Annotated in this window: 57 protein-coding genes and 1 pseudogene (2 of these 58 only partly in view); 35 read left to right on the top strand and 23 right to left on the bottom strand. The window is 44.7% G+C overall.

Going from position 1 to position 57229, the window contains the following annotated elements; all coding sequences use genetic code 11:
* From K1I80_RS07945 to K1I80_RS07930, 4 genes are all read right to left on the bottom strand, one after another.
* Positions 1-121: the start of a hypothetical protein gene (locus K1I80_RS07945; protein ID WP_223310915.1), read on the bottom strand. Its footprint begins 335 nt before the window's first position; 121 of the gene's 456 nt are visible here — the first part of the coding sequence; the start codon lies at positions 119-121; its stop codon lies beyond the left edge, outside the window.
* Positions 102-1013 carry a phosphodiester glycosidase family protein gene (locus tag K1I80_RS07940; RefSeq protein WP_223313490.1) on the bottom strand — a complete coding sequence of 304 codons (912 nt, stop codon included), beginning with the start codon at positions 1011-1013 and terminating at the stop codon, positions 102-104. The genes K1I80_RS07945 and K1I80_RS07940 overlap by 20 nt, the downstream gene beginning before the upstream one ends.
* On the bottom strand, positions 1010-2059 hold the full coding sequence (locus K1I80_RS07935; RefSeq protein WP_223313489.1) for a bifunctional glycosyltransferase family 2/GtrA family protein: 1050 nt from the start codon (positions 2057-2059) through the stop codon (positions 1010-1012). The genes K1I80_RS07940 and K1I80_RS07935 overlap by 4 nt, the downstream gene beginning before the upstream one ends.
* A 315-nt stretch (positions 2060-2374) precedes the next feature.
* Positions 2375-3196 carry a PrsW family intramembrane metalloprotease gene (locus tag K1I80_RS07930; protein WP_223313488.1) on the bottom strand — a complete coding sequence of 274 codons (822 nt, stop codon included), beginning with the start codon at positions 3194-3196 and terminating at the stop codon, positions 2375-2377.
* A 160-nt stretch (positions 3197-3356) separates the two neighbouring features.
* On the opposite strand from K1I80_RS07930, the gene K1I80_RS07925 reads away from it, so the two are divergent.
* Positions 3357-6413 carry an AAA family ATPase gene (locus K1I80_RS07925; protein ID WP_223313487.1) on the top strand — a complete coding sequence of 1019 codons (3057 nt, stop codon included), beginning with the start codon at positions 3357-3359 and terminating at the stop codon, positions 6411-6413.
* A 61-nt stretch (positions 6414-6474) separates the two neighbouring features.
* Here K1I80_RS07925 and hutG read toward each other — a convergent pair whose 3' ends face one another.
* The 8 genes from hutG to K1I80_RS07885 form a co-directional block, all read right to left on the bottom strand.
* Positions 6475-7464 carry a formimidoylglutamase gene (gene hutG, locus K1I80_RS07920; protein WP_317628163.1) on the bottom strand — a complete coding sequence of 330 codons (990 nt, stop codon included), beginning with the start codon at positions 7462-7464 and terminating at the stop codon, positions 6475-6477.
* Between the two features lie 141 nt (positions 7465-7605).
* Positions 7606-9147: a histidine ammonia-lyase gene (hutH, locus tag K1I80_RS07915; RefSeq protein ID WP_223313485.1), complete on the bottom strand. Its 1542-nt coding sequence runs from the start codon at positions 9145-9147 to the stop codon at positions 7606-7608.
* Between the two features lie 5 nt (positions 9148-9152).
* Positions 9153-10505 (bottom strand): APC family permease, encoded by a 1353-nt coding sequence (locus K1I80_RS07910; RefSeq protein WP_002898305.1) that lies wholly within the window; start codon positions 10503-10505, stop codon positions 9153-9155.
* Between the two features lie 75 nt (positions 10506-10580).
* Complete coding sequence (locus K1I80_RS07905) at positions 10581-11180, bottom strand: HutD/Ves family protein (RefSeq protein ID WP_223313484.1); 600 nt, start codon at positions 11178-11180, stop codon at positions 10581-10583.
* Between the two features lie 12 nt (positions 11181-11192).
* Positions 11193-12866, bottom strand: coding sequence for a formate--tetrahydrofolate ligase (locus tag K1I80_RS07900; RefSeq protein ID WP_223313483.1), 1674 nt, complete (start codon positions 12864-12866; stop codon positions 11193-11195).
* 66 nt (positions 12867-12932) lie between these two features.
* Entirely contained in the window at positions 12933-13559 is a 627-nt protein-coding gene (locus tag K1I80_RS07895; RefSeq protein WP_002914334.1) for a cyclodeaminase/cyclohydrolase family protein, read from the bottom strand.
* Between the two features lie 14 nt (positions 13560-13573).
* Positions 13574-14473, bottom strand: a complete 900-nt coding sequence (ftcD, locus tag K1I80_RS07890) for a glutamate formimidoyltransferase (RefSeq protein WP_002907222.1) — start codon at positions 14471-14473, stop codon at positions 13574-13576.
* A gap of 119 nt (positions 14474-14592) precedes the next feature.
* Complete coding sequence (locus K1I80_RS07885; RefSeq protein ID WP_002910574.1) at positions 14593-16623, bottom strand: urocanate hydratase; 2031 nt, start codon at positions 16621-16623, stop codon at positions 14593-14595.
* Positions 16624-16822: 199 nt separating this feature from the next.
* Between K1I80_RS07885 and hutI the strand changes: the two genes are divergently transcribed.
* The 4 genes from hutI to rpsR all read left to right on the top strand — a co-directional run bounded on the left by hutI (position 16823) and on the right by rpsR (position 19339).
* Positions 16823-18088: an imidazolonepropionase gene (gene hutI, locus K1I80_RS07880; RefSeq protein ID WP_223311801.1), complete on the top strand. Its 1266-nt coding sequence runs from the start codon at positions 16823-16825 to the stop codon at positions 18086-18088.
* A gap of 178 nt (positions 18089-18266) precedes the next feature.
* On the top strand, positions 18267-18557 hold the full coding sequence (gene rpsF / locus K1I80_RS07875) for a 30S ribosomal protein S6 (RefSeq protein ID WP_002896497.1): 291 nt from the start codon (positions 18267-18269) through the stop codon (positions 18555-18557).
* Between the two features lie 11 nt (positions 18558-18568).
* Entirely contained in the window at positions 18569-19063 is a 495-nt protein-coding gene (locus K1I80_RS07870; protein WP_002923303.1) for a single-stranded DNA-binding protein, read from the top strand.
* Between the two features lie 36 nt (positions 19064-19099).
* Positions 19100-19339 (top strand): 30S ribosomal protein S18, encoded by a 240-nt coding sequence (rpsR, locus tag K1I80_RS07865; protein WP_000068664.1) that lies wholly within the window; start codon positions 19100-19102, stop codon positions 19337-19339.
* Between the two features lie 109 nt (positions 19340-19448).
* Here the strand turns inward: rpsR and K1I80_RS07860 are convergent, their stop codons facing one another.
* Together K1I80_RS07860 and K1I80_RS07855 are read right to left on the bottom strand one after the other, a co-directional pair.
* Positions 19449-20120 (bottom strand): DUF1129 domain-containing protein, encoded by a 672-nt coding sequence (locus tag K1I80_RS07860; RefSeq protein ID WP_002903834.1) that lies wholly within the window; start codon positions 20118-20120, stop codon positions 19449-19451.
* A gap of 18 nt (positions 20121-20138) precedes the next feature.
* Positions 20139-21083 carry a magnesium transporter CorA family protein gene (locus K1I80_RS07855; RefSeq protein WP_125336420.1) on the bottom strand — a complete coding sequence of 315 codons (945 nt, stop codon included), beginning with the start codon at positions 21081-21083 and terminating at the stop codon, positions 20139-20141.
* A 127-nt stretch (positions 21084-21210) separates the two neighbouring features.
* Here K1I80_RS07855 and uvrA point away from each other — a divergent pair, with 127 nt between their 5' ends.
* The 6 genes and pseudogenes from uvrA to K1I80_RS07825 all read left to right on the top strand — a co-directional run bounded on the left by uvrA (position 21211) and on the right by K1I80_RS07825 (position 27340).
* Positions 21211-24042: an excinuclease ABC subunit UvrA gene (gene uvrA, locus K1I80_RS07850; protein ID WP_223313482.1), complete on the top strand. Its 2832-nt coding sequence runs from the start codon at positions 21211-21213 to the stop codon at positions 24040-24042.
* A 151-nt stretch (positions 24043-24193) separates the two neighbouring features.
* The gene (locus K1I80_RS07845) at positions 24194-25255 is read left to right on the top strand and encodes a M24 family metallopeptidase (protein ID WP_223311799.1); all 1062 of its coding nucleotides are present in this window, start codon (positions 24194-24196) and stop codon (positions 25253-25255) included.
* 61 nt (positions 25256-25316) lie between these two features.
* A complete protein-coding gene (efp, locus tag K1I80_RS07840) occupies positions 25317-25877 on the top strand; it encodes an elongation factor P (protein WP_002896485.1) in 561 nt (186 codons plus the stop codon).
* Between the two features lie 19 nt (positions 25878-25896).
* Positions 25897-26286 (top strand): Asp23/Gls24 family envelope stress response protein, encoded by a 390-nt coding sequence (locus K1I80_RS07835; RefSeq protein ID WP_002896484.1) that lies wholly within the window; start codon positions 25897-25899, stop codon positions 26284-26286.
* Entirely contained in the window at positions 26279-26710 is a 432-nt protein-coding gene (gene nusB / locus K1I80_RS07830; protein ID WP_002915907.1) for a transcription antitermination factor NusB, read from the top strand. Before K1I80_RS07835 ends, nusB begins: the two co-directional genes overlap by 8 nt.
* 220 nt (positions 26711-26930) lie before the next feature.
* Positions 26931-27340 (top strand): annotated as a pseudogene (locus K1I80_RS07825) (transposase).
* A 142-nt stretch (positions 27341-27482) separates the two neighbouring features.
* Here the strand turns inward: K1I80_RS07825 and serS are convergent.
* The gene (gene serS, locus K1I80_RS07820; RefSeq protein ID WP_223313481.1) at positions 27483-28760 is read right to left on the bottom strand and encodes a serine--tRNA ligase; all 1278 of its coding nucleotides are present in this window, start codon (positions 28758-28760) and stop codon (positions 27483-27485) included.
* 309 nt (positions 28761-29069) lie between these two features.
* Between serS and K1I80_RS07815 the strand changes: the two genes are divergently transcribed.
* The 3 genes from K1I80_RS07815 to K1I80_RS07805 are packed head-to-tail and all read left to right on the top strand — an operon-like array spanning position 29070 to position 30844.
* A complete protein-coding gene (locus K1I80_RS07815; protein ID WP_223313480.1) occupies positions 29070-29627 on the top strand; it encodes a TetR/AcrR family transcriptional regulator in 558 nt (185 codons plus the stop codon).
* The gene (locus tag K1I80_RS07810; protein WP_223313479.1) at positions 29620-30198 is read left to right on the top strand and encodes an NAD(P)H-dependent oxidoreductase; all 579 of its coding nucleotides are present in this window, start codon (positions 29620-29622) and stop codon (positions 30196-30198) included. The genes K1I80_RS07815 and K1I80_RS07810 overlap by 8 nt, the downstream gene beginning before the upstream one ends.
* 13 nt (positions 30199-30211) lie before the next feature.
* On the top strand, positions 30212-30844 hold the full coding sequence (locus tag K1I80_RS07805; protein ID WP_223313478.1) for a GNAT family N-acetyltransferase: 633 nt from the start codon (positions 30212-30214) through the stop codon (positions 30842-30844).
* Positions 30845-31030: 186 nt separating this feature from the next.
* Here the strand turns inward: K1I80_RS07805 and K1I80_RS07800 are convergent, their stop codons facing one another.
* From K1I80_RS07800 to K1I80_RS07775, 6 genes are all read right to left on the bottom strand, one after another.
* On the bottom strand, positions 31031-31393 hold the full coding sequence (locus tag K1I80_RS07800) for a DUF956 family protein (RefSeq protein ID WP_111675359.1): 363 nt from the start codon (positions 31391-31393) through the stop codon (positions 31031-31033).
* Positions 31394-31463: 70 nt separating this feature from the next.
* Positions 31464-32405 (bottom strand): PTS system mannose/fructose/sorbose family transporter subunit IID, encoded by a 942-nt coding sequence (locus K1I80_RS07795; protein WP_002893579.1) that lies wholly within the window; start codon positions 32403-32405, stop codon positions 31464-31466.
* Between the two features lie 18 nt (positions 32406-32423).
* A complete protein-coding gene (locus tag K1I80_RS07790) occupies positions 32424-33230 on the bottom strand; it encodes a PTS mannose/fructose/sorbose transporter subunit IIC (RefSeq protein ID WP_002893578.1) in 807 nt (268 codons plus the stop codon).
* A 44-nt stretch (positions 33231-33274) separates the two neighbouring features.
* Positions 33275-34270, bottom strand: coding sequence for a PTS sugar transporter subunit IIB (locus K1I80_RS07785; protein ID WP_223313477.1), 996 nt, complete (start codon positions 34268-34270; stop codon positions 33275-33277).
* A 461-nt stretch (positions 34271-34731) separates the two neighbouring features.
* Positions 34732-35751, bottom strand: coding sequence for an alcohol dehydrogenase AdhP (gene adhP / locus K1I80_RS07780; RefSeq protein ID WP_223313476.1), 1020 nt, complete (start codon positions 35749-35751; stop codon positions 34732-34734).
* 218 nt (positions 35752-35969) lie between these two features.
* Entirely contained in the window at positions 35970-36782 is an 813-nt protein-coding gene (locus K1I80_RS07775; protein ID WP_223313475.1) for a Cof-type HAD-IIB family hydrolase, read from the bottom strand.
* Positions 36783-36878: 96 nt separating this feature from the next.
* Between K1I80_RS07775 and K1I80_RS07770 the strand changes: the two genes are divergently transcribed.
* The 5 genes from K1I80_RS07770 to lytR all read left to right on the top strand — a co-directional run bounded on the left by K1I80_RS07770 (position 36879) and on the right by lytR (position 41415).
* Complete coding sequence (locus tag K1I80_RS07770; protein WP_223313474.1) at positions 36879-37508, top strand: DUF1361 domain-containing protein; 630 nt, start codon at positions 36879-36881, stop codon at positions 37506-37508.
* A 145-nt stretch (positions 37509-37653) separates the two neighbouring features.
* On the top strand, positions 37654-39075 hold the full coding sequence (locus tag K1I80_RS07765) for an NCS2 family permease (protein ID WP_223313473.1): 1422 nt from the start codon (positions 37654-37656) through the stop codon (positions 39073-39075).
* Positions 39076-39214: 139 nt separating this feature from the next.
* Positions 39215-39655: a tRNA (adenosine(37)-N6)-threonylcarbamoyltransferase complex ATPase subunit type 1 TsaE gene (gene tsaE / locus K1I80_RS07760; RefSeq protein WP_223313472.1), complete on the top strand. Its 441-nt coding sequence runs from the start codon at positions 39215-39217 to the stop codon at positions 39653-39655.
* Positions 39648-40169, top strand: coding sequence for a GNAT family N-acetyltransferase (locus tag K1I80_RS07755; RefSeq protein WP_223313471.1), 522 nt, complete (start codon positions 39648-39650; stop codon positions 40167-40169). Before tsaE ends, K1I80_RS07755 begins: the two co-directional genes overlap by 8 nt.
* 7 nt (positions 40170-40176) lie before the next feature.
* Positions 40177-41415: a glycopolymer--peptidoglycan transferase LytR gene (lytR, locus tag K1I80_RS07750; RefSeq protein ID WP_002908927.1), complete on the top strand. Its 1239-nt coding sequence runs from the start codon at positions 40177-40179 to the stop codon at positions 41413-41415.
* A gap of 121 nt (positions 41416-41536) precedes the next feature.
* On the opposite strand, the gene K1I80_RS07745 is transcribed toward lytR, so the two are convergent.
* Complete coding sequence (locus K1I80_RS07745; protein ID WP_002896907.1) at positions 41537-41824, bottom strand: hypothetical protein; 288 nt, start codon at positions 41822-41824, stop codon at positions 41537-41539.
* Between the two features lie 9 nt (positions 41825-41833).
* Positions 41834-42244, bottom strand: a complete 411-nt coding sequence (locus K1I80_RS07740; protein ID WP_223313470.1) for an HIT family protein — start codon at positions 42242-42244, stop codon at positions 41834-41836.
* A gap of 68 nt (positions 42245-42312) precedes the next feature.
* On the opposite strand from K1I80_RS07740, the gene K1I80_RS07735 reads away from it, so the two are divergent.
* From K1I80_RS07735 to K1I80_RS07660, 16 genes are all read left to right on the top strand, one after another.
* Positions 42313-43044, top strand: a complete 732-nt coding sequence (locus K1I80_RS07735; protein ID WP_223313469.1) for an ABC transporter ATP-binding protein — start codon at positions 42313-42315, stop codon at positions 43042-43044.
* The gene (locus K1I80_RS07730; RefSeq protein ID WP_223311783.1) at positions 43041-44087 is read left to right on the top strand and encodes an ABC transporter permease; all 1047 of its coding nucleotides are present in this window, start codon (positions 43041-43043) and stop codon (positions 44085-44087) included. Before K1I80_RS07735 ends, K1I80_RS07730 begins: the two co-directional genes overlap by 4 nt.
* A gap of 50 nt (positions 44088-44137) precedes the next feature.
* Entirely contained in the window at positions 44138-44932 is a 795-nt protein-coding gene (gene ccrZ, locus K1I80_RS07725; protein WP_223311782.1) for a cell cycle regulator CcrZ, read from the top strand.
* On the top strand, positions 44929-45567 hold the full coding sequence (trmB, locus tag K1I80_RS07720) for a tRNA (guanosine(46)-N7)-methyltransferase TrmB (RefSeq protein ID WP_002893561.1): 639 nt from the start codon (positions 44929-44931) through the stop codon (positions 45565-45567). Before ccrZ ends, trmB begins: the two co-directional genes overlap by 4 nt.
* Before the next feature lie 199 nt (positions 45568-45766).
* Entirely contained in the window at positions 45767-46255 is a 489-nt protein-coding gene (rimP, locus tag K1I80_RS07715) for a ribosome maturation factor RimP (RefSeq protein WP_032908080.1), read from the top strand.
* Between the two features lie 59 nt (positions 46256-46314).
* Entirely contained in the window at positions 46315-47571 is a 1257-nt protein-coding gene (nusA, locus tag K1I80_RS07710) for a transcription termination factor NusA (protein WP_223311977.1), read from the top strand.
* A 10-nt stretch (positions 47572-47581) separates the two neighbouring features.
* A complete protein-coding gene (gene rnpM, locus K1I80_RS07705) occupies positions 47582-47878 on the top strand; it encodes an RNase P modulator RnpM (RefSeq protein WP_223311781.1) in 297 nt (98 codons plus the stop codon).
* On the top strand, positions 47871-48167 hold the full coding sequence (locus tag K1I80_RS07700; RefSeq protein WP_004185557.1) for a YlxQ-related RNA-binding protein: 297 nt from the start codon (positions 47871-47873) through the stop codon (positions 48165-48167). The genes rnpM and K1I80_RS07700 overlap by 8 nt, the downstream gene beginning before the upstream one ends.
* Before the next feature lie 19 nt (positions 48168-48186).
* The gene (gene infB / locus K1I80_RS07695; RefSeq protein WP_223313468.1) at positions 48187-50979 is read left to right on the top strand and encodes a translation initiation factor IF-2; all 2793 of its coding nucleotides are present in this window, start codon (positions 48187-48189) and stop codon (positions 50977-50979) included.
* 176 nt (positions 50980-51155) lie between these two features.
* On the top strand, positions 51156-51506 hold the full coding sequence (gene rbfA, locus K1I80_RS07690; protein ID WP_002908941.1) for a 30S ribosome-binding factor RbfA: 351 nt from the start codon (positions 51156-51158) through the stop codon (positions 51504-51506).
* Between the two features lie 241 nt (positions 51507-51747).
* Positions 51748-52899 carry an N-acetylglucosamine-6-phosphate deacetylase gene (gene nagA, locus K1I80_RS07685; protein ID WP_032913437.1) on the top strand — a complete coding sequence of 384 codons (1152 nt, stop codon included), beginning with the start codon at positions 51748-51750 and terminating at the stop codon, positions 52897-52899.
* A 157-nt stretch (positions 52900-53056) separates the two neighbouring features.
* Entirely contained in the window at positions 53057-53251 is a 195-nt protein-coding gene (locus tag K1I80_RS07680) for a hypothetical protein (RefSeq protein ID WP_002903311.1), read from the top strand.
* A 76-nt stretch (positions 53252-53327) separates the two neighbouring features.
* Complete coding sequence (locus tag K1I80_RS07675) at positions 53328-54173, top strand: aldo/keto reductase (RefSeq protein WP_125341592.1); 846 nt, start codon at positions 53328-53330, stop codon at positions 54171-54173.
* Positions 54174-54626, top strand: a complete 453-nt coding sequence (locus K1I80_RS07670; RefSeq protein WP_223313467.1) for a GNAT family N-acetyltransferase — start codon at positions 54174-54176, stop codon at positions 54624-54626. It abuts the gene before it with no gap.
* Positions 54627-55277: 651 nt separating this feature from the next.
* Positions 55278-56030: a DUF6261 family protein gene (locus K1I80_RS07665; RefSeq protein WP_223313466.1), complete on the top strand. Its 753-nt coding sequence runs from the start codon at positions 55278-55280 to the stop codon at positions 56028-56030.
* A 136-nt stretch (positions 56031-56166) separates the two neighbouring features.
* Positions 56167-57229, top strand: partial view of a hypothetical protein gene (locus K1I80_RS07660; protein WP_223313465.1) — the 5' portion only. The gene runs 152 nt beyond the window's last position; only the first 1063 of its 1215 coding nucleotides appear in the window; it begins with the start codon at positions 56167-56169; the stop codon falls past the right edge of the window.

Here is a 57229-nt window from a genome sequence, read left to right as displayed (position 1 = left end):
CGCCGAAGCTGAAGGATTCATAGATTCTGCTGAAAGCAAAGAAGAAAATAGTTAATAGTGCGTAGATAAGGGCTGTTTTTCTAAAACGTTTTTTGCTGGGATTAGTAACCGATGTAGACAATATCACTCACCGACCTTTCTGAGATAGTGTTTCCGTTGGTTGTAGGTTTGTTAATGACCTGACCGGTAAAGTAAAGTGTAGAGGATCCGCCGCCATCAAGGTTATAAGCGGTCTTGACACCGTAAGATTTCATGATTTCTGCCATTTGGTAGAGGGAAAGCCCCTCGCTTTCTGAGGTGCGTCCGTCTGAAACGATGATGATGTAGTGGTTTTCGTCAATGATACCGATAGCTGTCCGTGGATTGGAAGACATGGACTGGCCGACTTCGGAGTTGGTATCAACGACAATCTCGCCATTTTCTACAAGCGATGGGCCGAAGGCCAAGAGATTGACCACACCGTCTTTGACTAGTTGATCAGCAGAGACTTGGTCTTCATAGATAATTTTGAAGGAGCCGTCTTTGTAAATAGCTAAATCCCCATTGCTGGAGTCTTCTCGGACGGTATCGCGGTAGACGACGCCATTGCGGATGACATAGCCAGTCGTATTGGCTCCATAGTAGTCGCCGTTAATCGCTAGGATGGCATTGTTGTTGGCGGCCGTTTCCGAGGTCTTGGCAGTGACATTGTTTCCGTAAGTGTTTTGGGCAAAGGCTGTTTTCAGGTATTCTGATGAGCTGACAGTCACATCAGCGATGTAGACTTGGGTGTTGCTGACGGTCTTTTCAGTCAGTGTGACCGAGATGTTGTCGTCTGAATAGCTGGTATCCGTCACAGTCGCTGTTTCCACAGCCTTGCTGGCAGCCTCGGCGTTGGACGACGAACTTGTGCTTGAAACCGTGGAAATGTTCTCTGCGATGACAAAGGTTTTCAGCATGGAGTAGCTGAAGGAAGCTGTCAGAAGCAGACCGAAAATGGAGGCGTAGGCATAGCGTTTCTTTAAAAATTTCATGATGCGGTGTGTGTCCTTTCCTTAAAAATAAATCTCTTTTGGACCATCCAGGAGACGGTGAAGAGTAAAATTCCGACGATAATTTTGACAATCAGAAGATTGAGACCAAAGACAGCGTAGAAGAGGCGAATCAGCAGTGTGTCTAGGATAAAGAGCACTACAGCTAGGCTGAAATAGCCAGTTCCTGTCTTGAGTATACTGTCATCGTTCTTAAAGACCAGCCTTTTATTGGTCGAGTAATTAAAGATTGAGCTGGTCACGCGGGCAATCCCGTTAGCTAAAAGAATTCTCAGGCTGGTCGGCACAGCAGTTAAAAACAAGAGAGCCATTGCATAGACGATGTAGTCCACGACGAAACTGCTGAGAGAAGTCAGGGCAAATTTAAAAATATTTTTATAAATCATGAGCCCATCCTGAATTGGCCGAAAGTGGGAGCCTTGATTGTCATTGATATAGACCGTCTCAATGGGCACTTCCAAAATGGGATATTCCTTGCTGGCTTCTAAGAGCATGTTCATTTCATACTCATAGCGCTGGCCCTCTACCTTTAACATAAAGGGAATCATGTTGGTCGTAAAGGCTCGTAAGCCTGTCTGGGTATCAGAGACATCCACCCCAGTCTGGGCTTTGAAGAGAGCTCGAGTCAGACTATTGCCGAAGCGGCTGCGCAGGGGCACCTTGCCAGTAAAGGCGCGTGCTCCGAGAATCAACTGATTGGGATTTTCAGAAGCTTTGCTCGCTACGCGGAAAATATCCCAGACCTTGTGTTGGCCATCCGCATCTGCTGTTACTACCGTTCCATAAATCTTCAGTGCTTGGATAAAGGTGAAAGCAGTCTTCAGCGCTTGCCCCTTGCCTTGATTGACCTGATGACGGAGCACAGTCGCGTACTGCTCTGCCTGCTCAAAGACTATCTGGCATTTGGAAGAGCTGCCGTCATCAATAACAATGATATGAAAATCACCTTTATGGTGAATTTTTTTTATCAGCTTAATGAGATTATAATCAGGCTCATAGGCCGGAATCACTAGAAAATCCATATCCATACCTCTTTCTTAGATGATTTGTAGAAAGTATACAGACTGCGGCTTAAAATTTCCTAATATAAGTTAGTTTTAAGAAAATGTTAACATTTCTTTAAGGAAAGAGCATGGGGAAATAGGATAGAAATGCCGGTGGGGAGAGGATTAGAGATAATTTTGCGAAATGAATGCTAGAGTATGGCAAGGTGGTTATGTAGATATCTCTAAAAATAGGTCATTCCGATTTTTGCAATTGATTGGTATGTCTTAAATATAGAATGTTAAGAAAATATATTCCTGAATACCTAAAAAAACGACCCTAACGGTCGTTTTTTTGCATTATTCCACTTCCAATTCTTCTTGGTCAATTTTATGGGCTGTTCGGTAGGCTTGGTAAAAGATAAAGACAGCCACAGCGGTCATAGCCGGTACGATGATTGGGATGTCCGTTTCGATAGCAGTCAGCGGTGAGTTCCAGAAGAAGTGGAGAACGAAGGCTGCTAGGAAGTAGAGGAGCCCCACTCGGAAATAATTTTTCTGAGTTTTGGCATAGCGTAGCATGAGAGCTAGACCGAGAGTGGTTAGGGCGGTGTAGAGCCAGTGAGAGGCAACGCCGCCAGTGATGCGGCCTAGGATACCAGAGATAGTGAAGGAGAAGCCTTCGGGCAGGTCAGAGAGGATATAAGAGAAGTCCTCACTAATCTGAAAGCCCATGCCGGCCGTTATACCCAGCATCAAGAAGGATTTGAGCTTTTTGACTGGGACTAGATAGACAGCGAAGGCAACTGCCAACAGCTTGAGGGGTTCTTCAACCAGCGGAGCTGCGATGGCATTTTCTAGGTCACTGAGCAGAGTATTTGGGAAGCTGGTGCTGACCCATTCGTGGATATAGGTGTTGGCCAAACCAGAGGTCCAGCCAGAAATGAAAAGGCCACCTAGCAGAGCTACCCCAAGGCTAAGTGCAGGCGTCTGCCATTTTTTACCCAGTTGGCGAATCAAGAGCAGGGCAGGGACGATATAGAGCAGAGCCAAGAGGGCTGACAGTCCGACAATCCCATAGGAAGTGCCTGACATACTGCCAGTAGTATAGGCTTGTGTCTCGTATTCTAAGCCAATCGCGCTCAGAAGGAGAAAAATGAAAAGAACAATATTTTTCTTCATAAGTAACTTTCTAAAATTTTATTTTCATCCTAGTATAACAAAAAAATCCTAAATAAAACCAATTTAAAAACTGGAAATTAAGGGCTGGTATAATACTTTACTTGCCAAACTGTCTCTTTTTGTTTATATTAGTTCTATAAGGTTTCTTGGAGGCGTTTGCATGACGAAAAATCTGTTGAGGTTGAAATTGCTGGGAAGTCCGAGTGTCTTTCTCAATCAGGAGGAAGTCTTTTTTCCTTTTGCTAAAATCAATGCTCTGCTTTATTATCTCCACATCAATGGAGCAGTCAATCGGGAGGAGATTGCAGGAATCCTCTGGGAAAACAAGGATAATCAGACCGCCAAAAAGAATTTGCGCAACACCATTTATCAAGCTAATAAGTTACTAGGTGGGGAATGGATTGTCGCTCCCAACCGGACTGTGCTGTCGCTTAATCCCGAGTGTATGATTGAAAGTGATGTAGAACGTTTCACGGATCATCCTGCAAAGCATCTGTCGCTCTATCAGGGGGATTTTCTGCAGGGCTTCTATCTCAAGGACAGTGAGGCCTTTGATTACTGGGTGTCTAAGATGCGGACGCGATATGAGCAGCTTTATATCCAAGCCTGCTACCAACAGCTGGAAACAGAAAAAGACCAGCTGGATTTGGAAGAGGCTGAGCGGAATTTGCGCCGCTTGATCAGCATTGATGAGTTTGATGAGAAGAACTACCATCTGCTCATGAAGCTCTATCAGGATAATGATCGGCCTGGTAAGGTGATTGAGACTTATTATAAATTGGTCAATATTTTGGATAAGGAACTGGGCATTAGTCCTACGGAACCTATCCAGCAACTATATCATGAGGTGCTTGCCAAGGACCGCAGCGAGCGCAAGACTAAGCAGTTTCTGCGCAATACGGACCACTTTTTCGGGCGGGTTGATGAAATCAAGCGCTTGGAATCTTACTTTTCTAAGGTGATAGAGACTCAGGAGGCGCGTGCTCTGGTTCTAGTCGGTGGTACTGGTGTCGGAAAGCGGACAGTGACTCGTCAAGTATTGGCCAATCAGACCAAGTATTTCCAGATTGTCATGGCTGAGTGCTTCAAGGAAGAGATGAAGGCAGAACTCCAGCCTTGGCGCGGTTTGCTGGACGGCCTGGGGGACTTGGTTATTCAGCACCAGATTCTTTCTATCAGCCAGTGGCAGGTCATTTTGGAGAGTTATTTTCCCATTTTGACAGGAGGCGCTTCTGGTCTTCAGTTGGATGAGGCCAAGCTGGCTCAGTTTGTGGTGGATATTCTGCAGAAGATTTCTAAGAAAAAAGCTTTGATAATCTTAATTGAGGACTGTCACTGGATGGATGAGGCTAGCGTTGCTGTCTTGGAGCAAGTTATGAATCATTTGACTGGCTATCCTGTGGCCTTTGTGCTGACCAAGCATCTGAGCACCCCTTCTTATTTGGAACATTTTTTCAATCACCTGCTGGTACGCAATAAGCTAGGCTTTATTGAGCTGCAGCCGCTGAATTTTAAAGATAGTGTGGCTTACTTGCAAGCCCAGACAGGTCAGTTAGCCATACCTGAAGAACGCCTTGAGGATATTTATCGGGTCAGTCAAGGTATCCCTTTCTTCCTATCGGAATACGCTGAGCAGCTCCTGCGAGGAGAAAAGTTTCATCCGCTGACTTCGGCCATCAAGGCCAAGCTGTCTCTGAAGTTGGATTACCTGAGCAGCCAAGAGGAAGAGTTGGTGGACTATCTGGCTTGCTTTAGGGCTCCTGCCTCGGTTTCTCTCTTAGCCAGACTGCTAGGTCTGCCGATGGAAGAGGTTGTTGAAATCACTGAGGAGTTTGGACAGAAGCAGTTCTTGATGGAAGAGGAGCAGAGCGAGGACTTGGTAGTGCGGTTCAGCCAGGAGCTTTTGAGAATCTATGCCTATGAGCGCTTGTCACTTGCCAAGAAACGAATGCTGCATCACCAGATTGCCCAAGGCATGGAAGACCAGCTGGGAGACTCTCTCTATCATGCCCAGCTGCTCAATGAAATCGCCTATCACTACAGGATGTCCAAGCAGCCCATTAAGTCTCTGGAGTACGAGCTGCATTATCTCGAGGCTACCCTGCAGTTTCATCACGAGCTCTTTCCGATTTATTCGCGGGAGTTTGGCTTTATTGAAAAGACGGATGATAGCAATCAGTCAGCGGTTTTAGACCAGTTTGACCGTATCTGTCGGGAAATAGAGGGCTTAGAGAGAAAACATCAGAATCACAAGGATTTTCAGCTTTTGGTTCTCCGTTTCCTCTATCTAGAAGGGCGCTATGCCATTCGGACGGGGAATTACCAGCAGGGGATGGACAATATCCAGCAGGTGATTGCTTCGGCCAAGGAGCTGCAGCAGATGGATTTTCTCCTAGAAGGCTATCGGCAGATGATTTACTACTGCATCCAGACGGAGAATATCCCAGAGATGCGTTACTATACGGAGCTGGCTCTGGATGCTTCGGTCCAGGCCAACAATCACGAAGCCATTGCCATCAATCTCCGGCTCAAGGGGCTCTATCATCTCATGATTGGGGATGAGGAGCAGTCGCTCCACCACCTCTACCAGTCTATCGACTGTTTCAGCTTGACGGCTTCGCTGCGTTCCAAGTACTCGATTCAGATTGCGGCGGCTCTAGACTATTTGGCAGAGATTGAGCAGATTCGCGGGAATTTTACGGCATCTCTGGCTCATCAGAAGGAGGCCATTAAGTTGACGGAAAATAAAACAGCAGAGCCTTCGATTTTTGCTTTCTATATCGGCTTGGGTATGACTTACTATCAGCTGAAAGATTATGAGCAGGCGGAGCGAATTTTCCTCAAGGCGAAAACAGCTCTGAAGTCCCTCAGCTTTCCTTGGAAAGAGACCCAGTTAGAGGTTTATTTGGCCTTGATTGGCTGTGAGAAGAGAGATTACCAGCCGATGCTTGATCTGCTGCGGAAAAAGGATAGTCTCATTAGCCGCTATGGCAATCCGCGGGACAAAGGGCTGATCTACTATCTGATGGCTGTGATTAAGTATCGCCTGCTGACTGGCAGCTTGCAGGAAGCAGGCTTTGAAGACTTGCTGGATCAGGACTTTGAAACCTACTATGAAACGGCCAAAAGCCAGCTCAATCCCTACCGAGATCGGCACCAGCTAAAGGAATTAGAAAACTTACGCCAAGGTCTATCTCAGGCATTAAACGCAAAATAAAAGAGGATGAAAGCAATGTTCATCCTCTTTTGATGTTTCTAATGAAGTTTTTAAATGCCCATCAATCGTGTGCTTGTGCCCAGACTTGTGTCAGGTAAAAGACAAAGCTGGCAGCCAGATTAGCTGTATGGTTGTCTATATCGTGAGGTGGTGAGACTTCGACGATGTCAAAGCCGATCAGTTTGCCTGATGCTGCGATATGCTGGAAGACCAAAACAGCTAGATTGGGATCCACACCGAGCGACTGAATGGCACTGACACCAGGCGCTGCACCAGCTGCAAAGCAGTCAATGTCAATGGTCAAATAGACCTGCTCCTTGCCGGCCAAAAAGGTATCGACCGCTTTACAGACTTCCTTGTAACCCATTTGGTACATATCCATTCCAGTCAGAAACTGGATAGCCTTGGATTTTGCCACAAAGTCAAAGAGAAAGAGATTGTTATTATGCTCCTGAATCCCCAGGATGAGGTAGTTAAAGGCCTGCTTCTGAGCCAGAGTATCATCGAACATCTGGCGAAAACCGGTACCAGAGTTAGGACCAGTCTGATCATAAGGACGCAAATCAAAGTGGGCATCCATATTGATAACGGCCAAGTCTTGGTCAGGAGCTAGTGACGACTTAAGTCCCAGATAGTGGCCGTAGGCTGTTTCGTGGCCACCCCCTAGGACAATAGGCCGGAGATTGAGCTCTCGCAGGCGTTTGACTGCCCGAGCCAAGCTTTGCTGCAGCTGCTCCAGAGAGCGGTTAGGACCGTCAATGTCGCCAACATCAAAGACGCGGACGTTTCTGCCCAGATGCCAAGGAAGCTTGGCAAGTTGAGTTCGGATAGCCTGTGGACCTTCGACAGCCCCCACTCGGCCGTGGTTGATATAAACCCCTTTGTCACTCTTGAAGCCAATCAAGGCAAAGTTGACCCCTTCAAAGGGTTTTAAGTTAGGGTCATTTAAGTCCAAAAACTCAATAACCATCCCCCATTTGGCAGCATATAAATCATCATCCAGTCTCTTATGATAGTAGCTGTTATCTAGCTGATAGTAATCTTCTAACATGATTTTGTCCTTTTCCATAACGATACTTGCGACTTTATTATAAGAGTTTCCGCCAAGCCTGTCAATGACTTTTGGCGGGAAAAGAAGCCCAGCTGTATGAGAGCGGGCTTCTTATGTTAGTTTTTTACAGAGTCATCAGCTTTAGAACTGAATGCTCAAGTCCACAGCCTTTTCAACGGCTGCTAGGAATTCTTCGTTTTCAATCAGCTCAGAAGCCTTGTTGAGCTCTTCATAGATTTCGATGTCCTTATCAAATTCGATAAAGCGGACATGCTGACGGAAGAGGTCATAGGCTGGCTTGGTTCCTTTACCAAGTTCATGGTTTTCTGGTTTCAGATCCAGAGCTTGGCAGGCTGCCATGATTTCTGTTGCCACGATGCGGCGAGAATTCTTGAGAATCTCAGCTGCCTTGCGTGCTGCGGTAGTTCCCATGCTGACAAAGTCTTCTTGGTTCTCACAAGATGGGATAGAGTCTACGCTGGCTGGATGAGACAAGACCTTGTTTTCAGAAGCAAGCGAAGCACAAGCATACTGGGTAATCATAAAGCCAGAGTTGAGTCCTGGGTGTTTGACCAAGAAGGATGGGAGCTTGCTCAGTTGGCTGTTGACCAGACGTTCCACACGACGCTCGGATACATTACCGATTTCAGAAATAGCGATGCCGAGGAAGTCAAATGGCTGAGCCATTGGTTCGCCGTGGAAGTTACCGCCTGAGATAACATGGCCTTCCTTGGTGATGATAGGATTGTCTGTAACGGAGTTGATCTCAACCTCAACCTTGGTCTTGACATAAGCGATAGAGTCCTTGCTAGCACCATGAATCTGCGGGATACAACGCAGGGTGTATGGGTCTTGGACCCGTTGTTGAGTGGCTACAGTTGTGTTGCCACTGCCTTCTAGAAGGTTGCGGATATTGCGGGCTGTAGCCAGCTGTCCGCTTTGAGGACGGATGGTATGTAAGTCTTCTTCGAAAGGACTGGTAATACCATTGTGGACTTCCATGGAAAGAGCGCCAGCGACATCTGACAGTTTAAGTAACTGGATGGCATCGTAGGTAGCCAGAGCTCCGATACCTGTCAGGACAGTCGTACCGTTAATCAGCGCCAGCCCTTCCTTAGCTGCTAGAGCAATTTTTTCGATGCCGGCCTTGTCCAAAGCTTCTTGTCCAGAGAGCAATTGGCCTTGATAGTAAGCGCGGCCAAGTCCTAACATAGGCAGAACCATGTGAGCCAGCGGTGCCAAGTCACCAGAAGCTCCCAAAGAGCCTTTTTCCGGAATGTAAGGGACAACGCCTTTATTGAGCAATTCCAGAAGTTTTTCGACAGTAGAGAGACGGATACCAGAATAGCCCTTGACCAAGGAATTAATCCGGATTAGCATGATAGCACGGACTGCATCTTCAGGCAGTGGATCGCCAAAGCCTGAGGAGTGTGTACGGATTAGGTTTTCTTGCAGTTGAGTCGTATCTTCTGGTGAGATGCTGACATTGCAGAGCGAGCCAAATCCGGTTGTAACACCGTAGACTACCCGCTTTTCCCGGACGATGTCATCCACGATTTTACGGGAAGCTTCTACAGCTTTCTTAGCTTCTTGGTCGATTTCGCAAATGGCTCCATGACGAGCCACTGCGATGACGTCTTCTAAAGTAAGGTGTTCGCCATCCAAATTGATTACATGTGTCATAAGATTCATTCTCCTTCTTGTTCAAGAACTTTATTTTTACAAATCAGCACTATATAGATAAAGTATACTGCACTGGCGATAAGGACACCGATGAGGCCGTAAACATAGTTCATTGGGTTTTCACCCCAAATCATGACAAGGCTGACTAGAACCGCCAAAATTGGAATTACTGGACCAAATGGAACGCGGAAAACTACTTTCTTGTCTGGATATTTCTTTCTTAATACTAGTACAGCTAGAGCAGTTGGGATGTATTGGAAGAAGCGGAAGACCACGCTGAGAGCTGCTAATTCTTCAAATTTACCAGAGAAGAGCAGGACGATGGCCAGGATTCCTGAAATAATAATGGCAACTATAGGGGCATTTTTAGAGTTGGTTTCTGCAATTTTCTTAGGAAGCAGACCTTCATTTGCGATAGCTGCACCATAACGTGGAACCATGATAGATTCCCCGATGTTAAGTCCAGCAATAGAAATCAGCGCTCCGATAGAAACAATCCATGCTCCAACAGGGCCAATCATTTCGACAAAGGCGTCTTGTACAGAAGCATCTGTTTGCAGGATACGGCTGCCTAACATGGCGATAGTTCCTGCGATAATCAGCATATAGAGAACAGAGACAATACTGATAGAGCCCAAAATAGCTCGAGGTACATTCTTTTCCGGATTGCGCATTTCACCAGCAACGATAGACATGGTTTCAAATCCGATAAATCCGTAGAAGATATAAATGGCTGTACTAGAGATAGCTTTCATGATATCTACGCCAGGTTCTAGCTGAAGAAACGGAGTGAAGTTTCCTTTGTCAATTCCTCCTTTGATGAAGAAAATCGCACATAGACTGAAAGCGACAATTGGGATGAGCTTTGCTACGGTTGCGGTCAAGGTGAACATTTTGGAAGTCTTAAGACCTGATATATTCATTAGACTGAGCAAAATAATCAGGCTCACACTGAGCAGAAGTTCATAGGGGGCAAAGGATTTAAAAGTAATGACAAAAAGTCTCGCAAATCCTGCTGCCATAGCAGACCAAGCGATGATGGTAACTGCCCAGCCTAGGAAGCCAACATTAAATCCGACAAAGTCTCCAAAGGCTGCTTTGGAATATTGGAAGGCTCCGCCATTTTTATTAAAATAACCAGCAGTTTCTGCCAAGCAGACGGCTAGGAGAATAACGAGAAGGGCAGTTCCAAGCATGACAGCTAGAGAGGCAGGACCAAGTCCTTTATAAATCTTTTGCGGTAGGAGGAAAATCCCTGATCCGATAACGGCATTGATACCGTAGAGAGTTGCACCGGAAAAGCTGAATTTCGCTTTTTCCTGTTCTTGTTCTTGTGCAGTGAGTTTAGTTGCATCCATAATAATGTTTCTCCTTTAGAGATATGGGATCCTTTCCAAGTAAAGATAGAATGGTGACAAGGCATCATGGTATCTTTACTTAGTAGGGATGTGGGTCAAACCAGCCCATATAGCAAGGGGCGTTCCCTTTGGCTGGTTACTCGAAAACATTATATGCAGCTCAGTTTCCTGAGTCTCTTTTTCCACTATCAGAAGCTGCTCTGCCTCTAGGTTAAGTGCTGGCAGGTTTGTTCCCGTCACCGTTAAATCACCTAAGGCATAGATAAATTGAATCTCTTCATCTCGGACAAGTTCTTGTTTATCCGAAATGGCAATCATCTGTCCCTGATAATGGTCGCTGTAGATTAAGTTAAAGTCGGTACAAGTCCCCCGACTTGTGATAGAATCACTCCCTTCAAAGACATAGGGAGTAAAGGGAGCTAGAACCGTTTCCTCCTGCCGGCTGGCATTGTGGAGATGAAGTGTGTGGTCCAGGCTCATGAGAATGCGGTGGAAGCCGCTGAGGTCAGAAAACTGACTTTCAGCCAACTCCACAGTCGCTGTCGATAGCCGATAGTCAAAGTCCCGCTTGCCATAGTGGCCAGTTGGCGGGGAAAGATAAAGCTGTTTTGTCTTTCCCCCCGACCAATCGGAAACTTGAAAATCTTTTGCTCTTAAAAGGCTTATATTTGTCATTTTTGGTATTTATTAGAACAAACCGCTGATATTGCCGTCTTTGTCAACATCAATCTTTTCGCTGGCTGGTACTTTAGGCAGCCCTGGCATGGTCATGATTGCACCCGTCAGAGCAACGATAAAACCTGCACCAGCAGAAACTTTGAGCTGGCTGATTGTCACAACAAAGTCTTTAGGTGCGCCCAGTTTTTTAGCATCGTCTGAGAAGGAGTACTGAGTCTTGGCCATACAGATAGGATAGTTGGAGAAGCCCAGTTCTTCCAGTTGTTTGAGCTCGCGTTTAGCAGCAGGAGTCAGGCGAACACCCTTGCCTCCATAAACCTTAGTAACAATTTTGTTCAGCTTGGTCTCAATGGAGTCCTCTTCATTATATACAAATTGGAAGTGATTGTCTCCTTCGGCCAGTTCAACGACTTTTTCAGCCAATTCTTTACCGCCGGCTCCGCCATTTGCCCAGACGTCAGAAATAACGACGTCAACTCCGCGTTTTTGGCAGGCGTCATAAACTGCTTGCAACTCTGCTTCGGTATCCAGTGGGAATTTATTGATGGCAACGACTGCTGGCAGGCCATAAACGTCTTGAATGTTTTCTAGATGTTTTTCCAAGTTTGGCAGACCATCTACAACGGCTTGGACATTTTCTTCAGCCAGGTCGCTCTTAGCTACACCACCGTGCATCTTGAGAGCGCGGATAGTAGCAACCAGAACTACAGCTGCTGGACGAAGGCCAGATGTACGACACTTGATATCAATGAATTTTTCAGCACCTAGGTCAGCACCAAAACCAGCTTCTGTGACTGCATAGTCGGCATATTTGAGAGCCAGCTTGGTAGCTAGGACACTGTTACAGCCATGGGCAATGTTGGCAAAAGGTCCACCGTGAATCAAGGCTGGTGTGTGTTCCAGAGTTTGAACCAAGTTTGGATGGATAGCGTCTTTGAGCACAGCAGCCATAGCGCCACCAGCTTTCAGATCCTTGGCAGTTATTGGCTTACCTTCAAAGCTGTAACCAATGATGATTTTTTCCAAACGGTTCTTGAGGTCAGTGATATTTTCTGACAGACAGAGAATAGCCATAACCTCAGAAGCAACTGTAATGTCAAAACCATCTTCACGCGGAACACCGTTGACCTTGCCCTGCAAGCCATTTACGATGTGGCGCAGTTGCCGGTCATTCATATCCACTGCCCGCTTCCAAGTGATGCGGCGAGAGTCGATGCCTAAGGCATTACCGTGGTGGATGTGGTTATCAATGAGGGCCGCCAATAGGTTGTTGGCAACACCGATGGCATGAAAGTCACCAGTGAAATGGAGGTTGATGTCCTCCATGGGTACAACCTGAGCGTGACCACCACCAGCAGCTCCGCCCTTGATACCAAAGACAGGTCCGAGTGAAGGTTCCCGCAGAGCGATAACGGCTTTTTTACCGATAGCAGCCAAAGCATCAACCAATCCGACAGAAGTTGTGGTCTTACCTTCTCCGGCTGGTGTCGGAGAAATAGCTGTCACGAGAATCAGTTTACCGTCTGGCTTGTCTTTTAAGGCTTCTAGTTGGCCGGCACTGATTTTTGCCTTGTAATTTCCATAAAGAGACAAGGCATCTTCAGCAATTCCAAGCTTTTCTGCCACCTCTTTGATGGGCTTCATTTGAACCGAATTCGCAATTTCAATATCTGATAAAACCATATTGTTACCTCTTGAGAAAAGAAAGCCCATTCATGGGAAAGAGCGGACTTCTCTTCCGTTTATCTATTAGACAACTTTCAAAATTTCTTGATAAATTTCATCTGCTAGGGCGCAGCCTTTTTGCAGGAGGTCTTCACCCTTGCTGCGGTAGTCTGCGACGAATGCTTCATCCTTGACACCTGACAGGTTGATGAGGACATTGAGCCAAGCCCCTTGCAAACCAGCCTTAAGGTTGAGGGCTGCTACCCCCAGGTCGCTGGCAGCGTTGGTATTGGACTTGCCGACAGCTTTTTGGGTTGTTTGCAGGGCAGCCAAGATGTCTTCCATCATGCCATAAGGTGACTTGGTCGCTTCCTTGAGGGCTTGTTGCATAGCTTCCCGACGGGCAGCCTTGTCTTCCTCTGTCTCCTTAGGCATATCAAAGACGGCGGAGACTAGATTGAAGGCTTCAGTGTCCTTGTCAATAGCTGCGAGCAAGCTTTCTTGCAGGCGGGCGCTTTCTGCGTGCACTTGAGCAATTTCTGCTTCAAATTCTGCGTATTTTTTCTTGCCAAGGGTCAATTCACAGACCATCTTAGTCAGGGAAATACCGTTCGCTGCTGAAAGAGCAGCGGCAGAGCCGCCTCCTGGTGCAGGAGCATCTGAGCCTAGGACTTGGGCGAATTCTGTCAAACTTAAATCTACTAATTTCATAGGTTTCTGTCCTCCTAGCCCAGCAAATGGTTTTCCAGAACTTGCTTGCCATAGTCAAAGTCTTCGATTTGCAGATAGTATTCTGCTGCGTCAATCAAAGCCTTAGCTGGTGCCAAGCCAATGACTTCTGAGCCGAGGATTCCAACTCCGTAACGTTTGGCTTCAAAGCGAACAGTTTCAAAAACACGATAGAGTGGGAATTTTTCCAGATTGACCATGTTGATAGAAACCTGAGCAATGTTGCGGTCTTCCAGCATAACGCCAATCGCTTTACAGTATTTGTAGCCACCGCTTGAACCACGGATGATTTTGGCAATGTTGTTGGCAATTTCCAGATTGTCTGTATCCAAGTTGATATTGTAGGCGATGAGCGGCATTCTCGCTCCGACAGCAGTGACACCAGCAGTTGGGTGAATCTTTCTTTCACCGTAGTCAGGAGCCCAGTCAGGTTCCAAGAGTTTTTCAGGCATGCCTTCAAATTGCCCTTTACGAACCTTGGCCAAGTTCTTACGCTCTGGACGAGTCGCTGCATCTTCATAGAGGAAGATAGGAATACCGAGCTCACGATTGATCCGCTCAGATACGGTCTTCGCAATTTCTACGCATTCCTCACTTGTGATGTCTTTGATTGGTACAAAAGGCAGGACATCAGTTGCGCCCATACGAGGGTGTTCACCTTGGTGCTTGGTCAAGTCAATATTTTCAGAAGCGTATTTAACCAAACGGAAAGCAACTTCCTGAATATTTTGGTCATCACCGACCAAGGTAAAGACGCTGCGGTTGTGGCTGGCATCAGAAGAGTGGTCCAAAAGTGTTACACCTGGCACGCTCTTAGCTGTTTCCACTAGACCGTCAATAACCGCTTGATTGCGGCCTTCAGAAAAGTTAGGAATACATTCAACAATTTTTGCCATAAGATATTACCTCGTGATATCAATAATTTTAATTTATAATATGAACTTAATAAAGCAGAATCTCCTCCTGAGCTAGGTTGATACCCAGCTCAGGTCGGAAGTTGGGGGACAAGTTTTTCCTATTCGAACAATTTCTTAACAGATTCTTTGACCAAATCTTCGTCAGTTAAGTATGGAATGGTAATGTGGTCTGTTCCTTGGTGGAGGCGGTTGTACTCGATAGCAGTTTCGATGGCATGCTCATTACGTGCCCAGTTACGACGAGCGACTCCGCCGATTGTATCCCAAGCGATAGCAGATTTGATGATTTCATCAATGCGTTCGCTACCGTCCAGTACCAAGCCAAAGCCACCGTTGATTGCTTTACCGATACCAGTTCCGCCACCGTTGTGGAGAGCTACCAGACTCATACCGCGAGCTGCATTACCAGCGTAACATTGCACGGCCATGTCGCAGGTGACATTGGAACCGTCCTTAATATTAGAAGTTTCGCGGAATGGAGAGTCAGTACCGGATACGTCGTGGTGGTCACGGCCAATCATGACAGGACCAATCTTGCCTTCGCGGACTAATTCATTGAACTTGAGGGCGATATTGACGCGTCCCATACAGTCTTGGTAGAGAATCCGAGCCTGAGTTCCAACAACCAACTGGTTCTTTTCTGCATCGCGAATCCAGTTGTAGTTGTCGCGATCTTGGTAGCGGCGGTTAGGGTCGATCACTTCCATAGCTGCATGGTCAGTAGCGACTAGGTCTTCGTGCTTACCGCTCAGACATACCCAACGGAAAGGACCATAACCATAGTCAAAGAGCATTGGGCCCATGATATCTTCTACATAAGATGGCCAGATGAAGCCGTCTTTGTCGTCAAAGCCGTTCTTAGAAATTTCCTTTATGCCAGAGTCATAGACTGCCTTCATAAAGGCATTACCATAGTCAAAGAAGTAGGTGCCGTTGCTAGTCAAGGTCTTGATTGCCTTGAAGTGACGTTCCAAGGTTTGGTCAACCAACTTAGCAAATGTTTCCTTGTCTTCAGCCAGAAGGCGAGTCCGCTCTTCAAAGCTGATACCAGCTGGACAGTAGCCGCCGTCATAGACATTGTGGCAAGAAGTTTGGTCAGACAGCAAATCGACATGGATATTGTTCTCGTTGACGTATTCCAAGAGGTCTACGATGTTACCGTGATAGGCAATAGAAGTTGATTCGCCAGCTTCCAGAGCTTTTTGAGCCAAGTCGATAGCTTCCTTCGGACTTTCAGCCAATTGGCTAATCCAGCCTTGTGAATGACGAGTTTCAATCCGAGATTGGTCTACTTCAGCTACGATTGCCACAGCTTTAGCAATTTCGGCCGCTTTCCCTTGAGCTCCACTCATGCCGCCCAGACCAGAAGAGATGAAGAGTTTGCCAGTCAGGTCGCCGTCATCAGCTACGCCTAGTTTCAAGCGTCCAGCATTGAGGAGAGTGTTGAAAGTACCATGGACGATACCTTGAGGACCGATGTACATCCAGCCGCCGGCTGTCATTTGACCATAGTTGGTGACACCCATTTCTTCTGCAATTTCCCAGTCCTTCATATTGTCGTATTCACCGACCAAGAGGCCGTTGGTGATGATAACACGAGGTGCTTCTGGTTTGGACTTGAAGAGTCCGAGCGGATGGCCAGATTCCACGACCAAGGTTTGATGGTCGGTCATGATTTCCAAGTATTTCTTGATCAGGTTGTACTGCATCCAGTTAGCACAGACAGATCCAGTTTCCCCATAAGTAACCAATTCATAAGGATAAAGGGCGATTTCAAAGCTCAGGTTGTTGTCAATCATGACCTGCATAGCTTTGGCTGCAGTACAGTTTCCTTTATATTCATCAATTGGTTTACCATAGATGCGTTCTTTTGGACGCCAGCGGTAGCCATAAATCCGTCCGCGAGTCTTCAGTTCTTCTAAGAATTCTGGAATTACTTCCTCATGGAATCTCTTTGGAATATAGCGAAGGGCATTTTTTAAAGCAATTTCGGTTTGAGCTTGAGTTAAACGGAAGCCCCGGTCAGGTGCTCGACGGATGCCTTCTTGGAAAACTGTTTTTTCAGGCAGTACATCGTCTAATTTGACGGTCATTGCTGCTGCAATTTCATTTTCGCTAAAGTATGACATGAAAAATCCTCCTTTTAGTCAAGTGTAAAATATCTTTCTCCTACATTCTATAAGACTCCCGTCCATAAAGAGTCAAGAAAATGACAAAAGCAGTAAAAAAAGTGGGGCTCCTATCTTTTACAAGCTTTTGACTATAATTTGACGATAGTGTATTATGATGAAAAGTAAATATGTCGGAAAATGAAATGGAGGAACAAGCATGACTGCTGATTTACTATTAACTCACTTTAATCAAGTCTTCTGTCCCAAGGACCTCGGACATCCCCTTTTTGGCGAGGAGATGAAGGAAGCTCAGGTTTTGGAAGACGGCTACATTGCAGTCAAAGACGGCAAAATCCTAGCAGTTGGCAGCGGAGAGCCGGATGCCAGTCTGGTTGGACCTGATACTAAGATTCAGTTTTATGAGGGCAAGATTGCTACACCTGGCTTGATCGACTGTCACACTCACTTGGTCTACGGCGGCAGCCGGGAGCATGAATTTGCTAAGAAATTAGCCGGAGTCCCTTATCTGGAAATTCTTGCCCAAGGCGGCGGTATTCTCAGTACAGTTAGAGCAACGCGAGAAGCTTCTTTTGACACTCTCTATGATAAGTCTAAGAGACTGCTGGACTATATGCTGCTGCATGGGGTGACGACTGTTGAAGCCAAGAGTGGCTATGGTCTGGACTGGGAAACAGAGAAGCGCCAGCTAGATGTCGTTGGGGCTTTGGACCGTGACCACGATATTGATTTGGTTTCGACCTTTATGGCTGCCCACGCCGTTCCACCAGAATACAAGGGACGCTCTCAGGAATATCTAGAGCTCATCGTCGAGGAAATGCTGCCTCGGGTAAAAGCAGAAAATCTAGCTGAATTCTGTGATATTTTCTGTGAAAAAGGCGTCTTTACAGCTGACGAGTCACGCTACTTACTTTCTAAGGCAAAGGAGATGGGCTTCAAGCTTCGTATCCATGCTGATGAAATCGAGTCTATCGGCGGGGTGGATGTAGCGGCTGAGCTAGGAGCAACCAGTGCAGAGCACTTGATGGTAGCAACTGATGAGGGCATTCGCAAGATGGCAGAAGCTAAGGTTATCGGCAATCTCCTGCCAGCAACTACCTTCAGTCTGATGGAAGATACTTATGCACCCGCCCGCAAGATGCTGGAAGCTGGTATGGCCATCACTCTGACTACCGACAGCAATCCAGGCTCTTGTCCGACAGCTAATCTGCAGTTTGTCATGCAGCTGGGCTGCTTTATGATGCGTCTGACGCCAGTGGAAGTCCTTAACGCTGTAACCATCAATGCGGCCTACTCAGTTAACCGTCAAGATAAGATTGGCAGCTTTGATACTGGTAAGCAGGCTGACATTACCATCCTAGACGCTAAGAATATCGACTATCCACTTTATTTCTTTGCGACTAACCTGACCCATCAGGTCTACAAGGCTGGAAAACTGGTCGTCGATCAAGGTAGAATTGTCTAGCCTCTCTAAAAAAGAATCGTATTTTTCGGACTCTCTCTGGTGACAGGGAGAGTTTTCTTTATATCAAAACTTTCCCTTGCCATTCTGCCGCAAGTCTGCTATAATAGTTATTTGTGAGCAAACCTCACTTACCCCTTGCAAAGTCTCGGGGTCATTAGACCAAAAGGAGGAAAAATCAATGGCTAAATACGAAATTCTTTATATTATTCGTCCAAACATTGAAGAAGAAGCTAAAAACGCTTTGGTAGCACGCTTTGACTCTATCTTGACTGACAATGGTGCAACTGTTGTTGAATCAAAAGACTGGGAAAAACGTCGTCTTGCATACGAAATCCAAGATTTCCGTGAAGGACTTTACCACATCGTTAACGTTGAAGCAAACGACGATGCAGCTCTTAAAGAGTTTGACCGTCTTTCAAAAATCAACGCTGACATTCTTCGTCACATGATCGTCAAACTTGACGCTTAAGAAGGTAGACTATGATTAATAACGTTGTACTGGTGGGTCGTATGACCCGTGATGCCGAGCTTCGCTATACTCCGCAGAATCAAGCGGTCGCAACATTTACTCTGGCTGTCAATCGCAACTTTAAAAATCAAAGTGGCGAGCGAGAAGCAGACTTTATCAATGTTGTCATCTGGCGCCAGCAGGCAGAAAATCTTGCAAATTGGGCTAAAAAAGGAGCCCTGATCGGAATTACAGGTCGTATTCAAACGCGTAACTACGAGAATCAGCAAGGCCAGCGTGTCTATGTCACAGAAGTTGTTGCGGACAATTTCCAACTCTTGGAAAGCCGCTCTAATCGTGAAGGTCAGGCATCTGGCGGTTACGGTGGGAACAGCTTCGGCGGCAGCTCTGCTCCAAGTTATGGCAGTGCAGACTCGTCTAACCAAGTACCGAACTTTTCTCGTGATGAGAGCCCATTTGGTAATTCTAACCCAATGGATATCTCAGACGATGATCTACCTTTCTAAGGATCGAATCTAACTATAATATAAAGGAGAAAACACATGGCTCAACAACGTCGTGGCGGATTCAAACGCCGTAAAAAAGTTGATTACATCGCAGCGAACAAAATTGAATATGTTGATTACAAAGATACTGAGCTTCTTAGCCGTTTCGTTTCAGAACGTGGGAAAATCCTTCCTCGTCGTGTAACAGGAACTTCAGCTAAAAACCAACGTAAAGTAACAACAGCTATCAAACGCGCTCGCGTAATGGCTTTGATGCCTTTCGTAAATGAAGACTAATTAGATTCCCTGCCTCGGCAGGGATTTTTTAGATAATAGAAGAATTGTATAATAAAAAGACAGTTTGATTTGAACTGTCTTTTTAAGTATTATTTGATTTAAAGATTTCTTATCTCGTAGGCCCCATAGTCGCGCTCTTGATGTTGAAGCGTTTTTTGAGATAGAAGCGCAGGGCTAGGGTAATAGCGCCGACAATAGCAACTACGATATTGGACAGGCGGGGATTGAGGAATTCAGGTAGGAGACTAGTCAGGACGATGGACATGCTCCAGAGGAGAATAGCCGCTGCCATGGTAAGGATAGACTTGAGCAGTTTAGGGCGCTGGCTACGGTCCTTATCTGGTCCGTAGAAACGGTAGATAAAGTGGTAGAGAGCATAGAAAGAAAGGCCACCGACGATGCTTCCGAGTACGAGAGTCGTCAGTCCATAGACAGATGGCTGAGAGGAAGCCAGATTGACGATAGAGGTCAGGAGGGTAAAGAAACCAAAGATAAAGAGGACAGAGTCCAGCATCATCCATTTAGGATCGTCATTTTCCTTTGGATGCTCGGCATCATAGCGCTCTTTTGCGGTCAAAGAAGCTGCCCAAGTAGTCGGGGCTCCGTAGAGGCCGCGGGCAGTGATTCCCTTGGTTTGATTTTCCAGGATTTCCGGCAGAATGCCTTCTAAGATTGTCTGGATTTCCTGATCGGATTTGCCGTCTTGTAAAAGCTGGTTAGTCGCGATATGGATAAATTCTTTGTTTTTTTTGCTGAGTTTGTCGAGGGATACTTGTGACATAGGCGTTCTTTCTAATGGTTAAAATAGTTTTTTGTGCATGAGATAAGCCATAACCGAAGCACTCATGGCAAAGGCGATGAACATAATAATCCAGAAGGCATGTGGTTCACCGTTGAGAGGCAGTTCGTTATTTTTGAAGTTCATCCCATAGGCTGAGAAAATCATGGTCGGGATAGACATGACAATGGTCACCAGAGCCAAGGCTTTCATGATATTGTTCTGATTATTAGAAATGATAGAGGCAAAGGTCTCTGTCATACTGTGGAGGATGTTTCCGTAGATATCAGCCATCTCAATGGCCTGCTGGGTCTCGATCAAGGTGTCTTCCAGCAAGTCCTCATCTTCCAGATACTTCTTGATATTGCTGGTAGAGCTGGTCAGCTTTTTAATCACGCGCTCATTTGTCTTAAGAGAGGCTTTGAAATAGACGATGGTCTTTTCCAACTCCATGAGCTCAATCAGTTCTTCATTTCGTGTGGACTTGTGCAGCTGACTTTCAATCTGCTCACTCTTGCGGTCAATGGAGCGCAGGGCTGTCAGATATAGCTCAGCATTGTGGTAGAGAATCTGAAAGATAAAACGTGACTTCATAAAAGTATAGAAGTTGCGCAGGCGCCGATGAATGAAGATATCCAGTAGAGGCAATTTTTCCAAACAGGTGGTAATAATCGCCTCTTCCGTGATGATAATACCAAGGGGAATCGTGACATAGTAAGTCTGGTTATTCCGCTCCTCAGTGATGGGCACATCAACGATGATCAGTGTGTACTCATCCTCGATGGTGACCCGAGACATTTCTTCCGCATCAAGCGGCGCTCGCAGGTCTGCAATGTCAATACCAAAGGCGTTGGCGATTTCAATTGATTCACTCTGGGAAGGGTTGACAAGATTGATCCAGGTGCCCGATTCGAGCGAATCAATCTCTTTGAATTCTGTCGTAGTAGATAAAAAGACTTGCTTCATAATCATTTTCCTTTCCAGAGTTTTTTTGCATACCGTACTATTATACTACAAATTCGGGCTTTTGGGGCAAAAGTTTGCAGAAAAATTTGTTATAATGGAGAAGGTTTATAAGTGAAACGAGGTCAAGATGCAAGATAAAATTGTGATTCATGGAGCGCGAGCTCATAATTTAAAAAATATTGATGTGGAAATTCCGCGGGACAAGTTAGTCGTGGTGACCGGTCTGTCGGGTTCGGGCAAGTCCAGTTTGGCTTTTGATACCCTCTATGCTGAAGGGCAGCGCCGCTATGTGGAGAGTCTGTCGGCCTATGCCCGGCAGTTTTTGGGCAATATGGAAAAGCCGGATGTGGACTCGATTGATGGTCTCAGCCCAGCTATTTCCATCGACCAGAAAACGACTAGTAAAAATCCGCGCTCAACAGTGGGAACTGCTACTGAAATCAACGACTACCTGCGCCTGCTCTATGCTCGTGTTGGGACGCCATACTGTATCAACGGTCACGGCGCTATTACGGCTTCATCTGTTGAGCAGATTGTTGACAAGGTCTTGGAATTGCCAGAGCGTCAGCGGTTGCAGATTTTAGCACCAGTCATCCGCAAGAAAAAGGGTCAGCATAAGACCGTTTTTGATAAGATTCAGAAGGACGGTTATGTCCGTGTGCGCGTGGATGGTGACATTTACGATGTGACGGAAGTGCCAGAGCTATCCAAGAGCAAGCAGCATGATATTGAAGTTGTAGTGGACAGAATTGTCATCAAGGAAGGGGTGCGTAGCCGTCTCTTTGACTCGGTCGAAGCAGCTTTGCGGATTGCTGAGGGCTATGTGATTATTGACACCATGGACGGTCAAGAGCTGCTCTTTTCTGAGCATTATGCCTGTCCAGTTTGTGGTTTTACAGTCCCAGAACTGGAGCCACGCCTCTTTTCTTTCAATGCGCCTTTTGGCTCCTGTCCGGACTGTGATGGTCTGGGGGTTAAGCTGGAGGTGGATCTAGATGTGGTTGTGCCAGAAGCTGGCAAGACCTTGCGCGAAGGAGCGCTAGCGCCTTGGAATCCCATCTCCTCCAACTACTATCCGCAGATGCTAGAGCAGGCGATGGCAGCCTTTGGTATTGATATGGACAAGCCTTTCGAGGAGCTGACTGAGGAAGAAAAACAGCTGATTTTCTTTGGCTCAGATGGGCGGGAGTTCCATTTCCACTATGAAAATGAGTTTGGCGGCGTGCGCGATATCGACATTCCTTTTGAGGGGGTTGTCACCAATATCAACCGCCGCTACCACGAGACTAATAGTGATTTTACTCGGACGCAGATGCGGGCTTATATGAACGAGCTGACCTGTGCAGCTTGTCAGGGCTATCGACTCAGTCCTCAGGCTCTTTCTGTCAAGGTTGGCGGCGAAGATGGCTTGCATATCGGTGAGATTTCAGACTTGTCCATTGCAGATCATTTGCTTCAGTTGGACAAGCTAAACTTGACTGATAATGAAGCTACTATCGCACGCCCTATTCTCAAAGAAATTCATGATCGCCTGACCTTCCTTAATAACGTTGGCCTTAATTACCTGACTTTGTCTCGCTCGGCTGGGACTCTATCAGGAGGTGAGAGCCAGCGGATTCGTCTGGCGACTCAGATTGGTTCTAACTTGAGCGGCGTTCTCTATATCCTGGACGAGCCCTCTATTGGCTTGCACCAGCGTGACAATGACCGCCTGATTGCCAGCCTCAAGAAGATGCGTGATCTGGGAAATACCCTTATCGTGGTTGAGCACGATGAGGACACCATGCGGGAGGCGGACTGGCTGATTGATGTCGGTCCAGGAGCCGGTGTTTTCGGAGGTGAAATCGTTGCGGCCGGCACTCCTGCACAAGTAGCTAAGAGTAAGAAATCTATTACTGGCCAATACTTGTCAGGTAAGCGCGAGATCCCAGTACCATTGGAACGCCGTGTAGGCAATGGCCGCTTTATCGAAGTGACTGGTGCTCAGGAAAATAACTTGCAAAATATCATGGCTAGATTCCCCTTGGGCAAATTTATCGCTGTGACAGGAGTTTCTGGATCCGGCAAGTCAACGCTGGTCAACTCTATCCTTAAGAAAGCCATCGCCCAAAAGCTCAACCGCAATTCTGCTAAGCCAGGTAAGTTCAAGAAAATCAGTGGTATTGAGCATGTGGATCGACTGATTGATATTGATCAAAGTCCGATTGGCCGGACACCGCGCTCTAATCCGGCTACCTATACTGGAGTCTTTGACGATATTCGCGATCTGTTTGCCAAGACCAATGAAGCTAAGATTCGTGGCTACAAGAAGGGGCGTTTCAGCTTTAATGTCAAGGGCGGTCGTTGTGAGGCCTGCTCGGGTGATGGGATTATCAAGATTGAGATGCACTTCCTGCCTGACGTCTATGTGGCCTGCGAGGTCTGCCACGGTACCCGTTATAATAGCGAGACTCTAGAGGTTCACTACAAGGAGAAGAATATCGCTCAGGTTCTGGACATGACGGTCAATGATGCGGTAGAGTTCTTCCAGCATATTCCCAAGATTGCCCGGAAACTCCAGACTATCAAGGACGTGGGACTAGGCTATGTGACTCTGGGGCAGCCAGCTACGACCTTGTCAGGTGGTGAAGCCCAGCGGATGAAGCTGGCCAGCGAACTTCACAAGCGCTCAACTGGTAAGTCCTTCTATATCTTGGATGAGCCGACCACGGGTCTGCATTCTGAAGACATTGCCAAGCTCCTTCATGTGCTATCACGCTTTGTGGACGATGGCAATACAGTACTCGTTATCGAGCACAATCTGGATGTTATCAAGACGGCCGACCATATTATCGACTTAGGACCGGAAGGCGGTGTCGGTGGCGGTACAATTATTGCGACGGGTACACCGGAAGAAGTCGCAGCTAATCCAGCCAGCTATACCGGCCAGTACTTGAAAGGCAAGCTGCACGTAAAATAATTCATCAAATCCCTGTTTGATATTAAAAACAGGGATTTTTCGTGTCGGAGAATGCTCGTTAGATTTAAGTCTTAGGCAAGGCTTATTAAAAAATGTCCTATTTGACTGGTTTTTTGATATAATAAGCTTAGTTATTTCACGGAGGTGCCTCATGTTATCAAGAGTTGAAAAGTTTGAAGCAGCATTGGCTCAGACAGAATGCGATGCTGTTTTAGTAACCAATCTGAAAAATGTTTACTATCTGACTGGCTTCAGCGGGACAGAAGCGACAGTTTTTATCAGCAAGAATCGTCGGATTTTCCTGACGGATGCGCGCTATACACTGATTGCCAAGGGAGTAGTCCAAGGTTTTGATATTGTCGAAACCCGCGACGCGATTAGAGAGATTGTCAAGATTATTGCGGATGACAAGCTGCAAAAAATCGGTTTTGACGATGAAATTTCCTATGCCTACTTCAAAATGCTGGAAAGTGTCTTCTCTGCCTACGAGCTGGTTCCTATGACGGGCTTTATTGAAAATCTGCGCATGATTAAAGATGAGCAAGAAATCGCGACTATTCGCAAGGCCTGTCAGATTTCGGACCAAGCCTTCCTGGATGTACTGGATTTTATCAAGCCTGGTGAGACGACTGAGCTGGCTGTTATGAACTTTTTAGATGCCCGTATGCGCCAGCTAGGTGCTTCAGGTGCCTCTTTTGACTTCATCATCGCTTCGGGTTACCGCTCTGCTATGCCGCATGGTGTGGCTAGTGACAAGGTCATTCAAAAAGGGGAAACCCTGACCATGGACTTTGGCTGCTACTACAATCACTATGTCAGTGATATGACGCGGACTGTTCATGTGGGGCAGGTGACGGATGAGGAGCGGGAGATTTATGATATTGTCCTGCGCAGCAATCAAGCCCTGATAAAAGCAGCCAAGGCTGGGCTTAGCCGAATTGATTTTGACCGGATTCCGCGCCAGATTATTAACGATGCTGGCTACGGTCCTTACTTTAGCCACGGGATTGGTCACGGTATCGGACTGGATATCCATGAAATTCCTTACTTTGGTAAGTCAGAAGAGCCGATTGAGGCCGGTATGGTCCTGACCGATGAGCCGGGTATTTATCTGGATGGCAAATACGGCGTCCGCATCGAAGACGATCTCCTCATCACAGAAACAGGCTACGAAGTCCTAACTCTTGCGCCGAAAGAGTTGATTGTTATTTGAGAATTATCAGGCTTTATGATAGAATAAGTAGAAATATAATTTTAAAAAGAGGTAATATAGAATGATTGAAGCAAGTAAGCTGAAAGCTGGAATGACCTTCGAGACAGCTGATGGAAAACTCATCCGCGTTTTGGAAGCGAGCCACCACAAGCCAGGTAAGGGAAATACGATTATGCGTATGAAGCTGCGCGATGTTCGTACTGGCTCTACCTTCGATACCAGCTACCGTCCAGAAGAAAAATTTGAACAAGCCATTATTGAAACTGTTCCAGCTCAATACTTGTACCAAATGGATGACACTGCTTATTTCATGAATACTGAGACTTACGATCAATATGAAATTCCAGTAGTCAATGTAGAAGAAGAATTGAAATTCATCCTTGAAAACTCTGATGTGAAAATCCAGTTCTACGGAACAGAAGTGATTGGTGTGACAGTACCAACAACAGTTGAATTGGTCGTGACAGATACTCAGCCTTCTATCAAGGGAGCTACTGTTACCGGATCTGGTAAGCCAGCGACACTTGAGACAGGTCTTGTTGTCAACGTACCGGACTTCATCGAAGTTGGACAAAAATTAATCATCAACACTGCAGAAGGAACTTACGTTTCTCGCGCATAATATAGAAGAGGTAATAACTATGGCAGCTGAACAATTAGGTGAAATCGTCATTGCGCCACGTGTTTTGGAAAAAATCATTGCCATTGCAACGGCAAAGGTAGAAGGTGTTTATTCCTTCGCAAATAAGAGTATGTCAGACAGTCTTTCCATGCGCTCACTCGGTCGCGGAGTATCGCTTCATACCGATGAGACAGGTGATGTGACTGTAGATATCTACCTGTATTTGGAATACGGTGTCAGCGTTCCAACTGTTGCAGTAGCGATTCAGAAGGCTGTAAAAAGTGCTGTTTTTGATATGGCTGAGGTAGAGCTGTCAGCGGTCAATATCCATGTGGCAGGTATTGTTCCAGAAAAGGCACCGAAGCCAGACTTGAAAGATCTATTTGATGAGGACTTCCTCAATGACTGATATACTGTTGGAATCCAGAAGAGGTCTGCGCCAGCGGGCTTTTCAGGCCCTGATGAGCCTAGAGTATGAAGGGGATCTTGTAGAAGCTTGCCGTTTTGCCTATTCTTATGATAAGGACGAAGAGGCTGACAAAGCGGCGGAAGCTGATATTCCAGCCTTCTTGCTCAATCTGGTATCTGGTGTGGTCCAGTCCAAGGACGACTTGGACAAGAAAATTGCTCAGCATCTCAAAAAGGGCTGGACAGTAGATCGTCTGACGCTGGTAGAGAAAAATATCCTGCGTTTGGGTATCTTTGAGATTACAGAGTTTGACACCCCACAGCTGGTAGCAGTCAATGAAGCCATTGAGCTTTCCAAGCAATTTTCTGACGAAAAGTCCAGTAAGTTCATTAATGGGATTTTGAGTCAATTTATCGTTGAATAAGTTGAATAAAATGAAGGTCGAGACACTTGTCTTGACTTTTTTTGATTTGTGACATTTAGTTTGTCTCACTTCGTTAGGTGCAAGATAAATAAACCACCCACTATTCGGCAGCGCATCAAGGATTATATCAAAAAACTCCAGACACGATACAATAAAGGTGTTCAAGCCAATTGTAAAGTGAAAGGAGAAAAAAGCGCAAAAGGTACATAGTTTATCACATATAAAGTGGATGCGTTCTATCACATTATTTTACACTTAAGTATAGATTGAAAATCAATATCAAAGTAGTTTAGGTGGAATATTATGTGTTTATAAGGATATTGAAATTATAGAAGGACACTTTATACCGGATCATGTATGTTAATGAGTATCCCATCAAAAATAGGCGTTTCAAATTTTATGGGTTACTTGAAAGGTAGAAGTGCTCTTGCGATATTTTGTAAACATGCCAATCCTAAGTATAAATTTGAGAAAAGGTATTTCTGAGCAGAAAGCTATTACGTGAGTACAGTTGAACTCAACGAAGCCACAATCAAGAAAGATATACAAGAGCAGGAAAAGCACAATATAGCAATGGATAGATTAAGTTTGAAAGAAGGTGAATATCTAAGTAGAGATAGTGGTAAGTAATGCAAACGCCTCTTTGAGAGGCTTGTGACGAGTCAAGAGCAATGAAGCTTGAACAAAGTAAAAGCCAGCATCTTTTGGTGCTGGCTTTTGATATGAGCTAGGCTTATATCCCTGGTACAAACTATCTGTTAGATGAGGTGAATTATTTTGGCGCGATGACTTCTAATCCACCCATATATGGACGCAGAACCTCTGGGATAGTTACAGAACCATCTTCGTTTTGGTAATTCTCTAAGATAGCTGCTACTGTGCGTCCGACAGCCAGTCCAGAACCGTTGAGAGTATGAAGGAGTTTGACCTTGCCATCTGTTTCGTCACGGTAGCGGATTTGAGCTCGACGAGCTTGGAAATCTTCTGTGTTAGAGCAACTAGAGATTTCACGGTAGGTGTTCTGAGCCGGAATCCAAACTTCCAAGTCGTAGGTCTTAGCAGCTGAGAAGCCCATATCTCCAGTACAGAGTGCTACAACGCGGTAAGGCAGATTCAGCTTTTGCAGGATGTTTTCTGCGTTGGCAGTCATCTTTTCCAGCTCTTCATAAGATTCTTCTGGCTTGGCAAATTTCACCATTTCAACCTTATGGAATTGATGCAGACGAATCAGACCGCGCGTGTCACGACCAGCAGAGCCAGCTTCAGAGCGAAATGATGGGCTCATAGCTGTAAAGTAGATTGGCAATTCTTTGCCGTCTAAAATTTCGTCTCGGTAGTAGTTGGTCAGTGGAACTTCAGCAGTCGGAATCAGAACGAAGTTGGTATCGCTTAGCTCAAAGGTATCTTCTTTGAACTTAGGATATTGCCCAGTCCCAAACATGGAATCGTGGTTTACCATATAAGGAGTGATGACTTCGGTGTAGCCTTCTTTGCCATGCTCATCCAGCATGAAGTTGTAGATAGCACGCTCAAGTCTTGCTCCCAAGCCCTTATAGAAGAGGAAGCGAGCACCAGTAACTTTTGCCCCACGTTCCCAGTCTAGGATGTCCAAATCTTCACCCAAATCCCAGTGAGCTTTAGCTTCAAAGTCAAATTGGCGCGGCGTACCCCAGCGACGAACTTCGACGTTTTCGTCCTCATCTGCTCCCACAGGAACACTATCGTGCGGGATATTAGGCAGAGTGGTAGTGAATTCAGTCAACTTAGCATCCAGCTCAGCCAAGCTTGCGTCTAAGTTCTTGACCTCAGCAGAAAGTTTTTGCATAGCAGCAATCTTGTCATCTGTATTTTCTTTGTTGCGTTTAGCTTGGGCAATTTCAGCAGAAACAGTATTGCGCTCAGCCTTGAGTTCTTCGACCTTGACCAATAAATCCCGGCGTTCTTTGTCGATGGTTTTCATTTGGTTTAGGGTAGCTGCGTCAACACCTCGCGTAGCTAATTTTTCAGCTACAGAATCAAAATCTGTACGGATACGTTTTAAATCTAACATAGGTACCTCCAAAAATAAAAGCACTTTATGAAACTGTTGGAGCGGCATAGCCGCGGTTCCATCCAACTTCACAAAAGTGCACTTGCTTAATTATTCATTTTTAAACTAACGGTAGAATTTCCTATTTTCTCCTTATCTGCTCACAGCCACCACAGACTTTCTGAAAAGTGTCCAATAGTACTTATCCGTTTCGACTATTATACAGGATTTTCCGGAAAATGTAAATCCCAGGATAGGAAAAATCTTGACAGAAAAAGATAACTATGTTATCTTTAAATAAAGGTAACGTAGTTATCCAAAGGAGTTCTTATGGTAAAACAAACAACGCGCGACCGTATGATTGAGAAGGCAAGCCAGCTTATCAGAGAGTATGGCTATCAGAATATCCCCCTAAGGAAACTGGCATCTCTGCTGGGGGTTACGACTGGTGCTTTTTACAAGGCTTTTGAGAACAAGGAGGAACTTTACTATCAGGTCTGTCTTTTGGAAAACCAGAGGCAGATTAAACGTTTAGAGGAACAGTATTTAGATGGAGTCTCTGATCCTCTGGATTGCATTTGGCAGATAGGACTCTTTCTTTTATCGGAATATGAGACCAACAGTCAGATGATGGATTTTCTCTTTTTCAGCCCTGTGGCGACAGAGGCTTACCGGAAAGGTAAGCTTCTGGAAATCGGGAACAAGACAGTGGTTTATCTGGATCAGCTGCCTATTGAGAGTCAGAAAGAAAAAAAGATTCTCTTGCTCAAGCTGGACACTTTCATCACAGGCTATGGCCATTTTATTGCCAAAGGCTTGGAGCCTTTTGATGAGGAAGTCTATCGCTCAATGTTCAATGATTTACTAGGAGGTTACAAATATGAGTAAAAATCTCATTGTTTATGCACATCCCTATGATAAAAGCTTTAACCATGCTATTTTAGAGCGGGTTCTGTACTTGTTGGAGAAGAAAGATCAGACCTATGAACTGATTGATCTCTATGAGGATGGTTTTAATCCAGTCTATACCAAGGAAGAACTAGCGCTTTTTAATAAAGGGCAGGCACTAGACCCACTGGTTTTAAAATATCAGGAAGCTCTTGCGTCCTGTGACCGCCTTATCATGATTTTTCCTATCTGGTGGGCGGATATGCCAGCTATTGTCAAGGGCTTTGAAGATAAGGTCTTTTTGAAAAATAAGATTTACGAGGAGAGCAAAACTCGCCAGTTAGTTGGTCGTCTGACCAATATTAAAGAGGTATTGGCTATTACTACCTCTGCAGCACCGACCTTCTATCTTAAGTATTTCTGTGGTGATGTCGTCAAGAAAGCCATGTTGGGACATACCTTTAAGTCTATCGGTGCTAAACAGCGCCGTTGGTTGAATTTCGGGAATATTTCTCAGTCTACAGCTGAAAAACGGCAGGCTTTTTTAGAAAAACTATCGGAAAAGATTTGAAGAGGTGGCTATCATGATTCGTTTTAGAAGAGCAGATGAAAGGGATCTTGCTGCTGCGGTCTCAGTTTTAACTGCTGCTTTTGCTGAGCATGAGGTCTATAGAGAAAAATTCCGCCCTCTCTTTGGCAGCAGCCAGTCTTACATTGATTTTCTAAATAGATTGCATGCAGTTATGGTTAAGGCGGCGATGCGTCATCATATTTGCCTACTTGCTGAAGTGGACGGACGTCTTATGGCGGTCGCTACCATTCATAAGCTCGGTAATCATCCTGTCGGTATGCTTTCCTTTTTGCGGGCAGGAGCATGGAGGATGTGGAAATATATTCCTCAGCTTTTAGCCTTTCAAAAAGTCTTTGGGGAGGGCAGTAAAGAAGCTAAAAAAAGGGGTATTTCAACTCTTTATCTTGAATTGCTGGGTGTGCTGCCTGATTATCAAGGACAGGGAGTTGGCGGTCTTTTTATCTCAAAGGGACTTGAATTGCTTGCAAAAGAAGAAAAATGCCAGCGGCTTACTTTAATTACTCATACAGAAAGCAACTGTCGTTTTTACAAAAAGAACGGATTTAAACAACTAGATGTCCGTGATGTTGAAGGTGTCAAGACATGGACTTTCGAGAAAAATTTAGCTGATGTTTATCCTTTTTGAAAATCTAATGATGCGGTCTTGCATTGATAATATCAGCTTACTTCATCCCATCATTTCAAGGGGCTGAAATAGTGCATTCTCAGACTGATTCACTTTCCAATTTTTTGTGCTAGCTCCATTTTGGTGGTACAAGCTGGTTTTGTCTTAGTCGGAAATATAAAAAATAGGGCAGAAACTTTTTCAACCCTATTTTTTCTTCTTAAAGATTCCAGCAATTTTTTGTAACAGAGTCGGCAATCTAACGACTTTGTCGTTGCCGATATGCTCCCGCGCAATTTTGAGTATCTTACCAGAATCTTTGGAGGCAAAGAGAAACTTTCCCTTGTCAGTCCAGATTTCAAAATGGCGGCTGACTTTTTTGCCAGAAACATTAGCACCGATAGTAGTGATGCTAGACCAAGGCAGCTGAATATAATCTTCTACATTGGCATCAGCATAAAACTCCAGAGCTGTCTCGCCGATTAGAAATTTCCCAACCTTTCCGCCTAATCCAAGATAGGAAACGCCAGTGGTATTAAACTCAACTGTTTTATTTTGTGACTGTGCCATAGAGTAACTCCCTTTTAAATAATATAGCTATTATACCACAATAAAAAGAAGGCTGAAACCTTCTTTTTGATTACATCAAACCAGCAACGTGAGCTAGTACACCAACTACGAAGAGGGCGATGATGATAGTGATAGGGGATACTTTCTTCTTAAGCAACCACATACAAGCAAAAGTTAGAAGCAGTCCCATCAAACCAGGAATCAAGGAATCCAAGTTTTGTTGGAAAGTTGTAACTTTTTCAGGGGTTTGAGATAGTCCTTGGCCTACTTGAGCAAATGCTTCTTGGATACCCTTATAGCCACTAGACAATTTGTCCCAATGAATATATGCTTTATCATCTAGCTTAACAGATGAAACGTTAAAGACAAACTTAATAGATACCCAGCGCTCAACCAGAACAGCCAAGATAAACATACCTAGGATTGAAGCACCTTTGGTAATGTCTTGGAGGATACCACCAGACATGTCCTTAGTGATTTCAGAACCAGCCTTGTAGCCCAATTCTTGTGTGTACCAGAGGAAAGCCATCCGGATAGCATTCCAAGCTAAGAAGAAGATAAGTGGACCAATGATATTTCCAGTCAAAGCAAGAGATGCACCAAGTGCTCCAAGGATAGGACGAACTGTGAACCAGAAGACAGGGTCTCCGATACCAGCCAGAGGTCCCATCATACCGATTTTAACCCCTTGGATAGCCGCATCGTCAATTGCTGCACCATTTGCTTTTTCTTCTTCAAGCGCAAGTGTAACTCCGATGATTGGAGCTGCTACATATGGGTGAGTGTTGAAGAATTCCAAGTGACGCTCAAGAGCAGCAGCTTGATCTTCTTTTTTAGTATAAAGCTTCTTAATAGCTGGAATCAGTGAATAAGCCCAGCCCAAGTTTTGCATACGTTCGTAGTTCCAAGAGCCTTGCAAGAAAGTAGAACGCCACCAAACTTTTTGACGGTCAGCCTTTGAAAGAGTCAATTTTCCTGACTCATCAGGTTTTACAGTATTTAATTCTGTCATGATAGTGTGTCTCCTTTCTTAGTAGTCTTCTAGGATATCGCCGATTGGATCGTTAGATGAAGCTGTTGCTCCGCCGCCACCATTTCCGCCTTTTTTAGACAAGGCAAGATAGATGAGGGCAATAGCGACACCGATTGCACCAAGAGCAATCAGGGTGAGTTCGCTAACAGCAGCTAGAGCGAAACCAATAGCGAAGAATGGCCATACTTCACGAGTTGCCATCATGTTGATAACCATGGCATAACCAACGGCTACGACCATACCACCACCGATTTGCATACCTTCTGATAGCCAAGCTGGCATAGCTTCAAGAGCAGATTTAACAGACTCAGCAGGAATCATCAAAAGAAGTGCTGCAGGAATAGCAATACGTGCTCCTTGCATGAAGAGAGCGATAAAGTGAGCGCGTTCAACTCCTTTAATGTCTCCTTTTTTCGCAGCAGCATCTGCACCGTGAACCAAACCGACTGACAAAGTACGGACAATCATAGTCAAGAAGAGACCAGCAACAGCAAGCGGAATAGCAACACCTTGTGCTACAGCGATTCCTTTGCTTGAGAAGTCTCCACCCAGTACCATGATAATAGCAGCGGCAACAGAAGCGAGGGCAGCATCAGGTGCTACAGCAGCTCCGATATTAGCCCAGCCAAGAGCGATCAGCTGGAGAGAGCCACCCAGCATAACACCGGCAGCCAAATTACCAGTTACCAGTCCAATCAAGGTACAAGCAACCAGAGGTTGGTGGAATTGGAATTGGTCCAAGATACCTTCTAGACCGGCTAAGAAGGCAACAAAGACTACTAAAACCATAGAAATAATAGACATGTTCTAAATCCTTTCGTAAATTAATAAAAGCAAAACGTTTGATTCTACTGCACGTTGGCTTTCTTAATCAAATCAAACAAATCTTTTTTAGAGTCATTTGGTACTTTACGTACGTCGAATTCAACGCCAAGGTCACGCAGCTTTTCATAAGTAGCAACGTCTTCCTTGTCCATTGAAAGCACGTTGTTGACCATTGTTTTACCAGTTGAGTGAGCCATGGAACCAACGTTAAGGGTCTTGATTGGCACACCGCCTTCAACAGCACGAAGGGCATCTTGAGGAGTTTCAAACAGAATCAAGGCATGTGTGTTGCCAAAGCGAGGGTCTTTTGAAACAGCAATCAATTTGTCGATTGGGACAACATTGGCTTTGACATTACCTGGTGCAGCTTGTTTAATCAACTCTTTACGAAGTTCATCTTGGGCTACTGAGTCAGAAGCAACGATAATACGGTCTGCTTTTGAATCTGGTGTCCAAGCTGTTGCTACCTGACCATGCAGCAAACGTGTGTCGATCCGGGCAAGGTTGATTTTGAGCTTGCCGTCACCGATTACAGTCCCTTCAGGGATAGCTGCTTGGGCAACTGGAGCAGCTGCAGCAGGAGCATCTGCTTCTTCAGCAGCAGGATTTAGCTCTTCAGGCAGAGCTTTGACTCCTTCCTTGGCTTCTTTGATGATGTTAGCAACAACAGCTTCAACGCCGGCGTTGGCATCCATCATCCTTTCTGTATAAGCTTGAATCAGCATAGGCAGGTTCAAGCCTGTAATGATAGCGAACTTGCGGTCTGGATTTTCACCCATGACACGGCTAGCTTGGTTGAATGGAGAGCCACTCCAAAGGTCAGCCAAGACCAACACTTCATCGTCCGCATCAAACGAAGCCACAGCGTCATTGAACTTTGCATAGAGATCATCTGGTCCTTCGTTGGGCATGAAAGTTACAACTTGTACTTTTTCCTGCTCACCGAAAATCATAGAACCTGATTGATGAATACCAGCAGCAAATTCACCGTGGCTAGCAATAATGATTCCGATACTCATTATTGACATTCCTCCTTATAAAATGTTTGACTTAAGTTTTAAGAAAACTTTAAGGCAAGTTTATTATAAAACGTTTTCATGAAAAATGCAAGCGTTTGTTCCTAAAAACGACTTTTTCTTTCAAAAATGTCAGTATTTGCTGAACCCCTGATAAATATAGGTATAAGCAAACCTTAGCTATAGAAATGTTTTAATAAATTAGGAAAACAGAAAATATAACAGATTAATATATGAAAAAATATTGAAATAATATGAAAGAGACTTTTGAAATGAAAGAAAAGAATCGTGTTTGAGAAAGTGTTTATTTATCAAAAAAGAAAGAGGAGGACCAAAGACAAGAAATTGCATCTTATGTCTTTAGTCTCCCTCTGTAATGGCAAAAGTTTCTAAATAATATCAAGCCTGTCTATCATAAGTTTCCAAAAGTTTGGTAAATGTTGGGATTGACATGTTTTAAAGTATTAGTGTGTGAAGTCAAGTACCATACGTCCCTGAATGGTACCCGCTTCCATTTCGTCAAAGACATCCACTGCATCTGAAACAGGGCGCTTTTGAACGACAGGAACCACTAATCCTTCAGCGCCAAACTGGAAGGCTTCTTCTAAGTCCTTACGTGTTCCAACGAGGGAACCGATGACTTGGATACCATCTAAAACGGTTTTGACAATGCTGAGATCCATCATTTCAGATGGTAATCCAACGGCAACTACCCGACCGCCAGCACGAACAGAATCAACCGCTTGGTTGAAGGCGACTTTAGAAACGGCTGTTACTACTGCAGAATGCGCACCGCCAGTTTTTTCTTGGATAAGAGCAGCGACATCATCAACTTCATGGCCGTTGATGACGATATCAGCACCGACTTCTTTGGCCAAAGCTAGCTTGTCATTGTTGATATCAACAGCGACGACATGGGCATTAAAGACTTTCTTGGCATATTGAACCGCTAGGTTACCCAATCCACCTGCTCCAAAGATAACTGTCCATTGCCCTGGCTGCAGCTGGGCCTCTTTGATAGCCTTGTAGGTCGTTACGCCGGCACAAGTGATAGAAGAAGCTTGAGCAGGATCGAGTCCTTCAGGGACTTTGACAGCGTAGTCAGCTGTTACGATACATTGCTCTGCCATCCCACCATCAACAGAATAACCAGCATTTTTTACTGTCCGGCAAAGGGTTTCGCGACCAGTTGTACAGTATTCACAAGCGCCGCAGCCTTCAAAGAACCAAGCGACACTGACGCGGTCTCCGACCTTGAGACTTTTTACATCTGGAGCGATTTCTTTGACAATACCGATACCTTCATGCCCAAGAACGCGACCCGGTACCTTGCCAAAGTCACCATGCGCGACGTGCAAATCAGTATGGCAGACACCGCAGTATTCGATATCAACGAGAGCTTCCCCTGTTTCAAGAGGACGAAGTTCCTTATTTTCGATGAGTTGGACATTGGTTCCTTCTGGATTTACAACAACTGCTTTCATAAGTAGTTTCCTCCTGTTATTTAGTTTTTGATTATGTTAATTATATCACAAATTCGAACAGATGGCAAACGCTTACAAATCTAAGCGTAAATTCACTCTAATATTCTGAAATAGCTGATAAGCTCCTATTTTTAAAGTTTTTTGAGCCTGAAGATGGTTGAGAGAAGACACAAAATAAAAGACAAACTCTCAAACAGAGTTTGCCAAATTGTCTAGTTTTATAAAAATAGTTTGTTGAGTTCGTGGGCGACACCATCTTGGTCGTTAGTCAGAGATAATTGCTGGTCGGCGTAGGGCAGCAGGTCAGTATTGGCATTTTTCATGGCATAGCCAGTGCCAGCAAAGGACAGCATCTCAGTATCATTTTGCTCATCACCAAAGGCAATCAGATTTTTACGATCCACATTGAGAACATTAAGCAGGTACTGAAGGGCGAAGGCCTTATTGACCCCTTTTGGAGCACACTCGAGAATGTTGAGCGGCCCGCCCCAAGAGTTGATAGCAAGTTCATGCTGGTAAAAAGCATTCATTTCCTCTGCCAGAGCGTATTTGTCAGCTGCTCGCGTCTGCAGGAGAATGGCGTTAGGATTCTCTGTTACCAAGTTGGCTTGAAACTGATTTTCAGGCTTAAAAGCATTGATGCCAAAGAGCTTGGGATCGGCAATTTCTTCATTGGGATTGGTGATATAGAATTTATTGCGGTATTCGCCAGCAATGAAATCTGCTTCAATCTCATCCTTTCGCTTAACCATATCCAGCAGAAAGGACTTGTCCAGCGTCAGCGATTTTTCAAAGTCCCATTTCTTTTCTGGAATATGAGTCAGAGAGCCGTTGAAGTTGATCATGGGAGTATTGAGCTCTAATTCTTTATAATATTTCAAAGCCATGCGGTAGGGCCGGCCTGTTGTGATAATGACCTTGTGGCCCTTTTGGGAAATTTTTTTGATGGTTTCTTTGGTGAAGTCAGACAGATTGCTGTTAGAATCCAGCAAGGTTCCGTCCAAGTCCACAGCGATTACTTTTTTTGTCATGTGAGTCTCTTTTCAGTGATAATACAGACTATTATAACAGAATTCAGTGTAAATAACACGACTTATGTTATAATGGTACTCTAATCAGTCACAATTATGACACAGCAAGGAGGAGCTTTTCGTATGCGTAAACCGATCATGATTCATGCTCTTTTTCTGATGATTGCCTTTTTTATCTATATCCAATCTCTAAATGGCGGTCCGACCTATCTCATCTGGAATATGACCTTGGCCTTAATCAGCTATGATGCAGCTGTCTTGACACTTTTATTCAAGAAGCAGAAGTGGGCTTATCCTCTTCTTTTCCTACTGTGGTTACTTTTCTTCCCCAACACTTTCTATATGATTACTGATTTGATTCATATGACTTGGGTAGCAGATGTTCTGAGTAAGCCAAGTGTTTTCTTGCTCTTTTTAGCTTTTGTTTCCAGTATTTTATTCGGTATTTTCTGTGGTATGGAGAGCTGGTATGTCATCAAGGAAGGCTGGAAGCTTAACTGGTATTTAGAACTATTGCTGACGGCAACTCTGTCAGCTGTGTCCAGTCTGGCTATCTACATAGGACGTTATGATCGCCTCAATAGCTGGGATTTATTGCTTCATCCTCAGCTGGTTCTACAGAAGCTCTTGCAAACTTTGCATCCTGATCGACTGCCATTCATTCTTGGTTTTACCTTTTTGCAGTTTATGAGTTTGCTATTTCTGATGAGAGATAATAAAAAATAAGAACAGCGAGACATTCGCCTTGAAAAAGTGAATGTTTTTTATTATAATTTAAAATATCGTTCGTAAATAAACAGATTTAAATCTGCTTTTCTTTGTTATTGAACTAGATATTAGAAATTTTACTCAAAAGGAGATTTATTGAAAAATGGATAAATTTTTCAAACTGACCGAAAAAGGGACAGATGTCCGGACTGAGGTTTTAGCTGGTCTGACGACTTTCTTTGCCATGTCCTACATTTTATTTGTCAATCCGGCTATGCTGGCTCAGACAGGTATGCCTAAGCAAGGTGTTTTCCTAGCTACGATTATCGGAGCTGTTGCCGGCACCTTGATGATGGCCTTCTTTGCCAACCTGCCTTATGCGCAGGCACCGGGTATGGGTCTGAATGCCTTTTTCACTTTTACGGTCGTCTTTGCCTTGGGCTACACATGGCAGGAAGCCTTGGCTATGGTCTTTATCTGCGGGATTATTTCGCTCATTATCACTTTGACCAAGGTGCGTAAGATGATCATTGAGTCAATTCCAGGCTCCTTGCGAGCAGCTATCTCGGCAGGGATCGGGGTTTTTCTTGCTTATGTAGGTATTAAAAATGCTGGCTTGCTCAAGTTTTCAATCGATCCAGGTAACTATACAGTAGCTGGCAAAGGGGCAGATAAGGCCGCAGCAGCTATTGCGGCTAATTCAGCAGCAACTCCAGGCCTGGTAGACTTTAACAATCCAGCGGTCCTAGTAGCCCTAGTTGGTTTGGCCATCACAATCTTCTTTATTGTGAAAAACATCAAGGGTGGTGTTATCCTATCCATCCTAGTCACGACAGTTGTGGCTATTCTGGTTGGCTTGGTTGATTTGTCAGCCATTGACTTTGGGCAGAATAACATTGGTACTGCTGTTAATGAATTGGGACAGATTTTTGGGGTGGCAGTAGGACCGAAAGGTCTGGGTGCCCTTTTAGCAGATTCAGCTCGCTGGCCTCAGACATTTATGGCTATTCTGGCTTTTTCATTGACAGATATTTTTGATACCATTGGTACCTTGATTGGGACTGGTGAAAAGGTTGGGATTGTGGCGACTTCTGGGGAAAACCATGAATCAGAAGGTTTGGATAAGGCGCTTTACTCGGACCTCATTGGAACCTCTATTGGCGCCATTGCTGGAACTTCTAATGTGACGACTTATGTGGAGTCTGCAGCTGGTATCGGAGCTGGCGGCCGAACAGGTCTGACCGCCTTGGTCGTAGCTATCTGCTTTGCGGTGTCAAGCTTCTTTAGCCCACTCTTGGCTATTGTTCCTAATGCTGCAACTGCACCGATTCTCATTATCGTGGGGATTATGATGCTGGCTAGCTTAAAAAACATCCATTGGGATGATATGGCAGAAGCCATTCCAGCTTTCTTTACTTCTATTTTTATGGGATTTGCCTATTCTATCACTCACGGGATAGCAGCTGGATTTATCACCTACACCTTGGTTAAAGTCTTCAAAGGTCAAGCCAAGGATGTGCATTCTATGATTTGGATTTTGGATCTTCTCTTTATTTTGAATTTCGTAAATCTGGCTTTAAATTAGGTCTAAACATTACTGGATTTCCTTGTGTCTAGTGAAGTTTGGATAGATTATATTTTCAGTATAAAAAATCAGCTTTTTGCGGCTGATTTTTCTTTTGCAAAATTAAGCAGAAAAAATTTTTTTCTGGTATAATAAGAGAATGTTTAGTCATAATGAGGAAGAATTAATCCAGTGGGGTCAGCGTCTGGGCAAATTGTTTCAGGCAGGGGACGTACTGGTTTTAACGGGAGATTTAGGAGCAGGAAAGACAACCTTTACTAAGGGTCTGGCTCTAGGTTTGGGCATCAGTCAGATGATTAAAAGCCCAACCTATACCATTGTTCGGGAATACGAGGGGCGCTTGCCGCTCTACCATCTGGATGTCTACCGCATCGGAGACGATCCAGATTCCATTGATTTGGATGACTTTCTCTTCGGGGAAGGCGTGACAGTCATTGAATGGGGGGAGCTGCTGGGAGAAAATCTGCCTGAAGACTATCTCAAATTAAGCCTCTTGAAAAAGGAAGATGGACGTGAATTGGTTTTTGAAGCCAAAGGAACACGAGCCCAAGAGTTGCTTGAGGGACTGCAGAATGACTGAATATGAATTGTGCTTGCGTGAAGCGGAAAAAACAGATGCTGCTGAGCTGATTGCCTTCCTCAATCAGGTCGGGTCTGAGTCAGATTATATGACGCTGGATGAAGCTGGAATTTTGATGAATCAAGAGGAGATGGCTTCATTCATTGAGCATCAGGCTGCTTCCAGTAATCAGCTTTACTTGTTGGCTCTTTTAAATGGTGAGATTGCCGGTCTTGTCAGCATCACAGCTGATTTCCATGAGCGAATTCGCCATATTGGTCAAGTCTTTGTCGTGGTGAAGAAAACTTTCTGGAACCAAGGACTGGGACGCATATTGCTAGAAGAGGCACTGACTTGGGCAGAAGATTCTCAAGTTATTCGACGTTTAGAATTGAGCGTTCAGGTTAGAAATGAACGAGCGGTTCACCTTTATAAAGATTTAGGATTTGAAATTGAAGGCTTACAAAAAAGAGGAGCCTACTTAAAAGAAGGGAAATTTCTTGATGTTTACCTGATGGGTAAATTGATAGACTAAAAAAGATATGTTTAAAAAGATTATAATGATGTTTCTCAGCCTCCTTGTCGTAACGACAGCTGGTATCGGTACTTATGCATGGACGATTTATGGTCAGTCAACAGATGAACTATCCAAGACTTATAAGGGCTTGGGAAATGAGACAGATGTCATTTCTGCGACTAAACCCATGACCATCTTGCTGATGGGAGTGGATACAGGGAGCGGCTCCCGCGAGGATACTTGGGTTGGGAACAGCGATACCATGATTCTCCTGAGTGTCAATCCTAAGACCAAGAAAACAGTCATGATGAGTTTGGAACGTGATATTTTGACTCAGATTGATGAGAACGGTCAGACAGTTGAAGCCAAACTGAATGCTGCCTATGCGAATGGCGGAGCAGAGTTAGCCATTTCGACTATTGAGAGCCTGATGAATATCCACATTGACCGCTATGTGATGATTAATATGCAGGGCTTGGTTCAGTTAGTAGACGCAGTAGGTGGTATTGAGGTTAATAATACCTTTGACTTCCCAATTTCTATTGAGGATAATGAGCCTGAGTATACTGCCAAGGTTGAGCCAGGCAAGCAAACCATCAATGGTGATCAGGCACTGGTCTATGCTCGCATGCGTTATCAGGATCCTGAGGGTGACTATGGCCGCCAAAAGCGTCAACGTGAAGTAATTAAGAAAGTGGTTGAAAAAGTTCTCAGTCTCAACAGTGTCAGCCATTATCAGGCTATTTTAAAAGCTGTCAGCAGCAATATGCAGACCAATATTGCGCTTGATTCAAAAAGCATTCCACAATTGCTAGGATATCAGGATGCCTTTAAAAACATCAAGTCTGAGCAGCTGCGTGGAGAAGATGCGACCTTGCCTGATGGTGGAAGCTATCAGCTAGTGACGTCAGAGCATCTGCTGAGCATGCAGAATCTAATCCGTAAGTCTCTGGGCTTGGACACAGTTAAGAGTCTGAAGACCAATGCTGTTCTCTATGAAGATATTATGGGCGGCAACAGTCTAAGAAGCAGCAATAGCAGTAGTACATCTAGTAGCACAGAAAGCTATAGCAGTTACCAGAATTCTTATAGTCAGCCTACTTATAATAATGGTTATGAGAATTACTCTTATCCGACGACAGATACAACAGTTGGAACTACGAATACGACTCCGGTTGCTCCAGCGGCTTCCTCTGCCCCAGCTGCAGATGTCAGTGTCAGCACCCCACAAAGTCAGCCAGTAGTCAATGCGACTACAGAGTAAAAAAGTTAAATATAAAAAGAGGCCGGGACAAAATGTCTCGGCCTCTTTTGGTAATGACAGGAGGTTCTTGACGCGGTAGCGGATTGGAGTTTTTGTTTCCCTATCAACCACCTTTTCTCTATCAAGACTCGTACTTTTCCCAGATGTCTTTGACTTGCTGGATCTGCACTTGAGCTTGGTTTTCAAGGACTTTATATTTATAGGTAAGATCTTGAGCGATGTCTTTGACTTGCTCTTTTTGCTCTTGAATGATGGCAATATTTCGTTGGATATTGGCTAGACTGTCCTTAACTTTGTCTAGGCTATCTGTTGTTTCAATGATTTCTTCTTGAATTTTTTGACGGTTTTCAACCAGCTTGTAACTGGCTGCAGCGGCACCGATAAATAGGAAAATATTTGAAAGTTTCATATTCCCTCCTTAAGCTTGTGCAATCTTCTCAGCTAATTCGGCTAGAGCTGGGAAGTCTGGTTCGTGGGCTGCGAAAGTAATCTTGAGGTCATCTGCATCACTGTAGCGCGGTGCCAAATGCACATGGGTATGAAAGACAGTCTGTCCAGCAATTTCTTCGTTGTTGTTGATGATATTCATACCAGCTGCACCTGTGGCTTTCATCACCTTTCGAGCAATGTCAGGTACGCGAGCGAAGAGCTGACTGGTGCTGTCGGCATCCATATCCAGCACATTTCGGAAATGCTCTTTAGGGACAACCAAGGTATGACCTGGTGTTACCTGGGAAATATCCAGAAAAGCAAGGACTTTCTCGTCTTCATAGACTTTAGAAGAAGGGATTTCTCCGGAAATAATTTTACAAAAAATACAATCAGCCATAAATGGTACCTCTATTCGCTAGATTTTGTTATAATATAAGAACCATTATACCAGAATTCGGAGAAAATATGTTAGAAATCAAAGAACTTACGGGCGGCTATGTTAATATCCCGGTTTTAAAGGATGTCAGCTTTGAAGTGGGCAATGGCCAGCTGGTTGGTCTGATTGGTCTCAACGGTGCGGGCAAGTCCACGACTATCAATGAGATTATTGGTCTTCTGACGCCTTATAAGGGGCAAATTCAGATTGATGGACTGGAGCTGCGGACTAATCCCAGTGATTACCGCAAGAAGATCGGTTTTATTCCGGAAACGCCTAGTCTTTACGAAGAATTGACCCTGCGCGAGCACATTGAGACGGTAGCTATGGCTTACGACATTGAGCAGGAGACAGCTTTTAAGCGTGTGGATAAGCTATTGGAAATGTTCCGACTCAAGGAAAAACTGGATTGGTTCCCTGTTCACTTTTCAAAAGGGATGAAGCAAAAAGTGATGATTATCTGTGCTTTTGTAGTTGATCCCAGCCTTTTTATCGTAGATGAGCCTTTTTTAGGTCTGGATCCGGTAGCTATTACAGACCTTATCCAGCTCTTGGAGGAGGAAAAGAAGAAGGGCAAGTCCATTCTGATGAGCACCCATGTTTTGGACTCTGCTGAGAAGATGTGCGATAGTTTTGTAATTCTGCACAAGGGTCAAGTGCGGGCCAAGGGCAGCTTGACTGAGTTGCGGGCCCAATTTCAAATGCCGGATGCTAGTCTGAATGACATCTATCTGGCCCTGACAGAAGAGGCAACGCTATGAAAGAATTATTTGCTAAACGAAAGCAGGATTTTCGTCAGCAGTGCCTGAAGTACCTGCGTTATGTTTTTAATGATCATTTCGTGCTCTTTCTGTTGATTTTTATGGGATTTTTAGGTGTTCAGTACAGTCAGCTTTTGCGGCATTTCCCGACCAATCACCTCCCGATTATTGCCAGTCTGGTTATTCTATCGCTCTTTATCCTGCCTTTTGGACGGATTGCGACCTATCTGGAAAAGCCGGATGCTCTCTTTCTCTTGGTCAGAGAAGCAGAAGTCAGGGCTTTTATCAAGGCTCAGATTCTGCGTTCCTATCTCTTGTACGCAGTCTTACAGACTGGAATCTTACTGCTACTGGCTCCGCTTTTTCTGGCTCTGGGATTGCCTATTTGGGGCTTCTTGCTCTACTGTCTCCTTATGCTAGTCTTGAAATGGTTTTTGTTTCAGGCTAAGGCTAAGAAGTTCTTTACTGAAAATGGTTTAGATTGGCAGGTTCTGGTGGCTTATGAAGCTGCTCGAAAGCAGACGATTCTCCGTTTCTTTGCTCTCTTTACCAATGTTAAAGGCATTTCAAACAGTGTCAAGCGCCGGGCCTATCTGGATGGTTTGACGAGACTTGTGGGCAAGCAGCATAGCAAGACCTGGCAGAATCTCTTTTTGCGCTCTTACTTGCGAAATGGAGACTTCTTTGCTCTGACCTTGAGACTGCTCTTTTTGGCTCTTTTGGCCTTGATTTTTGTCAGTCAAGCTTGGATTGCTGCAGCTTTTGTGGTCTTGTTCAATTACCTCTTGCTCTTCCAGCTGACGGCTTTGTATGAAGCTTTTGACTATCAGTTTTTGACCCGGCTTTTTCCGATAGAAAGAGGGGAAAAGCTGAAGGGAGCAAGACAAATTATCACATCTATTGGCAGCAGTGTTCTCTTGGCTGAAGTGCTGACTGCTCTGATCTTTTTCCAAGACAAGACAGCAGTGCTGGCCATGCTGGGAGCGACTGCCCTACTCTATCTGTTCTATCTGCCGTTTAAGTTACGGAGATTGGTTGACTAAAAGAGGTAAAACTAGTAAAATGATAAAGAAACTTTTTACGGAGGGGAAACATGGACTTGGTTGATAACGAGCTGACCCTGACACCGATAGCTGGTAAGAGCGGAAAGGCCTATATGGGGACTTATCCGGACGGGGGGCGCGTTTTCGTCAAGATGAATACAACCCCTATCTTAGCAGGCTTAGCTCGAGAACAAATCGCACCGCAGCTTTTGTGGAGCCGTCGGATGCCGGACGGCAACGTAATGAGCGGGCAGGAGTGGCTTTCAGGCACTATTCTGACCCCAAATGATATGTCCAAAAAGCAGGTAATCAATATTTTGACTCGGCTGCATCGCTCGCGCCCATTGATGACGCAGCTGACCAAGCTGGGCTATACTTTGGAAACGCCAACTGATTTGCTGAATGCATGGCTCAATCAAGTGTCGCTTGCTTTGAGGAATAATCAATATCTGCAATCAGTTATCCGCGACCTACGCCAGACAGTACCAGCCTTTCGTGAGGACTACGCGACCATCGTTCACGGAGATGTGCGCCACAGCAACTGGGTAGAGACCGACAGCGGGCTTATTTACTTGGTGGATTGGGATTCTGTGCGCCTGACAGACAGGATGATGGATGTAGCTCATATTTTGAGCCATTATGTGCCTGATTCAGGTTGGCAAGAGTGGCTGAGCGCCTATGGTTATAAGTATAATCAGACTGTTTTCAATAAGCTATACTGGTTTGGTCAGTATTCTTATCTGATGCAGATTGCCAAATACTACGAAAACAATGATTTAGAAAATGTGAACCGGGAGATTTACGCATTACGAAACTTCCGTTCTAAATACGGAAGAGGACAATGAGAGTAAGGAATCGTAAGGGAGCGACGGAACTGCTGGAGGCGCATCCCCAGTATGTGATTTTGAATCCGGCAGACGCCAAGGGCAGATGGCAGGAGATTTTTGGCAATGATCACCCCATTCATGTAGAGGTTGGCAGTGGCAAAGGAGCTTTTGTGTCCGGTATGGCCAAGGCCAATCCTGAGATTAACTACATCGGGATTGATATTCAAAAATCGGTTCTCAGCTATGCCTTAGACAAGGTGCTGGCAACAGATGTGCCCAATATCAAGTTATTATGGGTGGACGGTTCGGATCTGACTGATTATTTTGAAGAGGGCGAGATTGACCGCCTCTATCTGAACTTCTCAGATCCTTGGCCCAAGAAACGCCATGAAAAGCGCCGTCTGACCTATCAGTCCTTTCTGGCGACCTATCAGCAGATTTTGCCGGAAAATGGAGAAATCCACTTCAAAACGGACAATCGTGGTCTTTTTGAGTATAGCTTAGTAAGCTTTTCGCAGTATGGTATGAAGTTAAAGGGCGTGTGGTTAGACTTGCATGCCAGCGACTTCGAGGATAATGTCCTGACTGAGTATGAGCAGAAATTTGCTAACAAGGGACAAGTCATCTATCGGGTGGAAGCAGCGTTTGAATAAGAAAGAGTCTTCTAGGAAATACTCCTTGAAGACTTTATTATTAGGAAAGAATTTTGCTTAAAAATAAGATCGTTTTAAGTGGGATTCCGTCTTTAAAAGCTTGTACAGCATATTTCCCTTGCATTCTGGGACTTGTCGTGCTATAATACTAATAATGAATAAGGAAAGAGAGGCGAGGAAGTATCTTCGCCTCTTATCTGTGAGGAGGTGTCGTCATATCGCAACGATTGTTGAATTGGTGAGGGAGGTTATTGAACCAGCCATTTTGGCCCCCTATGAATTAGTCGATATTGAGTACGGAAAGATGGGCGGGGACTACGTTCTCAGTGTCTTTGTAGATAAACCTGAGGGCATTACGGTCAATGATACAGCGGATTTGACGGATATTATCAGTCCGCTCTTGGATCAAATCAAGCCAGATCCCTTCCCAGAACAGTATTTTCTGGAAGTGACCAGTCCTGGCTTGGAGCGCCCGCTTAAGACCAAGGAACAGCTAGCTGATGCAGTCGGCAGTTATATCCATGTTAGTCTCTATAAGGCTGTTGACAAGCAGAAAGTCTTTGAAGGCACCTTGCTGAGCTTTGAAGAGGATGTTCTGCACATGGAATATCTGGACAAGACTCGCAGAAAAGAAGTCGAAATTCCCTACAGTCTGGTTTCCAAAGCCAGATTAGCCGTTAAGTTTTAGCCGCAGAAGCAATATAGAAAAGAAAGGAACACTTTTGTTTCGGCAAAAGTCACATGAAAATGAGTAAAGAAATGCTAGAGGCCTTCCGCATTTTGGAAGAAGACAAAGGAATCAAGAAAGAAGATATCATTGACGCAGTGACTGAGTCACTCCGCTCAGCCTATCGTCGTCGCTATGGTCAGGCAGACAGCGCAGCTATTGAGTTTGACGAAAAGTCAGGAGATTTCCGTGTCTATACTGTTCGCGAAGTCGTGGACGAGGTCTTTGACAGCCGTTTGGAAATCAGTCTCAAAGATGCCCTGGCTATTAGTTCAGCCTATGAGTTGGGAGACAAGATCAAGTTTGAAGAAGCGCCAGCTGAATTTGGCCGTGTCGCTGCTCAGTCTGCCAAGCAAACCATCATGGAAAAGATGCGCAAGCAGACCCGAGCAATTACCTACAATACCTATAAAGAGCATGAAAATGAAATCATGTCAGGAACTGTGGAGCGCTTTGACAATCGCTTTATCTATGTCAATCTTGGCAGCATTGAAGCGCAGTTATCGAAACAAGACCAGATTCCTGGTGAGGTTTTTGCCTCTCATGACCGCATCGAAGTCTTTGTCTACAAGGTAGAAGACAATCCTCGCGGTGTCAATGTCTTTGTCAGTCGCAGCCATCCAGAAATGATCAAGCGCTTGATGGAGCAAGAAATCCCAGAAGTCTATGACGGAACTGTGGAAATCATGAGCGTATCGCGGGAAGCTGGCGATCGGACCAAGGTAGCGGTTCGCAGCCACAATCCTAATGTGGATGCCATCGGTACAATCGTCGGACGCGGTGGAGCTAATATCAAGAAAATTACGAGCAAGTTCCATCCTGCCAAATACGATCCCAAGAGCGGGCGTATGGTGCCGACTGAAGAAAATATCGACGTCATCGAGTGGGTAGCAGATCCAGCTGAATTTATCTACAACGCTATTGCTCCTGCAGAGGTTGACCAAGTTATCTTTAACCAAGAAGATAACAAGCGGGCTTTGGTTGTTGTACCGGACAACAAGCTTTCTCTGGCTATCGGCCGTCGCGGACAGAACGTACGCTTGGCAGCTCATTTGACAGGCTTTAGAATCGATATCAAGTCTGCCACAGAGTTTGAAGAAATGGAAGCAGCCAATGAACTGGGCGGATTTGCTCAGGAAGCAGAAGAAATTCTTGCGGATGCAGCTGTTCTAGAGACAGAAGTTTCAGGAGCAGAAGCAACAGACTTTGACGCAGTAGCAGAGGAAACTGTACTAGAAACAGCTGGTTTAGAAAGCGAAGCTGAAGAACTAGACTAAGGGGGCTGGAATGGTAAAAATAAGAAAAATCCCTTTAAGAAAATCAGTGGTGTCCAACGAAGTGATTGACAAGCGTGATTTGCTGCGGATTGTCAAGAACAAGGAAGGTCAAGTCTTTATCGATCCGACAGGAAAGGCCAATGGCCGTGGAGCTTATATCAAGCTGGACAATCAAGAAGCCCTTCAAGCTAAGAAGAAGCGGGTTTTTAACCGCAGCTTTAGTATGGAAGTGGACGAGGTTTTCTATGATGAGTTAATCGCTTATGTCGATCATAAGGTCAAAAGAAGAGAGTTAGGTCTTGAATAAAGAGAAACTTGCAAATTTGCTGGGACTGGCTCAGCGGGCCGGCCGCATCATTTCTGGTGAGGAGCTGACCGTTAAAGCTATCCAGGAGGGAAAAGCATATCTGGTCTTTTTGGCCCAGGATGTAGCTCCTAATCTCAGCAAGAAAATCACTGATAAAAGTCGTTACTACCAAGTAGAAGTATCAACCGTGTTTTCAACACTGGAATTAAGCTCTGCTATTGGCAAGGCCAGAAAAGTGCTCGCCGTGACAGATGCTGGTTTTACAAAGAAAATGAGGTCTCTTATGTAATAGAAGAGGAGGACAAGATTTGTCTAAAGTAAGATTGTATGAAATCGCCAAAGAACTGGGAAAAGAAAGCAAGGAGGTAGTGGCTCGTGCTAAGGAGCTGGGACTGGATGTCAAGAGTCATTCATCCAGCGTAGAAGCTGATGCTGGTGAGCGAATCAAATCCAGCTTTACAAAAGCAGCCGTACCTCAAGCTCCTGCAGAAAAGCCTGCAGCAGCTCAGCCATCACCGCAAAAAACTCCTGCCAAAGAGGCAGAGCCAGTCAGGGCAGAACAGCCAGAAGCAAAAGCAGCTGCTAAGCCAGAATCGAAAGCAGAAACGGTAGCGCCTGTCAAGCGCCCGCAAAGCCGGAACTTTAAGGCAGAGCGTGAAGCGAGAGCTAAGGAAGAGGCAGAACGTCGGAAGCAGCAAGGCAACCGCAAATCGCAAAACAAAGAGCAAGGCAAGCGCGAGGACCGCGACAATCGAAATAAGAATCGTGGAAATCGCAACGACCGAGATAGGGGCAATCGTCCAAATGACCGTCGCGATAATCGTGGTCAAGATGGCCGCCGCAATGGTCAGAATCATCAAGGATTTAACAGTCAAAACCGCCAACAGCCTCAAGGACCGAAGATTGACTTTAAGGCTCGGGCCGCAGCTTTGAAAGCAGAGCAGAATGCAGAATACGCTCGCTCCAGCGAGGAGCGCTTTAAGCAAGCACAAGAAGCTAAAGAAGTGCTGGAACGGCAAAACCGCCGCAAGGAGCAGCCTAAGACAGAAGCACCTGCACCAGTTCAGCCTGCACCGGCTCCATCTGCTCCAGCAGCGAATCCAAGCCCGGCGCCCGCAGCTGTGGATACACGTCGGAAGAAACAAGCTCGACCAGATAAGAAGCGCGATGATTTTGATCGCGAAGAAGAAGGTCCAAGAAAACAACAAAAGAATCGAAGCAGTCAAAATCAAGTGAGAAATCAAAGAAATAGTAATTGGAATAAAAACAAGAAAAATAAAAAAGGAAAGGGCAACAATAATCAGGCACCAAAACCTGTTACAGAACGTAAGTTCCATGAGTTGCCAACTGAATTTGAATATACAGACGGAATGACCGTTGCAGAAATTGCAAAGCGGATCAAGCGCGAGCCAGCTGAAATTGTCAAGAAGCTCTTCATGATGGGTGTGATGGCAACGCAAAACCAATCTCTTGATGGCGATACTATTGAGCTCCTCATGGTGGACTACGGTATCGAAGCTAAGAAGAAGGTGGAAGTTGACACAGCTGACATTGAGCGCTTCTTCGTAGAAGAAGGTTATATCAACCAAGATGCCTTGGTAGAGCGTCCGCCAGTTGTAACCATCATGGGACACGTTGACCATGGTAAAACAACCCTCTTGGATACCTTGCGTAACTCTCGCGTAGCAACAGGCGAAGCAGGTGGTATTACTCAGCACATTGGTGCTTACCAGATCGAAGAAAGCGGCAAGAAGATTACTTTCTTGGATACGCCTGGACACGCGGCCTTTACTTCTATGCGGGCCCGCGGTGCCTCTGTGACGGATATCACTATCCTGGTCGTAGCGGCTGATGACGGTGTTATGCCGCAAACAATCGAAGCTATCAACCACTCCAAGGCGGCTGATGTCCCAATCATCGTAGCTATCAACAAGATCGATAAGCCAGGAGCCAATCCTGAGCGCGTGATTGGTGAATTGGCTGAGCATGGTGTCATGTCAACAGCTTGGGGCGGAGATTCTGAATTTGTTGAAATCTCAGCGAAATTCAATCAAAATATCGACAGCTTGCTGGAAACAGTCCTCTTGGTGGCTGAAATCCAAGAACTCAAGGCAGATCCGACTGTTCGAGCGATTGGTACAGTTATCGAGGCCCGTCTGGATAAAGGAAAAGGTGCTGTCGCAACCCTTTTGGTTCAGCAGGGAACTCTGAATGTGCAGGATCCAATCGTTGTTGGTAATACCTTCGGTCGGGTTCGGGCTATGACCAATGACCTGGGCCGTCGCGTGAAGGTGGCAGGACCATCTACACCGGTTTCTATCACTGGTCTCAATGAGACTCCGATGGCTGGTGACCACTTTGCGGTCTATGAAGATGAAAAAGCTGCGCGTGCAGCCGGTGAAGAACGTGCCAAACGTGCCCTTCTCAAACAGCGTCAAGCTACTCATCGCGTCAGTCTGGAAAATCTCTTTGATACCCTCAAAGCTGGTGAAGTTAAGTCTGTCAATGTTATTATCAAGGCTGATGTGCAAGGTTCTGTAGAAGCCCTGTCTGCTTCCCTGCAGAAGATTGAAGTGGAAGGCGTTAAGATTACCATCGTCCATTCAGCAGTTGGTGCTATCAATGAATCTGACGTGACACTGGCGGAAGCTTCAAATGCCTTCATCATCGGATTTAACGTTCGTCCTACATCTCAAGCTCGCCAGCAGGCAGAAGCTGATGATGTCGAAATCCGTCTCCACAGCATTATCTACAAGGTTATCGAAGAAATGGAAGATGCCATGAAGGGAATGCTGGACCCAGAATACGAAGAAAAAATCATCGGGGAAGCTCTTATCCGCGAGACCTTCAAGGTTTCCAAGGTTGGTACTATCGGTGGATTTATGGTTATCAACGGTAAAGTTACCCGTGATTCCAAGGTTCGTGTTATCCGTGACGGCGTCGTGATTTACGATGGGGAGCTTGCCAGCCTCAAGCACTTCAAAGATGATGTTAAGGAAATTACTAACGGCCGTGAAGGTGGACTCATGATTGATGGCTATAATGACATCCAAGTAGATGACACGATTGAAGCCTACATCATGGAAGAAATTAAGAAATAAGATAAGAAGTCCGTTAAAAACTCGCAGTGAAATTATTTTTGGTGGAAGTCTATACTTCTAGTCCCACGTTTTTTCACCAAGAGTTTAAAACGAATCTTAATCAACCAAAACAAAACATATAAGCTAGGCTAGGCCTAGCTTATATTGCAGAAGAGAAAAATTAGAAAGGAAATCTCATGGCAAATAATTTTCGTACAGACCGTGTGGGCATGGAAATCAAGCGCGAAGTCAATGAAATTTTGCAGAAGAAAGTTCGTGACCCGCGTGTTCAAGGTGTGACCATTACCGATGTCCAAATGCTGGGCGACCTATCCATGGCCAAGGTCTACTACACGATTATGAGCAATCTGGCCTCTGATAATCAAAAAGCTCAGACCGGTCTGGAAAAAGCGACCGGTACCATCAAGCGGGAGCTGGGTCACAATCTGAAAATGTACAAGATTCCAGATTTGACCTTTGTCAAGGACGAATCCATCGAGTATGGCAATAAAATCGACCAGATGCTGCGCGATTTAGATAAAAAGTAAAGCAGAAACTCAGCTGTCATGGCTGGGTTTTCTTATTTTTTTAATTTAATATAATAATTTTTTACAAAAATAGGTATATACCATTTACAAATAAAAAAGAAAGAGTTATAATATAGTCAAGAAAACTCAGAGATTCAAAAGCGGGGGTTAGAAAATGGCTAGAGTAATAAGCTAGATCTATCACAGAATTCCGTTTTGAATGGCCGAGAATATAGCATTCAAGAACAAGGGAGGCAGTCTTATGCCTACATATATCAAAGCAGATCAATTTTTCTATCCTCAGGGAATCCGTCAGGGCGGTTATTTAGAGTTGATTGACGGCAAGTTTGGCAAGCTAGTGCAGTCTGTTCCGCAGGATGCAGAAGTCATAGACTACAGTGGCTACTCGATTGCACCGGGTCTGGTGGACACTCACATTCATGGCTTCGGCGGTGTTGATGTCATGGACAACAATATCGAAGGAACTCTTCATACCATGAGTGAGGGTCTCTTGACTACCGGTGTGACCAGCTTTTTACCAACAACCCTGACTTCATCCTATGAGCGGCTCTTAGCAGTAACTGAAAATATCGGTGCACGCTATCAAGAAGCTAGCGGAGCCAAGATTCGCGGTCTCTATTTTGAAGGGCCTTACTTCACTGAGAAGTATAAAGGTGCTCAAAATCCGGCCTATATGAAAGATCCTAGCATGGATGAGTTTCGTGCTTGGCAGAAGGCCGCAAACGGCTTGCTCAATAAGATTGCTCTCGCGCCAGAACGTGATGGCGTTGAGGAATTTGTCCGTACGCTGACTGATGAAGGCGTGACCGTTGCTTTGGGGCATTCTAACGCAACCTTTGATGAAGCCAAAACTGCGGTCGAAGCAGGTGCCAGTGTCTGGGTGCATGCTTACAATGGTATGCGGGGCTTGACCCACCGGGAGCTGGGCATGGTTGGTGCCATGTACGAGCTGCCTCACACTTATGCGGAGCTGATTTGTGATGGCCACCATGTGGACCCTAAGGCCTGTGACATCTTGCTCAAGCAGAAGGGACATGAAAATATTGCCCTCATTACTGACTGTATGACCGCAGGAGGTCTTGAAGATGGTGACTACATGCTGGGAGAATTTCCAGTGGTTGTGGCGGAAGGAACTGCTCGGCTCAAGTCAACGGGCAATCTAGCTGGCTCTATCCTCAAGCTCAAGGACGGATTGAAAAATGTGGTCAAATGGGGCATTGCCAATCCTCATCAGGCAGTCATGATGGCTAGCCTGATTCCGGCAAAATCAGTCCATATTGATGATGTCTGCGGACAGATCAAGGAAGGCTACGATGCTGATTTTATCGTTTTAGATAAAGATTTAGAGCTGGTAGCTACTTATCTTGATGGTCAAGAACGATTCCATGTATGAGAACCGCAGGTATTTAAATTAGTCTCCTTATATTTTTCAGAAAGAGCAGGGCAACCTGTTCTTTTTGTTTGACAGACGACTTGATAGCCTTCTCCTAGATTTGAATTGCTTTCTTAGGCGTGATATAATGAAACTATAATGTAAACAGGAGAAGGCTATGAAACGAATTGATGCGAAATTTTTGATAATGGGACTTGTTTTGCTGCTGGCGGGACTGATCTTTGGACGAATCTTGATCCTTGTCGCAGGAGTTGCTTTCATTATCTATAGCTTTTTCAGTAAAGGCATGGAGCCGACCAAGGAAAATATCTTCAAGCCTAAGCCAATACTGAAGAAAAAGGAAAAGAAGTGAGCAGTTCTGCTCTTGTGAACACTATAGCAGCTGCCTTGCTGGAGGCAGTAGATGGAACTTATAAAGGAGACATGAGATGAGAGAATATCTTTTGAACAATGGTGTAGGCATTCCGGTACTGGGCTTTGGTACTTGGAAGGCTCAGGATGGCGAAGAAGCCTATCAAGCGACATTAGCCGCTCTCAAGGCAGGCTATCGGCATATTGATACGGCAGCCATCTATAAGAACGAAGAGAGTGTCGGACGGGCAATCAAGGATAGCGGCATTCCGCGGGAGGAGCTCTTCATCACGACCAAGCTTTGGAATGACATTCATACTTATGAAGAGGCTCAAGAGGCCTTTGCGGCCTCAATGGAGCGGTTGGGACTGGACTATCTGGACCTCTACCTCATCCACTGGCCTAATCCCAAACCCCTGAGGGAAAACGATGCTTGGAAAAAGCGCAATGCCGAAGTCTGGCGGGCTATGGAAGACCTTTATAATCTTGGCAAGATTCGAGCGATTGGCGTCAGCAATTTCCTGCCTCATCATTTAGAAGCCTTGCTTGAAACAGCACGTATGACTCCTGCTGTCAATCAAATCCGCCTGGCTCCAGGTGTCTATCAGACAGAGGCGGTGAACTTCTGCCGTGAGCATGAGATTTTACTGGAAGCTTGGGGACCATTTGGTCAAGGAGAGCTCTTCCAAAATCCAGCCGTACAGGCTGTGGCAGACAAGTATGGCAAGACCATTGCACAAGTCGCGCTAGCTTGGAGCTTGCAGGAAGGCTTCCTGCCCCTGCCTAAGTCGGTCACTCCGAGCCGGATTGCCAGTAATCTGGACTGCTTTGACATCGAGCTAGACGCTGCTGACTTGGAAGTGCTCAAAAATGTCAGCGGTTTGACCGGTGGCGCTCCAAATCCGGATGGGATGGATTTTTAGATGCAAATCCGATTCTATCGAAGTTCAGATAGAGAAGCCTTGCAGTCTTACCATTTAACCGACTTGAGATTTACCAGCCATCCTAAGGAGGCAGTTGCTGACTTAGAAAATCGCTATGCTATCTTGGGCCTTGTAGAACATCAAATCGTAACCTTTCTGATCTTGGATGCTGGAGAAAAGAAGTTTACTTATGGAGGTCAGCCAGAGAGCCTGCTCCTTTGTAGCTTTTCAACGGATGAAGGCTTTCGGATGCGAGGATACGGTAGTCAGACTCTGAAGCTTTTGCTTGATTTCATAAGAGAGCATTTGCCCATGTATAAAAGCATTATCCTAGGTGTCAATGAGAGAAATCAAGTCGCTTCCTACCTCTATCGAGAGACTGGTTTTAGCAAACAGCCCCAGCGCATATTAGGACCAGCCGGCTGGCAGGAAGTGTATGAATTAAAAATATAAAAGTATCCCCGGTTTGAAAAGAGCTGGGGATTTTTATCTCTAACATTGGAAGAAACTATAAAAGAAGATGTTTCAGTGCAATAATGAAAGGTGTAAAATACGACTGATATCCAACGAAACACTAAGATAGGGGAGTTAGATGAAGAAGACCCAAGAACTGGAAATTACACCCAACTGATTGAGGAGATCTTCGATCCCTTGAGAGTGGGGAGATGAGAGAGAAAGGTAATCATTAAAAACTCGAAGAGTCATCTATGGCCAAATATCCAATCAGTCTAAAAGCTGAACACGAGTGTTTACTAAAATATTTAGATAAAAGAGGTTTCGAATAGTCCATTTTGTAAAAAATTTCATGCTTTCTATCTATTGAGTGATGTGTTTTGCTATAATTAACAGGTTTTCTAAAGTTTGAATACTAGCGTTTATTAAAATTTTAAAGTATTCTAAGCGTGAAATGCCTTGATAATTCATTTTTAAAAAGAAATAATCCCTATCTGAAGTTGAAGAAATCATCAGGTGGGGATATTTTATGTCTTTGATTTTGAAAAAGTGTTGTTTCAGGGATAAAAAATGACATTTCAGGGCAGCCTTGAAAAAGTTTTATTGCCACGTGCTATACTTAGTTCATCAAATTATTGGAGAGGTTTTATTATGACTACTAACTACACCATTCGTCCCTTGACCTATAGCAACTTTACTCACCGTGAGTTTGAAAGTTTGATGACAGATTCTCGTCAAATCATCACGGACTTTGTCAAGGCAAATAAGAACGAAGATATGTATGGTACGCACCTGGAGCCCTTTGCGAGCAAGTTAGAAGAGTTCCAGAAACGGCTAGCCAGCGTAGAAAAGAAACAAACCACGAGTCTGGCAGAGGTAGATAAGCAGCGGGACAGTGCTCTTGTCGGACTCTTTACCCTGCATAGGGGATTTGCTAAGATAAAGGAAGCAAAGTTCAAGGAAGCCCATGAGACATTGGCTCCAGTCCTGACTAAGTACAAGGATATCACCAAGCATAATAACGATGTCGCCACTACTGAGATTAAGAGTCTCCTCAAAACTCTCAAGGAAGAACCCTACAATGCGGCAGTGACTACGCTGGGAATCTTACCTGTGATTAGCGCAGTGACGATTGCTCAGGAAGACTATGATAAGGCCGAAGCCCTAGCGCGGGCGGCCAAGTCCAGCAAAGAAGTCGGTAAGACCAAGCAGCTGCGCACGGAAATCTCCCGAACTTATGACCTCTTTATGCGCTATACCGCAGCCTCCGCAGAAGCCTACCCAGAGAAAGCCCACTTTGCCAAACTCCTCAAGGATCTCAACACCATCCGAGACAGCAAGCGCCGCCTGGCTGGCCCAAATAAGAAAACAAAACCGGAACAAGCACCGGAAGTAACAGGATAAAAAACAATCCCTTAGAATTATATTCTAGGGGATTTTTGCATAAATACTTTATGGATTAGGTAATAATTGATATAATAGGAAACAGAAAGCATTTAATAGATTATCAATAGCTATATAGATAGGAGGATGTTCCATAATGACAAATAGAAGTGCGGATAGTTCAATTTCTGGATACAGTTATCAATTCTTGATTACAATTGATCATATTATAAGCGGTAGATCTGATGATAAGTTTATCATTGAAGGGATTGAAGACTTAGATGTTGTCACAACGGACGAAAAATGTTTAAATCAGTATAAATATCATCCTGATAAAAATTTAACAAATTCATTGATAGTAAAACCAATTATATTAATGTTAAATCATTTTCTAGAAAATTCAAATGAACGAATCCAATATAAATTATTTGTTCATGGGAATGAAAACAATTATACATTAACCAGACATGGTTTAAAAGATATTTTGACCTTAAATATTGGAGAAGAGTTCAAAAAAGATGAATATTCATCTGGCTATAGGGATGAGACAAAATTAAAAAAATTTCTATCAAAATTTTCTTTAGTAGTGACAGTAGGGTTCGAAGAACTAGAATCTAAAGTGATTAAAAAAATAAGTGAGAAACTCGTTTTGAAAGAAGAAGAGGTAAGACTTTCTCTGTATCCTCTAGCTTATAAATATATTAATGATTTGGCTCGAAAAAAAAATGAAAAAGATCGAGTTATTACTGGGAATGAATTTTTAATATATCTAAAGGGAGCAAAGAAAACAGTAAATTTATCGACTCTTGCGCGAATTAAAGGAGAATCAGATTTAGTTAAATATATAAAGAATGAACTAGAAGGATTAAATATAAAAAAGAACTCATCTGATCATGTGTTTTTTCTTAATAATGAGAATGATGGAAAGACAACTGATCTGATTATTTCCTTATCTCAGTGGTTTGTATATCAAAAAAGGAATGCAGATAACAGAGTCCCGATATTTATTGTCAAAAATATTTGTGAAATGAAAAAATACTTATTGAAAAAAATAAAAGAAAGGAATATAGATTTATTTTACAACGATGGTTATGAAGATATTATTTTTTATGATAAAAAATTTAATCAAACTATCAGTATAAAAAAGATGGCAAGTGCGAAGAAGATTGAGTTAGTAAATAATTTTAATTTTAAATTAATTTCGATGGAAACTTTTGAAC

The sequence above is a fragment of the Streptococcus sanguinis genome (genome assembly GCF_019929225.1).
Lineage (GTDB): Bacteria > Bacillota > Bacilli > Lactobacillales > Streptococcaceae > Streptococcus > Streptococcus sanguinis_J.
The sequence above is the reverse complement of the archived record's forward strand: the minus strand, read 5'-3'. Positions and strand labels throughout refer to the sequence as shown.

Bases quoted from the DNA above. Each gene is read 5' to 3' on its own strand.
- K1I80_RS07940 (WP_223313490.1), bottom strand. From the start codon at position 1,013: ATGAAATTTTTAAAGAAACGCTATGCCTACGCCTCCATTTTCGGTCTG.
- K1I80_RS07935 (WP_223313489.1), bottom strand. From the start codon at position 2,059: ATGGATATGGATTTTCTAGTGATTCCGGCCTATGAGCCTGATTATAAT.
- K1I80_RS07930 (WP_223313488.1), bottom strand. From the start codon at position 3,196: ATGAAGAAAAATATTGTTCTTTTCATTTTTCTCCTTCTGAGCGCGATT.
- K1I80_RS07925 (WP_223313487.1), top strand. From the start codon at position 3,357: ATGACGAAAAATCTGTTGAGGTTGAAATTGCTGGGAAGTCCGAGTGTC.
- hutG (WP_317628163.1), bottom strand. From the start codon at position 7,464: ATGTTAGAAGATTACTATCAGCTAGATAACAGCTACTATCATAAGAGA.
- hutH (WP_223313485.1), bottom strand. From the start codon at position 9,147: ATGACACATGTAATCAATTTGGATGGCGAACACCTTACTTTAGAAGAC.
- K1I80_RS07910 (WP_002898305.1), bottom strand. From the start codon at position 10,505: ATGGATGCAACTAAACTCACTGCACAAGAACAAGAACAGGAAAAAGCG.
- K1I80_RS07905 (WP_223313484.1), bottom strand. From the start codon at position 11,180: ATGACAAATATAAGCCTTTTAAGAGCAAAAGATTTTCAAGTTTCCGAT.
- K1I80_RS07900 (WP_223313483.1), bottom strand. From the start codon at position 12,866: ATGGTTTTATCAGATATTGAAATTGCGAATTCGGTTCAAATGAAGCCC.
- K1I80_RS07895 (WP_002914334.1), bottom strand. From the start codon at position 13,559: ATGAAATTAGTAGATTTAAGTTTGACAGAATTCGCCCAAGTCCTAGGC.
- ftcD (WP_002907222.1), bottom strand. From the start codon at position 14,473: ATGGCAAAAATTGTTGAATGTATTCCTAACTTTTCTGAAGGCCGCAAT.
- K1I80_RS07885 (WP_002910574.1), bottom strand. From the start codon at position 16,623: ATGTCATACTTTAGCGAAAATGAAATTGCAGCAGCAATGACCGTCAAA.
- hutI (WP_223311801.1), top strand. From the start codon at position 16,823: ATGACTGCTGATTTACTATTAACTCACTTTAATCAAGTCTTCTGTCCC.
- rpsF (WP_002896497.1), top strand. From the start codon at position 18,267: ATGGCTAAATACGAAATTCTTTATATTATTCGTCCAAACATTGAAGAA.
- K1I80_RS07870 (WP_002923303.1), top strand. From the start codon at position 18,569: ATGATTAATAACGTTGTACTGGTGGGTCGTATGACCCGTGATGCCGAG.
- rpsR (WP_000068664.1), top strand. From the start codon at position 19,100: ATGGCTCAACAACGTCGTGGCGGATTCAAACGCCGTAAAAAAGTTGAT.
- K1I80_RS07860 (WP_002903834.1), bottom strand. From the start codon at position 20,120: ATGTCACAAGTATCCCTCGACAAACTCAGCAAAAAAAACAAAGAATTT.
- K1I80_RS07855 (WP_125336420.1), bottom strand. From the start codon at position 21,083: ATGAAGCAAGTCTTTTTATCTACTACGACAGAATTCAAAGAGATTGAT.
- uvrA (WP_223313482.1), top strand. From the start codon at position 21,211: ATGCAAGATAAAATTGTGATTCATGGAGCGCGAGCTCATAATTTAAAA.
- K1I80_RS07845 (WP_223311799.1), top strand. From the start codon at position 24,194: ATGTTATCAAGAGTTGAAAAGTTTGAAGCAGCATTGGCTCAGACAGAA.
- efp (WP_002896485.1), top strand. From the start codon at position 25,317: ATGATTGAAGCAAGTAAGCTGAAAGCTGGAATGACCTTCGAGACAGCT.
- K1I80_RS07835 (WP_002896484.1), top strand. From the start codon at position 25,897: ATGGCAGCTGAACAATTAGGTGAAATCGTCATTGCGCCACGTGTTTTG.
- nusB (WP_002915907.1), top strand. From the start codon at position 26,279: ATGACTGATATACTGTTGGAATCCAGAAGAGGTCTGCGCCAGCGGGCT.
- serS (WP_223313481.1), bottom strand. From the start codon at position 28,760: ATGTTAGATTTAAAACGTATCCGTACAGATTTTGATTCTGTAGCTGAA.
- K1I80_RS07815 (WP_223313480.1), top strand. From the start codon at position 29,070: ATGGTAAAACAAACAACGCGCGACCGTATGATTGAGAAGGCAAGCCAG.
- K1I80_RS07810 (WP_223313479.1), top strand. From the start codon at position 29,620: ATGAGTAAAAATCTCATTGTTTATGCACATCCCTATGATAAAAGCTTT.
- K1I80_RS07805 (WP_223313478.1), top strand. From the start codon at position 30,212: ATGATTCGTTTTAGAAGAGCAGATGAAAGGGATCTTGCTGCTGCGGTC.
- K1I80_RS07800 (WP_111675359.1), bottom strand. From the start codon at position 31,393: ATGGCACAGTCACAAAATAAAACAGTTGAGTTTAATACCACTGGCGTT.
- K1I80_RS07795 (WP_002893579.1), bottom strand. From the start codon at position 32,405: ATGACAGAATTAAATACTGTAAAACCTGATGAGTCAGGAAAATTGACT.
- K1I80_RS07790 (WP_002893578.1), bottom strand. From the start codon at position 33,230: ATGTCTATTATTTCTATGGTTTTAGTAGTCTTTGTTGCCTTCTTAGCC.
- K1I80_RS07785 (WP_223313477.1), bottom strand. From the start codon at position 34,270: ATGAGTATCGGAATCATTATTGCTAGCCACGGTGAATTTGCTGCTGGT.
- adhP (WP_223313476.1), bottom strand. From the start codon at position 35,751: ATGAAAGCAGTTGTTGTAAATCCAGAAGGAACCAATGTCCAACTCATC.
- K1I80_RS07775 (WP_223313475.1), bottom strand. From the start codon at position 36,782: ATGACAAAAAAAGTAATCGCTGTGGACTTGGACGGAACCTTGCTGGAT.
- K1I80_RS07770 (WP_223313474.1), top strand. From the start codon at position 36,879: ATGACACAGCAAGGAGGAGCTTTTCGTATGCGTAAACCGATCATGATT.
- K1I80_RS07765 (WP_223313473.1), top strand. From the start codon at position 37,654: ATGGATAAATTTTTCAAACTGACCGAAAAAGGGACAGATGTCCGGACT.
- tsaE (WP_223313472.1), top strand. From the start codon at position 39,215: ATGTTTAGTCATAATGAGGAAGAATTAATCCAGTGGGGTCAGCGTCTG.
- K1I80_RS07755 (WP_223313471.1), top strand. From the start codon at position 39,648: ATGACTGAATATGAATTGTGCTTGCGTGAAGCGGAAAAAACAGATGCT.
- lytR (WP_002908927.1), top strand. From the start codon at position 40,177: ATGTTTAAAAAGATTATAATGATGTTTCTCAGCCTCCTTGTCGTAACG.
- K1I80_RS07745 (WP_002896907.1), bottom strand. From the start codon at position 41,824: ATGAAACTTTCAAATATTTTCCTATTTATCGGTGCCGCTGCAGCCAGT.
- K1I80_RS07740 (WP_223313470.1), bottom strand. From the start codon at position 42,244: ATGGCTGATTGTATTTTTTGTAAAATTATTTCCGGAGAAATCCCTTCT.
- K1I80_RS07735 (WP_223313469.1), top strand. From the start codon at position 42,313: ATGTTAGAAATCAAAGAACTTACGGGCGGCTATGTTAATATCCCGGTT.
- K1I80_RS07730 (WP_223311783.1), top strand. From the start codon at position 43,041: ATGAAAGAATTATTTGCTAAACGAAAGCAGGATTTTCGTCAGCAGTGC.
- ccrZ (WP_223311782.1), top strand. From the start codon at position 44,138: ATGGACTTGGTTGATAACGAGCTGACCCTGACACCGATAGCTGGTAAG.
- trmB (WP_002893561.1), top strand. From the start codon at position 44,929: ATGAGAGTAAGGAATCGTAAGGGAGCGACGGAACTGCTGGAGGCGCAT.
- nusA (WP_223311977.1), top strand. From the start codon at position 46,315: ATGAGTAAAGAAATGCTAGAGGCCTTCCGCATTTTGGAAGAAGACAAA.
- rnpM (WP_223311781.1), top strand. From the start codon at position 47,582: ATGGTAAAAATAAGAAAAATCCCTTTAAGAAAATCAGTGGTGTCCAAC.
- rbfA (WP_002908941.1), top strand. From the start codon at position 51,156: ATGGCAAATAATTTTCGTACAGACCGTGTGGGCATGGAAATCAAGCGC.
- nagA (WP_032913437.1), top strand. From the start codon at position 51,748: ATGCCTACATATATCAAAGCAGATCAATTTTTCTATCCTCAGGGAATC.
- K1I80_RS07680 (WP_002903311.1), top strand. From the start codon at position 53,057: ATGAAACGAATTGATGCGAAATTTTTGATAATGGGACTTGTTTTGCTG.
- K1I80_RS07675 (WP_125341592.1), top strand. From the start codon at position 53,328: ATGAGAGAATATCTTTTGAACAATGGTGTAGGCATTCCGGTACTGGGC.
- K1I80_RS07670 (WP_223313467.1), top strand. From the start codon at position 54,174: ATGCAAATCCGATTCTATCGAAGTTCAGATAGAGAAGCCTTGCAGTCT.
- K1I80_RS07665 (WP_223313466.1), top strand. From the start codon at position 55,278: ATGACTACTAACTACACCATTCGTCCCTTGACCTATAGCAACTTTACT.